This window comes from Nakamurella endophytica (assembly GCF_014646215.1).
GTDB lineage: Bacteria > Actinomycetota > Actinomycetes > Mycobacteriales > Nakamurellaceae > Nakamurella > Nakamurella endophytica.
Window position 1 is genome coordinate 338,125 of sequence record NZ_BMNA01000004.1, and the last position, 57,671, is coordinate 395,795.

Below are 57,671 nucleotides of genomic sequence, written 5' to 3' on the forward strand. Positions count from 1 at the left end.
CCGGCCCGGCGGCCGCCGGGCCCGTCCTGCGGGACGGCCCGGCGGCCGCGAACCCACTCCCGAGCCCACCCCGAGCCGCACGTCACCGGACCACTGGAGGTTCCCGTGAGAGAGATTGGTGTGACATGACCGCCGTCCAGGAGAAGCAGACGGCGGTGTCGTCCGGCGTCGCCGCGGACGTCAACCGGAAGGCCAAAAAGGAGAAGTGGGTCCGCCGGATCCCCTTGCTGCCGGCCCTCATCTTCACCATCGTCGTCACGCAGATCCCGTTCCTGGTGACGATCTGGATCTCGTTCCGGAAGTGGAACGCCAACCGTCCCCGGCTCTCGGGATGGACGCTCAACAACTTCGAGCGGGTGTTCACCACCAAGTCGACGCTGCTCGACCTCTGGCACACCGCCCAGCTGGTCCTCGTCGTCGTGCTGGTGTCGCTGGTCTTCGGGCTCGGCATCGCCCTGCTGCTGAACCGGCGCTTCTGGGGCCGCGCCGCGGTCCGCACGATGATGATCGCGCCGTTCCTCATCGTCCCGGTCGCGGCCGCGCTGTTCTGGCGCTACGGCATCTTCGACGCCCAGCAGGGCCTGCTGTCGGGCATCGCCACCATGGTCAACCACTGGTTCCACCCCGACGCCCCGGCGTCGACGGTGACGCTGGTCAGCAAGCACCCGCTGCTGGCCGTCGAGATCGCCCTGATCTGGCAGTGGACGCCGTTCATGACCCTGATCCTGCTGGCCGGGCTGCAGTCCCGTCCCGGCGACATCCTGGAGGCGGCCGCCGTGGACGGCGCGACCGGCTGGCAGGTGTTCCGGAACCTGACGCTGCCGCACATGCGGCAGTACCTGGAGCTGGCCGGCCTGCTCGGCGGCATCTACATCATCCAGAACTTCGACTACGTCTACCAGCTGACCAAGGACAACCCGAACACCGAGAACATCCCGTACCTGATCTACAAGACCGTGAACGCGGCCGGTGACTACGGCCTGGCCTCCGCGCAGGGCGTGGTGATCGTCATCGCGACGATCGTCATCGCCACCTTCGCGCTGCGCACGGTCTCCAGCCTCTTCCGTGAGGAGAACGCCCGATGAGCGCGCCCGTGGCCACCGCGTCACCCACCACCACGGCGCACGCAGCGCCGGCGGCCTCCCCGCGGGACGGCCGGCGCGGTGCCGGCGGCGTCCTGCTCAGCGTGCTGACCTGGGTGATCGGGCTGATCTTCCTCGCGCCGATCTTCTTCATGGTGCTGACCAGCTTCCACCCGGAGGTCCAGGCCACCCTGAACACGCCGCAGTACTTCGCGCCGCTGACGCTGCACGGATACCGCGAGTTCTTCGGGGCGAGCAGCGGCCAGAGCGTGTGGCCGTTCGTCATCAACTCGGTGCTCGCGTCCGTGATCTCGACGCTGCTGGTGCTGGCGCTGGCCATCCCGGCTGCCTACGCGCTGGCCGTGAAGCCGGTCTCCAAGTGGACCGACGTCATGTTCTTCTTCCTGTCGACCAAGTTCCTGCCGGCCGCCGCCGGTCTGGTGCCGCTGTTCCTGATCGCCAAGGCGACCGGCGGCCTGAACCAGATCTGGTTCATCATCATCCTGTACACGGCGATGAATCTGCCGATCGCGGTCTGGATGATGCGCTCGTTCCTCGCCGACATCCCGCCGGCGCTGTTCGAGGCGGCCTCGCTGGACGGCGCCGGCCTGATCAAGACCCTGCTCCGGGTCATCGCGCCGATCGCCATGCCCGGTATCGCGGCCACCTCGCTGATCTGCTTCATCTTCTCGTGGAACGAGCTCTTCCTGGTGAACGTGCTGACCAGCACCGAGAACGCGCAGACCCTGCCGGCGTTCCTGCCCAGCCTGGTCACCAGCCAGGCGCTGTTCCTGGGCAAGCTCAGCGCCGGGGCGTTCGCCGTGTCGATCCCGGTGCTCATCGCCGGGTTCGCCGCGCAGGACAAGCTGGTGCAGGGCCTGTCGCTGGGTGCGGTGAAGTGATGACGCCGCTGCGCACCGACACCCTCGACCAGCTCGACGTCCCGGTCCCGGGCTACGACCGGTCTGCGGTGACGGCCGGCATCGTGCACATCGGCGTGGGCGGCTTCCACCGCGCGCACCAGGCCATGTACGTCGACCGGCTGCTCGAGTCCGGGACCGCGACGGACTGGGGCATCTGCGGCGTCGGGGTGCTGCCGTCCGACGCCCGGATGAAGGCCGTCATGGACGAGCAGGACTGCCTGTACACCCTGGTGCTCAAGGCGCCGGACGGCTCCTGGGAGCCGCGGGTCATCGGCTCGATCGTCGAGTACCTCCTTGCGCCCGACGACCCGGAGGCCGTGATCGAGAAGATGGCCGACCCGGCCATCCGGATCGTCTCGCTGACGGTCACCGAGGGCGGCTACAACTTCCACGCGGTCACCGGCGAGTTCGACGCGGACAACCCCGCGGTGCAGGCGGACCTGCAACCGGGCGCCACCCCGCGGACCACGTTCGGGCTCGTCGTCGAGGCGCTGGCCCGGCGCCGGGCCCGGGGCATCACCCCGTTCACGGTCATGTCCTGCGACAACATCCAGGGCAACGGGCACGTGGCGCAGCGGATGTTCACCGCGTTCGCCCGGCTCCGCGACCCCGAGCTGGCCGGGTGGATCTCCGCCGAGGTGGCCTTCCCCAACTCGATGGTCGACCGGATCACTCCGGCCACCACCGACGAGGACCGCGCCGAGATCGCCCGCCGGTACGACGTGCAGGACGGCTGGCCGGTGGTCTGCGAGCCGTTCACCCAGTGGGTGCTGGAGGACCGGTTCACCCTCGGCCGGCCGCCGCTGGAGGACGTCGGGGTGCAGGTCGTCGCCGACGTCGAGCCGTACGAGCTGATGAAGCTCCGGCTGCTCAACGCCAGCCACCAGGGCCTGTGCTACTTCGGCTACCTGGCCGGGTACCGGCTGGTGCACGAGGTGGCGCAGGACCCCCTGTTCGCCCGGTTCCTGCTCGACTACATGGACCGGGAGGCCACGCCCACGCTCGCGCCGGTGCCGGGCATCGACCTGGACGCCTACAAGCACCAGCTCATCGAGCGGTTCTCCAACGCCGGGGTGCGGGACACGGTGGCGCGGCTGTGCGCGGAGAGCTCCGACCGGATCCCGAAGTGGGTGCTGCCGGTGATCCGGGAGAACCTGGCGGCCGGCCGGCCCTCGCCGCTGGCGTCGGCCATCGTGGCCAGCTGGGCCCGGTACGCCGAGGCGGTCGACGAGCAGGGCGAGCCGATCACCGTGGTGGACCGGCTCGCGGAGTCGCTGACGGCCGTGGCGCGCACCCAGCGGGACGACCCGCTGGCCTTCGTCCGGCAGCGGGCGGTGTTCGGCGACCTGGTCGACGAGCCGCGGTTCACCGAGCCGTACCTGGCGGCGCTGGACTCGCTGCACCGGGCCGGATCGCGGGCGACCCTCACCGCGCTCGTGGGTCAGCCGGCGCGCTGAGCAGGCCGGTGCCGCCGGAGCGGACGGACCGGCGGCACCGGACATGGCACCACCCACAGCGGCCCGGCGGACACCCGCCGGGCCGCTGTCGCGTCCGCGCCAGGGTGGCCGGGTGGTGTCGGGGCGTGCCGTGCACCTCGGTCAGGGCGTGCCGTGCAGGATGACCGCCCCGGGTGGTGTCAGGGCGTGCCGTGCACCTCGGTCAGGGCGTGCCGTGCAGGATGACCGCCCCGTCGTGCAGCACCCGGACCTCGGCGATGTCCGAGACCTGCAGGTCGCTGGAGCCGGGGATCGTCGCCCGCCCGCCGGTGGACATCCACGAGGCGGCCACCGACTCCCGCTGCTGGCGGTCCACGAACACCAGCTTGTAGCCGTCGCGGTCGTAGGTGCCCCCCTCGTAGGAGCACACGACCGTCACGTTGGTCCCCCACCGCTTGGCGTCCAGCGCCACCGTGACGCCCAGCGGGCCCGGCGTGGTCTGCACCAGCGGGACCTGCTCGCCCTGCGCCACCGGCGTCGACCCGGCGCCGGTCCCGGCCGCCCACGGCCGCACGGCGAGCACCACTGCCAGTGCCACCGCGCAGGCCGCGGCCAGGACGGACACCGATCCGACCAGCCAGCGGCGGCGACGGCGCTGCGCGGCGACCTCGTCGAGCAGCGCGGGGAGCAGGTGCGGCGGCGCCGCGTGCGGGGCCGCCTGCGGCACCGGCCCGGTGCCCGTCCCGACGGCAGCGGGCGAGCCGGGCAGCGGCGGATCCTCGAGAGCCTCCGGCCCGACCAGGGCGAGCAGACCGGGCATGCCGGCGAGCCGTTGCACGGACTGCTGGCACCGCGGGCACCCCGCCAGGTGCCGCTCGAACACCTGCCGGTCCGCCGGAGTCAACGAGCCGAGCACATAGGACGCGTCGTCCAGGCAGATCTCGTCGCCGGCCGCGTCGTCGCGGTGGCCCATCACGGGATCACCCCCATCTCCTGCAGGTTCAGGCGCAGCGCGTGCAGCGCGAAGTGGGTGCGCGACTTCACGGTGCCGACCGGGATGCCGATCCGGGCCGCGGCCTGCGGGGCCGTCGATCCCCGGTAGTAGCACTCGAGCAGCACCTGCCGGTGCTCCGGCGACAGCTTGCGCAGCGCCTCCCCCACCAGCATCGACTGCAGGACGGTGTCGGTGCTGTCCTGCCCGGCTGGGTCCGGCAGGTCCGGCACCTCGTCCCGGACGTCCTCCGGCCGCCGCCGGCCGGCACGCCACTGGTCGACAACGATGTTGCGCGCCACCGTGAACAGCCAGCTGCGCGCCGAACTGTCCGGCCGGGACAGCGCCTCCGGCGCCCGCCAGGCGCGCAGCAGCGTCTCCTGCACGACGTCCTGTGCCCGGTCGTGGTCGCCGCCGGTCAGCCGGAGGGCGAAGGACCACAGCGCGGGCGCGTGCTGGTCGTGCAGGCTGCGCATCAGTTCCGCGTCGCGTTCCACCGCTCTCCTCGGACAGGACGGGCCGCCCGGTCGGGTCGGCGCCCGGGATTCGGGCGTCGCGGACCGGCCACGTCCGCCGCTCCACCCGTTCCCACGACGGCCGGCGCCGGATGGTTCACCGGACAGGCTGCTCACAGCTTGAACGGTGAACCATCCGCCGTGGCCGTTCGTTGACCACACCATGACAGCGAATCCAGTCACCCGCCCGCAGACCGACGAGGACCACCGGGCCGCCGACTGCCCGCTCCCCCGTGCCGCGTCGGGACTGCCGCTCTGCGCGTCGCGCCGGCAGGCCCTGAAGGTGGCCGGGCTCGGCGCCGGCGCGCTGGCGCTGGCGGCGTGCGGCTCGGACAGCTCCAGCACCCCGTCGTCGGCATCGTCGGCGTCGTCGTCCTCGAGCGGCACGGGCACCGCCGGCGGCGCGGCCGGTTCGGGTGGCACCGGGCTCGTCGCGCTGGCCGACGTCCCGGTCGGCGCGGCGGTCAGCGCGTCCGACGCCAACGGGAAGCCCCTGATCATCGCCCAGCCCACCGCCGGCACCGCCGTGGCCTTCTCCGCGCTGTGCCCGCACCAGGGGTGCACCGTCCAGCCCGCCAGCAGCGACCTGAACTGCCCGTGCCACGGGTCGCGGTTCAACACCACGACCGGTGCGGTGCTCAACGGCCCCGCCACCAAGGGGCTCACCGAGGTCCCGGTCACGGTCAAGAACGGCCAGGTCGTTGCAGACTGAGCCGACGCCGGGATCGCCCGGGTCGATCACCGGACCGGAGCTCTCGGCGGGTCCGACGGGCACCGGCCCGGCGGGACCGACGGGTCCGGCGGCCCGGGTGGTCGGTGACGGGCCGGTCGGCGGTCGGCCCGGCGGGTTCCCGGCCACGCTCCTCGATCGCGGCGGTCGCCCTTCCGCGCACCCCACCAGCCGCCGGCAGGCCCTGCGGATCGCCGCCGTCGGCGCCGGTGCGGTGGTGGTGGCGGCGTGCGGCGCCGGCACCGGCGACGCGTCCGGCACCGGTTCCGGGACGCCGGCGGCGGGGACGTCCGGCGGGACGGCGGCCCCCACCGGGACGGCGGCCGCCGCGACGACCGGCGCGGGCAGCACCGCCACGGCGGACACCACCCGGTCGGCCACCGCGTCGTCCTCGACCACCGCGTCGTCGTCGACCACCGCGTCGTCCTCGACCGGCCGAGCCGTTCCGACGCCGTCCCCGCCGAGCCCGGCGGTGACGGACCCCAGCTCCGCCGCGGCGACCACCAGCGCGAGCACCGCGACCCCGACGACCGACGACCCGACGACTCCGGCGTCGGCCGCCACGTCGGCATCCACCGGCAGCGGCGGGCGGTCGAGCACGCGCCGCAGCTCGGCCGCGCGGTCGTCGACCGCAGCTCCGGTGGACGGGCTGGTGGCCGTCGGGGACATCCCGCAGGGCGGCGCGACCGGGGTCACCGCCCCGGACGGCCGGCAGCTGGTCGTCACCCGCAGCGGACCATCCACGGTGGTGGCGTTCTCGGCACGGTGCACCCACCAGGGCTGCACGGTCCGTCCGCAGGGCACCCGGTTCCTCTGCCCCTGCCACGGGTCCGCGTTCGACACCCGCACCGGTGCGGTGCTGCAGGGGCCGGCGGACGAGCCGCTGCCGGCGGTGGCCGTGCGGGTCCAGGGCGGTCAGGTCGTGCTGGCCTGACCGCCGGACGCGGGCAGGACGCAGAACGGGCCGGCTCCCCCGGGGGGAACCGGCCCGTTCTGCGTGGGACGACCGCGGTGACCGCCGGAGGACCGGCGGTCACCGGTGGGGTCAGCGGTAGTCGCGTCCCATGTCGTAGTCGTCCAGCGGCACCGCTGCACCGCTGGCCGCACCGAAGGCGTCCGCGCCGTAGTAGGTGTCGTCGAACGACGACAGCGAGTACGCCGCCGCGCGGGCCTCCTCGGTCGGCTGGACCTGGATGTCCCGGTACCGGGCGATGCCGGTGCCGGCCGGGATCAGCTTGCCGATGATGACGTTCTCCTTCAGACCCACCAGCTTGTCCGACTTGGCGTTGATCGCCGCGTCGGTGAGCACCCGGGTGGTCTCCTGGAACGACGCCGCGGACAGCCACGACTCCGTCGCCAGCGAGGCCTTGGTGATGCCCATCAGCGCCGGACGGCCGGCGGCCGCCTCGAGGCCCTCCGCCAGCATCCGCCGGTTGGTGGTCTCGAACTCCTTGCGCTCCACGACCGCGCCCGGCAGGAACTCCGTCGAGCCCGAGTCGATGATCGTCACCCGGCGCAGCATCTGCCGGACGATGACCTCGATGTGCTTGTCGTGGATCGACACGCCCTGGCTGCGGTAGACCTCCTGGACCTCCCGGACCAGGTGCAGCTGCACCCGGCGGGGACCCATCACCCGGAGCACCTCGTGCGGGTCGACGTTGCCCTCCAGCAGCTGCTGGCCGACCTCGACGTGGTCGCCGTCGTTCAGCAGCCGCTCGCTGCCCTCCACCGTGATGGTGGCGAGTCGCTGCGTCTTGGGCAGCTTGTCGTAGACGACCTCTTCGCTGCCGTCGTCCGGCACGATCGTGATCTTCAGGAACTTGTCGGCGTCCTCGATCCGGATCCGGCCCGCGGCGTCGGCGATCGGCGCCTTGCCCTTGGGGATCCGGGCCTCGAACAGCTCCTGCACACGGGGCAGACCCTGGGTGATGTCCGTCGAGCCCGACGCGGCACCGGTGTGGAAGGTCCGCATGGTCAGCTGCGTACCCGGCTCACCGATGGACTGCGCCGCGACCACGCCGACCGCCTCGCCGACGTCGACGAGCTGGCCGGTGGCCAGGCTGCGGCCGTAGCAGACGGCGCAGGTGCCGATCGCGGCCTCACAGGTGAGGACCGACCGGACCTTGACCGTCGTGACACCGGCCTCGACCGCGAGCCGGACGTGCTCCTCGCGCATGTCCGTGCCGGCCGGGAGGACGACCGTGCCGTCGGGGCCGACGACGTCCGTCGCCAGGACCCGCGCCTGGACCGAGGTCTCGACGAACTCGTCCGCCACCAGGCGGGCGTTGTCGCCGGAACCCACCCACTGCGCGATCGGCTCCTCGACACCGCGCTCGGTGCCGCAGTCGGACTCGCGGACGATGACGTCCTGCGAGACGTCCACCAGACGGCGGGTCAGGTAGCCCGACTCGGCGGTGCGCAGGGCGGTGTCCGCCAGACCCTTGCGGGCGGAGTGCGTGTTGATGAAGTACTCCAGGACCGACAGACCCTCGCGGAACGAGGACCGGATCGGCCGGGCGATCTGCACGCCCTTGGAGTTCGCCACCACGCCCTTCATGCCGGCCAGCGACCGGACCTGGATCCAGTTGCCCGCCGCGCCCGCGGCGACCAGCGTGTGGATCGGGTTGCCCTTCGGGTACGCCGTCTCGATCGCCTTGCCGATCTCGACGGTCGCGGCCTCCCAGATCTTGACCAGGTCCTCGCGGCGCTCCTCCGCGGACAGGTTGCCGCGCTGGAACGCCTTCTCGACGCGCTCCGCCTCGAGGTCGTACTTGGCCAGGATCTCCGCCTTGGCGGCCGGGATCACGACGTCGCCGATGGCGACGGTCATGCCGGACCGGGTGGCCCAGTGGAAGCCCGCCTCCTTCAGCTTGTCCAGCGTCTGCGCCACCACGGACATCGGGTAGTGCTCGGCCAGGTCGTTGACGATGGCGGCCTGCCGCTTCTTGGGCAGCTCATCGTTGACGAACGGGTAGCCGGCCGGCAGCAGCTCGTTGAACAGAACCCGGCCGAGCGTGGTGTCGACGATCAGCGGGTCGCCCGAGGTCCAGTCCTCGGGCAGCTGCATGCCGGGGCTCGGCACGACGTCGGTCAGCCGGATCTTCACCGGCGACCGGAGGTCGATCAGGCCGGCGTCGCGCGCCATGATCGCCTCGGCCGACGACGAGAACGCCAGCCCGGCGCCCTTGCCCTCCGGGTCCAGCCCGCACAGGTAGTACAGGCCGGTGACCAGGTCCAGCGACGGCATGGCCAGCGGCTTGCCGGACGCCGGCGACAGGATGTTGTTGCTCGAGAGCATCAGCACCCGCGCCTCGGCCTGGGCCTCGGCGGACAGCGGCAGGTGGACCGCCATCTGGTCACCGTCGAAGTCGGCGTTGAACGCGGCGCAGACCAGCGGGTGCAGCTGGATGGCCTTGCCCTCGACCAGCTGCGGCTCGAAGGCCTGGATGCCCAGCCGGTGCAGCGTCGGCGCCCGGTTGAGCAGCACCGGGTGCGACCCGATGACCTCCTCCAGGACGTCCCACACCTGCGGCCGCTGCCGCTCCACCATGCGCTTGGCGGACTTGATGTTCTGCGCGTGGTTCAGGTCGACCAGCCGCTTCATGACGAACGGCTTGAACAGCTCGAGCGCCATCAGCTTCGGCAGGCCGCACTGGTGCAGCTGCAGCTGCGGGCCGACGACGATGACCGACCGGCCCGAGTAGTCCACGCGCTTGCCGAGCAGGTTCTGCCGGAAGCGGCCCTGCTTGCCCTTGAGCAGGTCGGACAGCGACTTGAGCGGGCGGTTGCCCGGACCGGTCACCGGCCGGCCGCGGCGGCCGTTGTCGAACAGCGCGTCGACGGCCTCCTGCAGCATCCGCTTCTCGTTGTTGACGATGATCTCGGGCGCACCGAGGTCGATCAGCCGCTTGAGCCGGTTGTTCCGGTTGATCACGCGGCGGTACAGGTCGTTCAGGTCCGAGGTGGCGAAGCGCCCACCGTCGAGCTGGACCATCGGCCGCAGCTCCGGCGGGATCACCGGCACGCAGTCGAGCACCATGCCCAGCGGCGTGTTGTTCGTCGACTGGAACGCCGCGACCACCTTCAGCCGCTTGATCGCCCGGATCTTGCGCTGACCCTTGCCGTTCTTGATGGTGTCGCGCAGCGACTCCGCCTCGGCGTCGATGTCGAAGTCCTCGATGATCTTCTTGAGGGCCTCGGCACCCATGCCGCCGGTGAAGTAGTCGCCGAACCGGTCCTCGAGCTCGCGGTAGATCAGCTCGTCGACGATCAGGTCGCGGACCTTGAGCTTGCGGAACAGGTCCAGCACCTCGTCCAGCCGGTCCAGCTCGCGCTGCGCCCGGTCGCGGATCTGCCGCTGCTCCCGCTCGCCGCCCTCGCGGACCTTGCGGCGCACGTCGGACTTGGCACCTTCGGCCTCGAGCTCGGCCAGGTCGGCCTCGAGCTTCTTGGCACGGGCGTCCAGGTCGGCGTCGCGCGCGTTCTCCAGGTTCTTGCGCTCGACCGACATCTCGGCCTCGATGGTCGGCAGGTCGTTGTGCCGAGCCGTGTCGTCGACGCTGGTGATCAGGTAGGCCGCGAAGTAGATGATCTTCTCGAGGTCCTTGGGGGCCAGGTCGAGCAGGTAGCCCAACCGGCTCGGGACGCCCTTGAAGTACCAGATGTGCGTGACCGGCGCGGCCAGCTCGATGTGGCCCATGCGCTCGCGCCGGACCTTGGCGCGGGTGACCTCCACGCCGCACCGCTCACAGATGATGCCCTTGAAGCGGACCCGCTTGTACTTGCCACAGGCGCACTCCCAGTCCCGGGTCGGGCCGAAGATCTTCTCGCAGAAGAGGCCGTCCTTCTCGGGCTTGAGGGTGCGGTAGTTGATCGTCTCCGGCTTCTTGACCTCGCCGTGGGACCAGGCGCGGATGTCGTCCGCGCTGGCGAGTCCGATACGCAGCTCGTCGAAGAAGTTGACGTCGAGCACTGGATGCACGTCCCTGTCTGTTGTGTCTCAGGTGGCCGACCCGAGCCCTGGCGATCCGCGGGGATCGAGGGCTGGACCGGCCGGGTGTCGGCGGTACCGGTGGCGCTGGTGCTGCCTGCTCACTGCTGATCCCCGCCCGCGGGCCGGGCCCCGAGGAGAGTGGGGTCCGGCCCGCCGGCGAGGGGCTCCGGGTGGCCCGGCGCCGTCACCGTCTCCGGTGCGGCACGGGGCCGGGTCGCGCGGCGGTCGACTAGTTGACCAGGTCGTCCACGGACGCGGACTCGTTGCGCGACAGGTTGATGCCCAGGTTCGCCGCGGCCCGCTCGAGGTCGTCGTCGTCGCTGTCCCGCATCTCGATCGCGACGCCGTCGCTGGAGAGCACCTCGACGTTCAGGCAGAGGGCCTGCAGCTCCTTGAGCAACACCTTGAAGGACTCCGGGATGCCCGGCTCCGGGATGTTCTCGCCCTTGACGATGGCCTCGTAGACCTTCACCCGGCCGACGATGTCGTCCGACTTGATGGTCAGCAGCTCCTGCAGCGTGTAGGCGGCGCCGTAGGCCTGCATGGCCCAGCACTCCATCTCACCGAAGCGCTGGCCGCCGAACTGCGCCTTCCCGCCCAGCGGCTGCTGCGTGATCATCGAGTACGGGCCCGTGGACCGCGCGTGGATCTTGTCGTCGACCAGGTGCAGCAGCTTGATGATGTACATGTAGCCGACCGCGACCGGGTACGGGAACGGCTCGCCCGTGCGGCCGTCCAGCAGCGTGGCCTTGCCGTCGGTGCCGACCAGCCGGTCGCCGTCCCGGGTCGGGGTCGTCGCGCCCAGCAGCCCGACGATCTCCTCCTCCGAGGCGCCGTCGAACACCGGCGTGGCGGTCTTGGTGAACGGCTCGGCGTGCCGGGCCTCGGCCGCGATGTTCTCGGCCCAGCCCGGAGCGCCCTCGACGTCCCAGCCCTGGCTGGCCACCCAGCCCAGGTGGGTCTCGAGGATCTGCCCGACGTTCATCCGGCGGGGGACGCCGTGCGGGTTCAGCACGATGTCGACCGGGGTGCCGTCCGGCAGGAACGGCATGTCCTCCACCGGCAGGATCTTGCCGATGACGCCCTTGTTGCCGTGCCGGCCGGCGAGCTTGTCGCCGTCCTGGATCTTGCGCTTCTGCGCGACGTACACCCGGACCAGCTCGTTCACGCCCGGCGGCAGCTCGGCGCCGTCGTCGTCGCGGTTGAACACCCGGATGCCGATGACCTTGCCGGTCTCGCCGTGCGGCACCTTGAGCGAGGTGTCGCGGACCTCCCGGGCCTTCTCGCCGAAGATCGCGCGCAGCAGCCGCTCCTCCGGGGTCAGCTCGGTCTCGCCCTTGGGGGTGACCTTGCCGACCAGGACGTCGCCGTCCTGCACCTCGGCGCCGATGCGGATGATGCCGCGCTCGTCGAGGTCGGCCAGCACCTCCTCGGAGACGTTCGGGATGTCCCGGGTGATCTCCTCGGGCCCCAGCTTGGTGTCCCGGGCGTCGATCTCGTGCTCCTCGATGTGGATCGAGGTCAGCACGTCGTCCTGGACGATGCGCTGCGAGAGGATGATCGCGTCCTCGTAGTTGTGGCCCTCCCACGGCATGAACGCGACCAGCATGTTCTTGCCGAGCGCCATCTCGCCGCCGTCGGTGCAGGGCCCGTCGGCGATGACCGAGCCGGCCTCGACGCGCTGGCCCTCCTCGACGATCGGCTTCTGGTTGAAGCTGGTGCCCTGGTTCGACCGGCGGAACTTGTGCAGCCGGTAGGTCCGGTGCGTGCCGTCGTCGGCCATCACCGAGATGTAGTCGGCGGTGACCTCCTCGACCACCCCCGGCTTCTCCGCCACCACGACGTCGCCGGCGTCCTTGGCCGCGCGGGCCTCCATGCCGGTGCCGACCAGCGGCGACTCGCTGCGCAGCAAGGGGACGGACTGCCGCTGCATGTTGGCGCCCATCAGCGCACGGTTGGCCTCGTCGTGCTCCAGGAACGGGATCATGGCCGTGGCCACGGACACCGTCTGGCGCGGCGAGACGTCCATGTACTCGACCTCGGCCGGGTCGACCTGGTCGACCTCGCCGCCCTTGCGGCGGACCAGCACGCGGCCCTCGGTCAGCCGGCCGTCGGCGTCGAGCCGGGCGGTCGCCTGGGCGATGACGAAGCGGTCCTCCTCGTCGGCCGTCAGGTAGTCGACCTGGTCGGTGACGACGCCGTTCTCGACCCGCCGGTACGGCGTCTCGATGAAGCCGAACGGGTTCACCCGGGCGAAGGTGGACAGCGACCCGATCAGGCCGATGTTCGGGCCTTCCGGCGTCTCGATCGGGCACATCCGGCCGTAGTGGGACGGGTGCACGTCGCGGACCTCGAGCGAGGCGCGGTCGCGGGACAGACCGCCCGGGCCCAGCGCGGACAGCCGCCGCTTGTGCGTCAGGCCGGCCAGCGGGTTGGTCTGGTCCATGAACTGCGACAGCTGGCTGGTGCCGAAGAACTCCTTGATGGAGGCGACGACCGGCCGGATGTTGATCAGGGTCTGCGGCGTGATCGCCTCGACGTCCTGGGTGGTCATCCGCTCGCGGACGACGCGCTCCATGCGGGACAGGCCGACGCGGATCTGGTTCTGGATCAGCTCGCCGACCGTGCGCAGGCGCCGGTTGCCGAAGTGGTCGATGTCGTCGGTCTCGACCGGCAGCTCCTGGCCGCGGACGTCCCAGGTCTCCTGGCCGTCGTGCAGGCGCAGCAGGTACTCGACCGTGGACACCAGGTCGTCCTCGGTCAGCGTGCCGGTGCTCACCGGGACGTCCAGACCGAGCTTCTTGTTCAGCTTGTAGCGACCGACCTTGGCCAGGTCGTAGCGCTTGTCCTTGAAGAACAGGTTGTCCAGCAGGGCCTGGGCGCTCTCCCGGGTCGGCGGCTCGCCCGGGCGCAGCTTGCGGTAGATGTCCAGCAGCGCCTCGTCGGTGCCGGCGATGTGGTCCTTCTCCAGGGTCGCCAGCAGGACCGGCGACCAGGCGAACTGCTGCCGGATGCGCTCGGTGTCCCAGCCCAGCGCCTTGAGCAGCACGGTGACCGGCTGGCGGCGCTTGCGGTCGATGCGGACGCCGATGGTGTCGCGCTTGTCGATGTCGAACTCGAGCCAGGCGCCGCGCGACGGGATGACCTTGACGGAGAAGACCTCCTTGCCGGCGGTCTTGTCCAGGCTGCGGTCGAAGTAGACGCCCGGGGAACGCACCAGCTGCGACACGACGACGCGCTCGGTGCCGTTGATGATGAACGTGCCCTTGCTGGTCATCATGGGGAAGTCACCCATGAAGACGGTCTGCGACTTGATCTCGCCGGTCTCCGCGTTCATGAACTCGGCCGTGACGAACAGCGGTGCCGAGTAGGTCATGTCCTTGTCCCGGCACTCCTCCTCGGTGGCCTTGACCTCGTCGAAGCGGGGATCCATGAACGACAGCGACAGGTTGCCGGCGAAGTCCTCGATCGGCGAGATCTCCTCGAGGATCTCGTCGAGACCGCTCGGGGTCGGCTCGGTCTGGCGGTCACGCCAGGCCTGCGCCCCGACCAGCCACTCGAAGGACTCGGTCTGCAGGGCGAGGAGGTTGGGGACTTCCAGGGGTTCGCGCAGCTTCGCGAAGGAGACGCGCTGGGGGTTGTTCGCGGCGGTGCCGGTGACTGGCAAGATTCGTCCTTCCGAGGACTGGTGTTCTGTCTCGCACGGGTGAGCACCTGGCCGCCGCCGATGGTCGGACGTGCGGTGCGGCACTCTGCTGCTGCGGTGGGGGGCCGGCGTCGGCGGCGGCCCAGCGGCCCGTCGGCCGGGGTAGAGGGCGGGTGGGAGCCGCGCTCACCCTCGTTTGCCCAGCTCAGCCGCTGGGACCGGTCGGAAGGCCGGCACCTGGCTGAGGGCAGCAAAAAGAGAGCAGCGCAAACACGCAGCTTAGCAGCGATGGACAGAACTGTCCAGACGTGCCGTCGGCGGCGCCGACCGAAGGACCTCGGGGCACCAGCCCCGCAGGCCGGACCGATCCGGCGTCTCGCACCGACGGAACGCTCCCCCAGGTCACCGGGGAACGACGTCGCTCGACAAGCGTGGCCGGTCGATGGCGATCCGTCAAGCGGCCGCGCCCCGGAATGACCCGATGGTGTCGCCGATCGGTGCTGGTCACGGTCGTCCGGGAGCCGGAGCGGGGTCGAACCGGCCACGACGGCGGCGCCGGAGCGGGCGCGGCGGGACGGCCGACGCAGGTCCGGCGGGACGGCCGGCGCCCGTGCGGCGGAACGGCCGCCACCGCTCCGGCGGGACGTCGGTCGGGCAGGACCCGGACGGTCGCCGGCCCGGCCCGCCGTCTGGGGATCAGACCGGTCCGGACGTGCCGGCGGGCTCAGCCTCGGTGGCAGACCGCCTCGACGTTGTTGCCGTCGGGGTCGCGCAGGAACACCGCGTAGTAGCCCGGGTGGTACTCGGGCCACTCGCGGGGCTCGTGCAGCACCTCGGTGTCGACGGCGTCGGCCGCTCGCCGCACGGCGTCCACGGCGGCCCGGTCGGCCGCCGCGAAGGCCAGGTGGTTCTCCCGGCCGGGGCCGTCCCCCACCGCGGGCGACACCCAGAACCGTGGGTCGCCCGCCGGCCCGGCGAACCCGACGACCGGCCCCTGCGGGGTCGGGATCCGCACCGCCTCGACCACCCCGAGCGGCGCCAGGACCTGCGTGTACCAGTGGACGGCCGCGTCGACGTCCGCGACCTGCACTCCGATGTGATCCAGCATGCCGGGCACCCTACGGTCGGGCACCGACAGCCGCCCGGCCGCGCGCGGGGCAGGGCCGCGGACGCCGAACGGGGCGGCTCCCCGGTGGGAGCCGCCCCGTTCGGATCGGGCGGGTGATGCGCTCCCGGTGTCCCGGGAGGGGCGACTACTTGACGGTCGCGGTGGCGCCGGCGTCGGCCAGCTTGGCGCGGGCGGCCTCGGCGGCCTCCTTGGCGACCTTCTCCAGGATCGGCTTCGGAGCCGCGTCCACGAGGTCCTTGGCCTCCTTCAGGCCCAGCCCGGAGACGATCTCCCGGACGGCCTTGATGACCTGGACCTTCTTGTCGCCGGCAGCCTCGAGGATGACGTCGAACTCGTCCTGCTCCTCGGCGGCCTCGGCCGGCGCGCCGCCGCCCGGGCCGGCCGGGCCGGCGGCCACGGCCACCGGGGCCGCGGCGGTCACGCCGAAGGTCTCCTCGAACTGCTTGACGAACTCGCTCAGCTCGATGAGCGTGAGCTCCTTGAAGGCATCCAGGAGCTCGTCGGTGCTCAGCTTCGCCATGGTGGCGTCCTCTCTGTCTGTTCTGTAAGTGGTGCGGGACGTGCGGGTGGGCACCGGATCGCCGGTGCGGGGTGCCGGTCGGCCGACCGGCACGGATCAGACCGTGACCGGCTGGTCCGCGGCGGCGTCGGCGGACTCGGCGTCCGCACCGGCCGGGGCTTCCGCCGGAGCACCGGCGGCGTTCTTCTCCTGGAGCGCGGCGGCCAGCTGCGCCACCTTGCTCGGCAGCGCGTTCAGGACCACGGCCGCCTTGGTGAGCGTGCCGAGCATCGCTCCGGCCAGCTTGGCCAGCAGCACGTCCCGCGACTCCAGGTCGGCCAGCTTGGTGACCTCGCCGGCGTCCAGCGGCTTGCCGTCGAGCACACCGCCCTTGATCACCAGCAAGGGGTTGCCCCGGGCGAAGTCCCGCAGCGCCTTGGCCGCGTCGACCGGCTCGCCGGCCACGAAGGCCACCGCGGTGGGACCGGTGAACAGGTCGTCCAGACCGGTCACGCCCGCATCGGCGGCCGCCCGCTTGACCAGGGTGTTCTTGGCGACCGTGTAGGTCGTCCCGGCCCCGAGGGACCGGCGCAGGGTGGTGAGCTGCGACATGGTCAGACCGCGGTACTCGGTGACCACCGCGGCACTGGACGAGCGGAAGTGCTCGGCGATCTCGGCGACGGCCGCGGCCTTGTCCTGCGGTGCAGTTCCTGCCACTTCGTCTCCCTTCGTGCCTCGTTCGGATCGGTGGCCGACCGGTGCCGGCCACCGCCACCTCGACGGACCCGGAGACGACGAACGCCCCGGCCGCAGGGCGGCACGGGGCGTGGGCCGGCGGATGCCGGCGCGACCTCGTCCTCCTGCGTGGGCCGCCCGGCACTCCCGGGTCCTTCGGCCGCACCCGAGAAGGGCATGCGGCAGCCGACGGTCTTCGGTGGAACAGCTGCCACTGTACCGGTCGCCCGGCGGACCTACAAACGCCCGGTCGTTGCCCGCCGCGGATCGGGACGGGACGGCGGTCTCCCGCCGTCCGGTCAGCCCGTGTAGACGGTGGCCGGGTCCGGTGCGCTGATCGTGACGTCGGTGTCGAAGGAGGTGGCCTCGAAGGACGTGCTGGCCGTGACGCCGGAGGCGGTGGTCCTGCTCTCGGCGCGCACCACCCGGTCGCGCTCGTCCAGGTAGACCGTGATCGGCAACGACCGCAGGCCGGCGGCCAGGCTCTGCTCGAGCTGCTGCTTCTGGGCGCCGGTGGCTGCGGCAGCGGCCTTGGCGACGTCGACCACCATGCGGTAGCGGGTGGTCCGCACGCCCTTCACGTCCGCCGGTCCCTCGTCGACGATCTCCGACGCGGCGGCGGCCTGCACCGAGTACTGGTCGGCGCCCGCCGAGCGCAGGTAGCCGTCGAGCTGCCCCGCCAGCTGCTGCAGGACCGGGTTCTCGGAATCCGGGCTGGCCAGCGCCCAGCGCTTGCCGGTGATGCCCATCCGGGACAGCAGCTCCTGCCCGGAGACGTAGATCTTGTCGGACACCAGCAGCAGCCGCATGCTCAGGTCGGTGCCGGACACCGACAACCGGAGGTTCATGTCGATGCCGGTGATGCGACCGCCGGCCAAGGCCTCGCTGAAGGCACCCTCGGCGCTGGTGCCCGCCGCGCGGACGGTGAGCGAGCCCACCATGCTGCGGAGCGCACCGTTGGCCTTGCGCACCCGCGACGCGAACTCCGCCGGGTCCACCCGCTGTCCGGACGACGTCGCGGTGGAGCCGGTGGTGGTGCCGTCCGTGCCGTCCGTGCCGTCCGTGCCGCCCGAGGAGCCGGTCGAGGCGGTGGACGAGCCGGTGGTGGTGCCGGGGTCCGGCGTGGTCGGGTCGGAGTCCGTGCCCGGGGAGGTGGCGGGCTGCCCGGTACCGGTGGCGGACTGCGCAGTGCCGGTCGCGGACGGCGAGGTGATGGTGGCGCCGGCGACCGGTTGCGCGGTCCCCGCGACGGTGCCGGCGCAGCCGGCCGCGACCGCCAGCAGGCAGGCCGCCGCCAGCGCCCGCAGGGCCGTCCGCCCGCTCGTCGTCCTCGTGCCCACCGCGGCCCCCGTCCGTACCGATCCGCGCCGGTCCGGGAGGTCCGGGCCGGGGTCCAGCATGCCACCGGCGGCAGGGCCGGAAGGACGCCGGAACGCCGACCGCCCCGCCCTGCGAGGCAGGACGGGGCGGTGGAGGCGGTGTGGTGCCGGTGCGACGCTCAGGCGTCGGCCGTCTCCAGCAGGTTCCGGGTGCGGGTCGGGTCCACCGGGATGCCCGGGCCCATCGTCGTGGAGAAGTAGACCTTCTTCACGTACCGACCCTTGGCCGCCGACGGCTTGACCCGGAGCACCTCGTCCAGGGCGGCGCCGTAGTTCTCGACCAGCTTCTCGACCGGGAAGGAGACCTTACCGATCACCAGGTGCAGGTTCGCGGCCTTGTCGACCCGGAAGTTGATCTTCCCGCCCTTGATGTCGGTGACCGCCTTGGCGACGTCGGCGGTGACCGTGCCGGTCTTCGGGTTCGGCATCAGACCGCGGGGTCCCAGCACCCGCGCGATCCGGCCGACCTTGGCCATCTGGTCCGGCGTGGCGATCGCCGCGTCGAAGTCGGTCCAACCGCCCTGGATGCGGGCGATCAGGTCGTCGGAGCCGACCACGTCCGCGCCGGCGGCTTCGGCCTCGGCCGCGCGGTCGCCGACCGCGAACACCACGACGCGGGCGGTCTTGCCGGTGCCGTGCGGCAGGTTGACGGTGCCCCGCACCATCTGGTCGGCCTTGCGCGGGTCGACGCCCAGCTGCAGGGCGACCTCGACGGTGGCGTCCTGGCCCTTGGTCGTGCTGGTCTGCTGCGCCAGCTTCGCCGCCGCGAGCGGCGTGTAGAGCTGGTCGCGGTCGACCAGGGCTGCGGCGGCCTTGTAGGCCTTCGAGCGCTTCATGTCTTCTCCGTATCGGTGGATGGCGCCGGTGGGCGCCGGGTGGAGGTGGTGGTCGACGGGCCGCGCCGGGCCCTCCCACCGCCCGCGGGACGCGGGTCGTGCTGCCGGCCGGGTGGCCGGCGGGACGTCAGTCGGTGACGGTGATGCCCATCGACCGGGCGGTGCCGGCGATGATCTTGGCGGCCGCGTCGACGTCGTTGGCGTTCAGGTCGACCTGCTTGAGCTGGGCGATCTCCCGCACCTGGGCGCTGGTGACGGTGGCCACCTTGGTGGTGTGCGGCGTCGCGGAGCCCTTGTCGACACCGGCGGCCTTGAGCAGCAGCCGGGCGGCGGGCGACGTCTTCAGCTTGAAGTCGAAGGACCGGTCCTCGTACACCGAGATTTCGACCGGCACGACCTCGCCGCGCTGCGACTCCGTCGCGGCGTTGTAGGCCTTGCAGAACTCCATGATGTTGACGCCGTGCTGGCCGAGCGCGGGGCCGACCGGCGGGGCCGGGTTCGCCATTCCGGCCTTGATCTGCAGCTTGACGACCGCCGACAGTCGCTTCTTCTTCGGGGGCATGACACTTCCTCGGGCTGGGGCTGGGCTGTGGTGGATCCCGGGCGGGACCCGTGGACTACAGGGTGCAACGCACCCGGCGTGCCGCGCATGCCGCGCGGCCCGGCCGGTCAGATCTTGGCGACCTGCTGGAACGACAGCTCGACCGGCGTCTCCCGGCCGAAGATCGACACCAGCACCTTGACCTTCTGTGCGTCCGGGTTGACCTCGCTGATCGTCGCCGGGAGCGTCGCGAACGGGCCGTCCATGACCGTGACGGACTCGCCGACCGAGAAGTCGACGACGACCTTGGTGCCGCCCCCGCCGCCCTCGACGGTGGCGATCTGGGCGGCCTTCTTCGGCGCTGCCGGGACCAGGATCTTGACCACGTCGTCGACCGACAGCGGCGACGGACGCTGCGCCGTGGCACCGACGAACCCGGTCACGCCCGGGGTGTTGCGCACCGCGCTCCAGGACGCGTCGGTCAGATCCATCCGGACCAGGATGTAGCCGGGGTAGACCTTGCGCTGGACCTGCTTGCGCTGGCCGTTCTTGATCTCGGTGACCTCTTCGGTCGGGACCTCGATCTGGAAGATGTAGTCCTCCATGTCCAGCGACTTGATGCGGGTCTCGAGGTTGGTCTTGACCTTGTTCTCGTAGCCCGCGTACGAGTGCACGACGTACCACTCGCCGTCGGCGCGGCGCAGCGACGCCCTGAGCTCGGCGACCGGGTCGACCTCCGGCTCCTCGGCGGCCGCCGGGTCCTCGGTGGCGGCCTGGTCGGCCTCGTCCGCCGCGTCGACCAGCTCGGCGTCCTCCAGCGCGACCTCGCGGTCGGGCTCGGAGTTGGCCACCGAGTCGTCGGCGATGCCGTCCTCGATGTCCGAGTGGCCGTCGTCCCCGGTCTGCTCGTCGGGCTGCTGGCCGGTGGCGGTGACGTCGTCGAGCAGGTCGCCCTCGTCGCTGCGATCGGCAGGTGTCGACACGGTGGTACTCACTTCCTGGTTGTGCGGGTGACGCTGGTGGGAGCCGGTGAGCGCTAGCCGAAGACGGCGAGCACTCCCTGCGCGAAGAGCACGTCCAGCCCAGCGACCAGCGCGACCATGAAAACGACGAAGACGATCACGACGATCGTGTACGTGACCATCTGGTTGCGGGATGGCCAGATGACCTTCCGCAACTCGGCGACGACCTCGAGGAGGAACCGGCGGAGCCGGGCCAGCAGGCCGCCCCGCGGGGCGACCGCGACCTCGCGAGCCCGGGTGGCCGCGGTCTTGCCGGGGGTGACCCCGGTACGGACGACCGACCGGCGGGCGGCGGCACGGGCGGAGCCCGCGGCACCGGCCCCGACCACGGCGGCCTCCCGGTCCGGCACGCCGGCGTCCGGGACGGGCTCCTCGTCGAGGGTCCCGGTCGCGTCGGCGGCATCGGCGGCGGCGGCGTCGTCCATGTCGTCCAGGGCCGCCTTGCGCAGGAACGGCTCGCCGTCCGGGGCCACCGTGTCCAGCGGCTCGATCGGGTTGCTGCCGCTGTGCCCGGGGGCACGACGGCCGGCCGCGCGCCGAGCGGAGCCGCGGACGGCGTCGTCGGACGCCGCCGGCTGGCCGCCGTCGGTGCCCGGCTCGCGGTCGCCGTCGCTCTGGTCGCTCACCCGTGTCCTCGTCTCGTCCCGGTCCTCGTTCCGGTGCCGGTGGAGCCGGCACCACTGGGCCACCGCGACGCCGGCCCGGCACGGGCAACTCCGCCGCGGAGCTGTGCAGGGGCGACAGGACTTGAACCTGCAACCTGCGGTTTTGGAGACCGCTGCTCTGCCAATTGAGCCACGCCCCTTCGGGCACGGTCTCCGATACGCGCGCACGGCGCAGCATCGGACTCCGAGTCCCGACGCTCCAGTGTAGAGGCCGGGACTGCCGGACGCTAATCCCCCGGCCGGGCACCGTCCGCGCGGTCCGCGACCGACGACAGGTGGGGCGCGGCCTCGGCGGCGAGGGCCGGCAGCAGCGCGGTCGCGGTGGCCAGGTCCGGCGACAGGTCGCGGTCGCGCCGGTCGTCCGGGAGGTCCGCGCACAGCCGCAGCAGCTCGCCGACCGGTCCGCTCCGGCTCCCACCGGTTCCGGCTCCGGCGCGCAGCGCCCGGACCGCGGCGACCAGTTCGCAGGCCAGCACGCCGCGGTACCCGGCGTCGGCCGCGGCGACCTGCCGTGCGGCCTGCGAGGCGAAGCTGGCGTCCTCCTCCACCCCGCGGGAGAGGACCGCCGTGTGCAGGCCGGGCGGCGTGGCCGCCGCCGTGACCTCCGCGAGTGCGGACGCCGCGACGTACTCGGTGATCATCACCCCGGACGCGCCGGCGGTGCCGTCGGACAGGAAGGGCGGCAGGCCGGTGAACGCCGGCTCGCACAGCAGGGCCAGCCGCGCCTGGGAGCTGCGCGCCGACTGCGCGGCGGTCAGCGTCACCGCGGACAGCGCCGTCGACAGGTAGGCGGCGTGGAAGGCACCGTGGTGGGCGACGCCGCCGGCCTCGTCGGCGGATCCTCCGGCGATCAGCACGGGGTTCTCCGCGGGCGCGCAGGACATCCGCTCGACGACCAGGCCGGCGAGCTGCAGGGCGTCCAGGAAGGGTCCGTGGACCTGCGGCAGGGTGCGCAGCGCGAACGGGTCCTGGATGCGGGCCGGCGCCGCGGCGCCGGCGGCCAGTGCCCGCACGGTGCGGCAGACCGCGACCGCGCCCGGGAACGGTGTGGCCCGTTCCACCGCGGGCGAGAACGCCTCGAGGTTGCCGCCGACGGCAGCCAGGGTCAGCACCGCCACCGCCGGCGCGGCCGCCGCGGACTCGCCCGCCGCGACCAGCGCCAGGGCCGCGTCGCCCAGCGTCGCAGCGTTGCTGGACAGGAAGCCCAGGGCGTCGGCGGCACCGAACGGGACGGGCGCGCGGTGGCCCGGCCGTCCCGGGGCTCCCCGCCCGGAGATCAGCGCCCCGGCCGCGGCGGCCAGCGCCGACAGGTCCCCGGTGCCGACGCTCCCCCACTCCCGGACCTCGGGCAGGTCGTCCCCGTCGAGCAGGGCGGCCACCCCGTCCAGCACCGCCGGGCGCACGCCGCTGCCGCCGGCGGCCAGCTGGTTGAGCCGGACGAGCAGCATCGCGCGCACGCGCTCCCGGGACCGCAGCGGTCCGGCGGCGGTGGCATGGCTGCGGACCAGGGCGGCGGCATGACCGGCCGGGTCCCCGGTCACCCCCACCGAACGGTTGGCGCCGACCCCGGTGCTGCGCCCGTACAGCTCGCGCCGGCCGGCCTCCCGGTCGCCCAGCGCCGACGACGCCTGCGCCGCCGACCGCGCCCGCGCGGTGAGACGGACCAGGACCGGACCGGCGGCTGCGGCGGCGATGGTCGCGACCGGCAGCGGAGCTCCGTCGATCTCGACGGTCGGCGGCGTGGGCACTGCGCGATCCTCGCGCCGCCGGGCCGCCGCGACGGGGCAGCGCGCCGCAGCCACGGCAGGCACGGCAGGCATGCGGGCACGGCAGGCACGGCCCGCGGACGCGTCGCCGCGGTCACCACCCGCCCCGACCCGGCCACCGCAGGCCACGGCCGGCCCCAGCCGGCCCCAGCCGGACGGACCGAAGCTTGACGACGGCCGGTGCCCGTTGCAAGGGTTTGCGCTCGACCATCGCCGAGGGAGGCCTGCACCACGGTCCGCAGGAGGACCGCCACCAACGGACGAGGCCGCATCCGGCCCTTCACGCCGAGGTCGTCGATGATCAGGTTCGACGCAGTCACCAAGCGCTATCCGGACGGCACGGTCGCCGTCGACGAATTGGATCTCGAGGCGCCGTCGGGGCGCATCACCGTGCTGGTCGGCCCCTCGGGCTGCGGCAAGACCACGTCGCTCCGGATGATCAACCGCATGATCGACCCGACCAGCGGGACGATCTGGTTGGACGGCCGGGCCACCGCCGACGTGCCGCCGGCGACTCTGCGCCGTGGGATCGGCTACGTGATCCAGCACGCGGGGCTGTTCCCGCACCGCACCGTGCTGGACAACGTCACGACGGTGCCGGGCCTGCTGGGGCACGACCGCCGGACGGCCCGCACCCGTGCGATGGAGCTCCTCGAGCGGGTCGGGCTGGAGCCACGGATGGCCTCGCGGTACCCGGCCCAGCTGTCCGGCGGCCAGCAGCAGCGGGTCGGGGTCGCCAGGGCGCTGGCGGCCGACCCACCGGTCATGCTCATGGACGAGCCGTTCTCGGCGGTCGACCCGGTCGTCCGGGAGCAGCTGCAGAACGAGTTCCTGCGGCTGCAGCAGGACCTGCACAAGACCATCGTCTTCGTCACCCACGACATCGACGAGGCCATCAAGCTGGGCGACCAGGTCGCCGTGCTCGCCGTCGGCGGGCACCTGGCGCAGCTGGCCGCGCCCGCGGAGCTGCTGTCCCGGCCGGCCAGCACGTTCGTCGCCGGGTTCGTCGGTCGCGACCGCGGCTACCGCGCGCTCGGCTTCACCACCGGCGAGGTGGCCCTGCAGGACGAGCCGACCGTCCGGGTCGGCGCGGACGTCGGGGACGCGCGGCGGGTGGCCCGGGACGAGTGGGTGCTCGTCGTCGACGAGGGCGGGGCACCGCAGGGCTGGTGGCTGCTGTCCGGGGACCCCGGCGGCCGCGCCGACCACACCGTCGAGGCCGCGCGGCTCAACCTGGGCGGGACCCTGGCCACGGCGGGCGGCAGCCTGCGGTCGGTGCTGGACGCGGCGCTGTCGTCGCCGTCCGGTCGCGGCGTGGTGGTCGACGACGACGGGCGGCTGCTCGGCACGGTGACCGCCGCTGCGGTGATCGACCGGATCGAGGCGCTGGCCCGCGACGGCCGGTCCGGGGACACCGCGGCGGCAGGCCGCCCGTGATCGACTACTGGAGTTCCAACCAGGCCGAGATCTGGCGCCTGCTGTGGTCCCACGCCTGGCTGTCGGTGGTGCCCGTCATCATCGGCCTCGTGATCGCACTCCCGCTGGGCTGGGTGGCCGCCCGCCACCGCTGGGCCTACCCACCCCTGGTGGGCATCGCCGGGCTGCTCTACACGATCCCGTCGCTGGCGCTGTTCGTCGCGCTGCCGGGCATCCTGCACACCCGGATCCTCGACGTGACCAACGTCGTGGTGGCCCTCACCGTGTACGCGGTCGCCCTGCTGGTGCGGGTGGTGTCCGACGGGCTGACCTCGGTGTCCGCGGACACGCTGCAGGCCGCCACCGCCATGGGCTACCGGCCCGCCGGGCGGTTCTTCGCGGTGGAACTGCCGCTGGCGGTCCCGGTGATCGCGGCCGGGGTGCGCGTGGCCACCGTGTCCAACGTGTCGCTGGTGGCGGTGGCGACCTTCGTCGGGACGGCCCAGCTGGGAACGCTGTTCACCGAGGGCCTGTCCCGCACCGTCAACCAGCTCCCGCCGATCCTGACGGGCATCCTGCTGTCCCTGGTGCTCGCCCTGGTGCTGGACCTGCTGATCCAGTTGGCCACCCGGCTGGCGACACCGTGGCGCCGGGCGGAGGTGCGACGGTGATCGGCGACTGGTGGTCCTACCTCACCGACCCGGACAACTGGGACGGCCGCAACGGGCTCTGGGCCAACATCGTCGAGCACGTGACCTACTCCGGCATCGCCGTGGGGGTGGCGCTGCTGATCGCGTTCCCGCTCGGTCTGTGGATCGGCCACACCGGCCGCGGCGCCACGCTCGTCGTGGGCACGGTCAACGCCAGCCGGGCGCTGCCCACGTTCGGTCTGATGGTGCTGCTGTTCATCCTGATCTCGCCGCACTTCACCGGGAAGACGGACCTGCCGTACATCCTTCCGGTCGAGATCGTCCTGCTGCTGCTGGCCGTGCCGCCGATCCTGTCGAACACCTACGCCGGGTTGCAGTCGGTGGACCCGGCGGTGCGGGACGCGGCCCGGGGCATGGGCATGACCGGCGGCCAGGTGCTGCGGCAGGTCGAGCTGCCGAACGCCTACCCGTTGATCATGTCCGGCCTGCGCAGTGCCGCGCTGCAGGTCATTGCCACCGCCACGGTCGGCGCCTACATCGGGCTGGGCGGGCTGGGTGCGCCGATCTACGACGCCACCCAGCAGGGTCCCTTCCAGGACACCGAGTCCAGCCACCTGGCCACCGGCGAGCTGCTGACCGGAGCCTTCCTGGTGGCCGCGCTGGCGTTGCTGATCGATCTCGTCCTGGCAACGATCCAGCGCTACACGACCTCACGGGGAATAACCGGGCGCTACCGGAGTTCGTCCGATCTGGTCGCCCCCTCCGAGGTGGCGGTCCGCGCCGCCGAGGGCAGGACCGACCTCGCACCGGGAGGGCAGCAGGTGGCCGCGCTCTGAGCTGTCCCGACGCTTCACCCGCACCGACCGCTCCATCCGATCGATGACGCAGTGACCGCCGGCACCGGCCGGCACCGACCCCAGGAGAGACCATGAGACGCACCCGTGCAGCGGGACTCGTCGCCGCGTTCGCCGCGACCGCCCTGGCGCTGACCGCCTGCGGCAGCTCGACCTCCGGATCCGGATCGTCCAGCTCCACCAGCTCGAGCTCGAGCTCCGACAGCTCGTCCTCGGCCGCCACCGGGGCGTCGTCGGCGCCGGCCGGCTCGAGCACCGCCTCGTCGTCCGGGTCGGGCTCGGCGTCGGGTTCGACGTCGGGCTCGGCGTCGTCCGGCTCCGGCTCGGCGACGGCCGGCGGCGGGGGCGCACCCGGCTCGGTGGTGATCGGCTCGGCGAACTTCTCCGAGAGCGAGCTGCTGATGAACATCTACGCCGACGCGCTCAAGGCCAAGGGCGTCACGGTGTCGTTGAAGCCGGCGATCGGCAGCCGCGAGGTGTACCTCCCGGCGCTCAAGGACGGTTCGATCGACTTGATCCCGGAGTACACCGGCGTACTGCTGGCCTACTTCGACAAGAACAGCACCGCGACGTCGTCCGAGGACATCTACAAGGCGCTGCCGGCGGCCGTCGGTCCGGATCTGAAGGTGCTCGACCAGGCCAAGGCCGAGGACAAGGACTCGATCACCGTCAGCGCCGAGACGGCCAGCAAGTACAACCTCAAGTCGATCGGCGACCTCAAGTCGGTGGCCGGCGACCTGACCCTCGGCGCGCCGCCGGAGTTCAAGACCCGCGCCGACGGCATCCCCGGCCTCAAGGCCAAGTACGGGGTGGAGTTCGGGGACTTCAAGACCCTGGATGCCGGCGGCCCGCTGACCGTCAACGCCCTGAAGAACGGCCAGATCGACGCCGGCGACCTGTTCACCACGGACCCGGCCATCGAGGCCAACAAGTTCGTCGTGCTGCAGGACCCGGAGAACCTGTACACCGCGCAGAACATCGTCCCGCTGATCAACGCCGCCAAGTCGACGCCCACCATCGAGGCTGCGCTGAACGCGGTGTCCGCGAAGCTGGAGACCACCACGCTGGTCGACCTGAACGCCAAGGTCGGTTCCGGGTCCGACCCGGCGACCGTGGCCGCCGACTGGGTCAAGTCGCAGGGCCTGGGCTGACGCCCGCCCGGTGCGGCGCGCTTCCGGCGTGCCGCACCGGGTGTCCCCCGCGTTGCCCTGCCGGACGTCGGCGCTCCGGAGTCCGGGATCCGGTGCCCGGGCGTGCGGCTCGGTGCTGCCAGGCGCGGGCTCCCGGCGCTCCGGCGTGTGGGCCGCGGACGTGTCCGCGAGAACCGGCCGGCGGTCGTGGACGACCTGACCTCCGGCGTCCGCGCCGGTGTCGCACCATCCGGGTCCCGAGTGACCGTGTGACAGGATGGCGGACCGTGACCAGCGCCACGAACGCCCCGTCCCGCCGGATCTCCGCCAGGATCGCCGCCATCGCGGAATCCGCCACCCTGGCCGTGGACGCCAAGGCCAAGGCGCTGAAGGCCGCCGGCCGCCCGGTGATCGGGTTCGGCGCCGGTGAACCGGACTTCCCGACCCCGGAGCCCATCGTCAAGGCCGCCGTCGAGGCGTGCCAGCAGCCGGCCAACCACCGCTACACCCCGACCGCCGGCCTGCCGGAGCTGCGCCGGGCCGTCGCCGACAAGACCGCCCGCGACTCGAACCTGCACGTCGAGCCGCAGCAGGTGTTGATCACCAACGGTGGCAAGCAGGCCGTCTACCAGGCCTTCGCCACCCTGCTCGACCCCGGCGACGAGGTGCTGCTGCCGGCGCCGTTCTGGACCACCTACCCCGAGGCCATCGCCCTGGCCGGTGGCGTGCCCGTCCAGGTGACGGCCGACGAGAGCACCGGCTACCGGGTGTCCGTCGAGCAGCTCGACGCAGCCGTCACGCCACGCACCAAGGTGCTGCTGTTCTGCTCGCCCTCGAACCCGACCGGCGCCGTGTACCCGCCGGACCAGGTGGCCGCGATCGGCCGGTGGGCCGCGGAGCGCGGGCTGTGGGTCGTCACGGACGAGATCTACGAGCACCTGACCTACGGCGGCGCGGAGCACGTCTCGATGCCCGTGGTGGCGCCGGAGATCGCCGACCGGTGCGTCGTCCTCAACGGGGTGGCCAAGACCTACGCGATGACGGGCTGGCGGGTCGGCTGGCTCATCGGCCCGACCGACGTGGTGACCGCGGCCACGAACCTGCAGTCGCACCTGACGTCGAACGTGTCCAACGTGTCCCAGCGCGCGGCGCTGGAGGCGGTGTCCGGGCCGTTGGACGCCGTGGAGATGATGCGGGCCGCCTTCGACCGCCGGCGGCAGACCATGGTCCGGCTGCTCCGCGAGATCCCCGGCGTCACCTGCCCCGAGCCGGAGGGGGCGTTCTACGCCTACCCGTCCGTCCGGGGGCTGGTCGGCAAGAGCTTCGGCGGGGTCCGGCCCGCGTCGTCGAGCGAGCTCGCCGCGCTCGTCCTGGAGCGGGCGGAGGTCGCCGTGGTCCCCGGTGAGGCGTTCGGCACGCCCGGGTACTTCCGGCTGTCCTACGCGCTGGGCGATGCGGATCTGGAGACCGGCGTGCGACGGATGGGCGAGTTCCTGGCCACGGCGCGGGACTGACCTGTCCCCGACGGAGCCGCCGCCGGGCCGCCTCCGCTGCTCCGCGGCCGGATCGCGGACGGCCTCCGAACGCTCCGGCCGGTGCGCCCGTCGGGCCGAGAAGACCTCGACCGAAGGGCGACCTGACGGCCGAAGTCGAGGATGGCGCCGAGCAGCTCCTCGGGACCGAAACCTGCGTGGGACGTCGGAGCCGGGAGCCCCGGCCGCCGCCGCACCGGCCGTCGCGACGACCGGCCAGCCGGAGGGGCGCGGCCCGGCGATGCGGGCGCGGCGGGAACGCGATCGGGCCGGAGTGCCGCTCAGCCCAGCCGGACGGTCGCGCGGGCCTTGCCCAGCACGGTCTGGCCCTGGAAGCGCGCGGTGACGTCGATCCGGGCGGTGCCGGCCTGCTCGTCGACGGCCCCGACCACACCGGTCAGCTCCACGGTCGCGCCCGCGTCGTCGTTCGGCACGACGACGGGACGGGTGAAGGTGACCCCCAGTTCCACGACGCCGCCCGGCCCGCCGACCCAGTCGGTCACCAGCCGGCCGGCCAGTGCCATCGTGAGCATGCCGTGGGCGATGACGCCGGGCAGCCCGACGGCCGAGGCCACGCGGTCGTTCCAGTGGATCGGGTTGAAGTCGCCGGACGCGCCGGCGTAACGGACCAGCCGGTCCCGGGTCACCGCCACGGTCAGCGGCGGGAGCTCGTCCCCGACGGCCACCGAGCCGGCAGCCGGCGCCACTGCACGGTCCCCCGGGTCGCGGACGTCCGTCGCGGACGTGCCCGGCCCCGACGTCGGGGCGCCACCGGGGGTCACTCCGCCGCCCGGGCGACGAGGGTGCCGACGGTCGTGCACACCGGGTCGCCGGCGGCGTCGGTGATCTCGGTGCGGACCGACACGACGTCGTTCCCGGCGAGCACGCGCAGCGAGTCGACGCAGGCCACCGCCGACAGCACGTCGCCGGCATGGATAGGCCGGTGATGGGTGAACCGCTGGTCGCGATGGACCACGCGGGAGAAATCCAGTCCCAGCTCGGGGTGGAAGAGGAGCCGGTCCTGCGCGCCGGCCACCACCGCGATGGCGAAGGTGGGCGGCGCGATCAGGTCCGGATAGCCGGCGGCCCGGGCTGCAGCCCGGTCGACGCACAGCGGGTTGGTCTCGCCGATGGCCGCGCAGAACTCGCGCACCTTCTCGACTCCGACCTCGTACGGCTCGCCGAGGGGGAACGGCCGGCCGACGAACGACGCCTCGAGGGGCACCGCTGGATCAGCGGGTCTCGCGGTGGGCGCGGTGCACGCCACAGTTCGGGCAGAACTTCTTCAGCTCCAGCCGATCCGGGTCGTTCCGCCGGTTCTTGCGGGTGATGTAGTTGCGGTGCTTGCACTGCTCGCAGGCGAGCGTGATCTTCGGGCGCACATCGGTGGCGGCCACTGTCGCTGCCTCTCTTCTCGACATCGGCGCGGCGCGGAGACCTCCCGCGCCGCCTGGTACGTCCGGCTCGTGGCCGGGTGGTGCTGGGTAGCGGTGGCCGGACTTGAACCGGCGACACAGCGATTATGAGCCGCTTGCTCTACCGACTGAGCTACACCGCCCCGGTGCCGGGCTGGTCGTCCCGACACCGCCCGACGCCGCAGCGCCGGTACCACAACGGCCACGGTCCACCGGACATTCCCGGTGTGCCCGCGGCCGCTGACCGAGCCCCTTTACGGAATCGAACCGTAGACCTTCTCCTTACCATGGAGACGCTCTGCCGACTGAGCTAAAGGGGCGGGCCGTGCGGTGGTGCACCGGACTGCCGCACCGCGGTCGCCCGGCCGCGCCTGCCCCTGGACGGACCGGAGCTGCAGACGCGAAGCTGCTCCCAGCAGTCGGTGGAGGACCATCGTCCGTCTGGGAGCCTCCACATCGTAGCGCACCCGCGGAGTCACCGACGACCGAGCCGAGCCTGCGCACCGGGCCGGGGGCCGCGGAGCCGGCTCCCGCTACGACCCACCGGCACGCGAGCCGGCATCCGCACCGACCCGCCGGCACGGCCGGCTGCGCCGGTCGCCGTCAGCCGACGATGAGCCGCAGCGTGTCGGCCTGCAGGATCGGGTCGTCCATCCGCATGGTGCGGGAGGTCAACCAAGCCTCCATCTTGCCGATCGGCTGGGGACGGGCGATCAGGAAGCCCTGCACGGTGTCGCACTCGAGGGTGCGCAGGGCGTCGCGCGCCGCCTCCTCCTCCACGCCCTCGGCGACGACGGACAGGCTCAGCGAGTGACCGAGCTCGATGATGGCCCGGACGATCGCCAGGTCCCCGATGTCGGTCACCATGCCCTGCACGAAGGACTTGTCGATCTTGATCTCGTCGATCGGCAACCGGCGCAGGTAGGCCAGCGACGAGTAACCGGTGCCGAAATCGTCGACCGACAGGTGCAGGCCCATGTCGTGCAGCTCCTGCAGGATCGGCATGGACCGTTCCGGAGCGGCCATGACGCTCGACTCGGTGATCTCGAACGTCAGCAGCTCCGGTGGCACGCCGTGCGCGGCCAGCGCGGCCGCCACCCGCGCCGGGAAGTTCGGCGACGACAGGTTGTGCACCGACAGGTTCACCGCGACGCCGATCCGCATCCGGCGGTCCATCCAGCGGCGGATCTGCGCCAGCACGATCTCCAGCACGTGCTCCAGCAGGATGTCGATCGAGCCGGTGGCCTCGATGGCGGCGACGAACTCGGCGGGCGAGACCACGCCGAGCTCGGGGTGGTCCCAGCGCACCAGCGCCTCCATGCCGACCAGCTCCCGGTCGGCGAGGCGGATCTTGGGCTGGAACACCACCGTGATCAGGCCCTGCTCGACGGCCTTGCGGAACTGGGTGACCAGCTGGAAGCGGCGACGGAAGACGTCGCCCATGGTGTCGGTGTAGCAGCGCAGCGCGTCCTCGGACGACTGTGCCGCGGTGAGCGCCGTCTCCGCACGCTGCAGCAGGGCGGCGGCGCGGGCGGCGACCGCACCCTCGACCTCGTCGACCAGGGCCACGCCGGCCCGGGCCTGCGGCTCGACGTCGATGCCGCCGAGCGGGTAGGGCTGGCCGACGAGGTCGAGCAGTCCGGCAGCGACCTGCTCGATCTCCTCCGGCGGCAGCCGGTCGATGAGCACGGCGAAGCAGTCCGACTCCAGGTGGGCGACGGCGCGCTCCGCGCCGAGCGCGGACAGCAGCCGGTGGCCGGCGGCCAGCAGGAGCTGCTCCCCGCGGTCGTGGCCCACGGCATTGTTGACCTCGGCGAGGATGCCGAGCTGGACGAGCAGCACCGCGCCGATCGACCCGTCGGACAGCCCGGTTCGGGTCCGGCTCATCAGTCCGCGCCAGTTGAGCATGCCGGTGATGGCGTCGTGGTCGGCCTCGTGCCGGAGCCGCTCGACCAGCCGCAGGTTGTCCAGCGACGTGGCGACGTGCTGGCCCAGCGTCTCCAGCAGCCGCAGGTCGTTGACCGAGAACCGGCCCCACCGGCTGCGGCGGTTGCGCACCTCGAGGTAGCCGCGCGTGCGGTCGCCGGACCGCAGCGGGACGACCAGCACGTCCCAGGCTCCCCGGTCGTCCAGGCTGGCCAGCACGGCGGGATCGGTGGTGCGGTCGGAGGACGCCTGCGTGCCGCCGGTGCCCGCGGCGAGCGCGAGCAGGGGATCGTCGGCCGGTCGGGCCGGCTCGTCCAGCTGGCCCTCGGGGGTGACCGCCAGCACCCGGAAGCCGTCGTCCGGATCGGTCAGGTGCACCACCGCGACCCGGGCGTTCAGTTGCTCGCGGACCTGCTCGAGCATCACCAGCCAGTCACCGACGTCCGACCCGACACCGACCACGTGCCGGCCGAAGGCGTACATGCGGGACAGGTCGGTGTGCTGGCGGAGGAACTGGGCGTAGACGCGGTAGGCGACGACGACGGCGGCTGCGAGCGCGAAGGTCAGCAGCCGGCCGGTGCCGTCCTGCTCGTGCCACAGCGTCCAGCCGACCAGCACGAAGGTCGTCGCCACCCCCGAGGTGACCAGCGAGCGGGTGAGCACCCGGCGCATGGGCTCCGCGGGGCCGATCAGCCGGTAGGCCAGCCCGACGACGACGTGGGTCAGCAGGCCGCCGGCCGGGATGCCGATGAACGGCAGCAGAAAGGCCCAGCCTGTCGGATCGTCGCTCCTGCTGCTCAGCGCGGCGAACACGGCCACCGCCGTGCCGCTCTCGGCGAGCACGATCGCCAGGTTGGCCAGGATGTTGCGCCAGGTGTCCCGCCGGATCAGGAAGACCGCCGCGGCGGCCACCACGTTGGCGGCGCCGATGAGCGGGGCGGTCAGGGTGAGCAGCGCGATCGCCGTCGGGATCTCGGTCAGACTGATCAGCAGCGTCTCGCGGCGGATCTCGATCCGCAGTGGGACGATCTCGCTGAGCAGGTACAGGGCCGCGATGAGCACCGCGGCGATCAGCACGGGCGCCGAGTACTCGGACCGGATCCCGTCGAACCGGGCGATGCCGAACCACCAGAGCGGGATGGAGCCGAGCCCGACCACCACGGCCAGCCCGAGGAGCACCTGCCGGCTGTCGAACGTCCGGCCCGGTGGCCGTTCGACGGGATCCGGCGTCATGGCGACTCCTCCGGATCAACTGGCTGGACGGCGGACGAGGGCCGTCCACCCGTCATTTTCAGGCATGCGCGGACCGTAGCGAGCCGAAAGAACCGAATGCGCGACTGCGACATCGCTTTCACCCGGTTCAGCGTTACACGGCTCCCCGAGGCCGGAGCCCTAGCCGTCGGTAGGCTGCGGTACGACGACAACGCCGCTGGATGGGGCCGCGTGCTGCTCGGACGGCGTAGTGGCAGTGACGGCGCGGTTCCCGGACGCGGTGCGAAATCCGTCGCGCCCGTGCCAGGCGCCGCCGTCACACCCGCCGGAGCGGGACGGGGATCACCATGGGCTCGCTGTGGCCGCCTCGGGAACGGGCGACCGGGCGACCGGGCGGCACGTCGGAACAGGGTGTGGCAGGTGAGAGATTCGAACTCCCGTAGCTTGCGCGGCTGATTTACAGTCAGCTCCCTTTGGCCACTCGGGCAACCTGCCGTGCACGCCGCAGCGTGCGGGGCCAGAGTACAAGCTCCCCACCGCCCGGACACAATCGCACGCCCGGACCGTGCCGGTCGCCGGTGGCGGGCCGACCCCGGGGTACCGGTGCGTGGGGACGGTTCCCTCGCCGGCCCCCGCGCGGCTCGTGCCCGTTCCGCACGGGCGGCTACGGTCGCGGTGTACCGCTGCGGCCCTCCGGCCGCGGCCCGGATCACCGGGAGACGTCCCGCGCAACCGGCGGGGACGTCCGGTGGCGCCAGCCGGAAGGAGACGGTCGTCATGGCCGACCCGTCGTTCGACATCGTCAGCAAGGTCGACCGCCAGGAGGCGGACAACGCCCTGAACCAGGCGGCCAAGGAGCTGAGCCAGCGGTTCGACTTCCGCGGGGCCGACGCCGGCATCACCTGGTCCGGCGAGGAGTCGGTGGTGATCACGGCGTCCACGGCCGAGCGCTGCGCGGCCGCCATCGAGGTGTTCAAGGAGAAGCTGGTCAAGCGCGGCATCTCGCTGCGCTCGCTGGACATCGACGAGCCGGCTGCGTCCGGCAAGACCTACCGCGCCACCGGCCGCATCGTCCAGGGCATCGCCTCGGACAAGGCCAAGGCCATCGCCAAGCGGATCCGGGACGAGGGTCCCAAGGGCGTGCAGGCCCAGATCCAGGGTGACCAGCTGCGGGTCTCCGGCAAGAAGCGCGACGACCTGCAGGCGGTCATCGCGCTGCTCAAGAACGCCGACCTGGACGTCGCGCTGCAGTTCACCAACTACCGCTGATCCCCGTCCGGTCCGGCCCGCCGGCACCGTCCCAGGCGTGTGGTCCGGGCGCACCAGGCCGGTACGGCGCACCGGCCCGGTCCGGCCGGCGCCCGCAGGCATACGGTGTCCGGGACCGGAGCGCGGGACCGGGCGACGGCGGGCCGGCACCTGCCGGAGCGCGTCGCGGCCGGACCGGCGGAGAGCAGAGGTGGCAGGTGCGGGCAGGGTGGGTGTCCGGTGTCTCCGCCTACCTGCTGTGGGGGCTCTTCCCGCTGTTCTGGCCGCTGCTCGAGCCGGCCGGCGCCATCGAGGTCCTCGCGCACCGGATGATCTGGTCGCTGGTCGTCATGGTCCTGGTGCTGTCGGTGCTCCGCCGCTGGCGCGAGCTCCGCACGGCGTCGGCCCGGACCTGGGGCATGGTGGTCGCCGCCGCCCTGCTGATCACCGTCAACTGGGGCTTCTACATCTGGGCCGTGACGACCGGCCGGGTGCTCGACGCCGCGCTCGGCTACTTCATCAACCCGCTGGTGAGCGTGCTGCTCGGCGTCCTGGTGTTCCGGGAACGGCTCCGCCCGGCGACGTGGACCGCGGTGGGCATCGGCGCGCTCGCCGTAATGGTCATCTCGGTGGGCGGTGGCCGGTTCCCGTGGGTCGCCTTCGTCCTCGCCCTCAGCTTCGGGCTCTACGGGCTCGTGAAGAAGGTCATCCGGCTGGAGCCGGCCGCGTCGCTCACCGCGGAGGGGCTGGTGCTGCTGGTGCCGGCCACCGCGTACCTGACAGTGCTGCAGGCCACCGGCCACGGCACCTTCACCGACCACGGCGCCGGTCACACCCTGCTGCTGATCAGCGCCGGCGTGGTCACGGTGGTGCCGTTGCTGCTGTTCACCGCGGCGGCACGGGCGCTGCCGCTGTCGGTGGTGGGCTTCCTGCAGTACCTGACGCCGGTGGTGCAGTTCCTGCTGGGCGTCTTCTGGGCGCACGAGCACATGCCGGTCGGCCGCTGGGTCGGCTTCGTGCTGGTCTGGCTCGCCCTCGTGGTGCTCACCGTCGAAGGCCTGGCCCGCCGGCGGCGCGCGGCCGCCGACCGCCGGGCGGTGGCCGCGCGGCCGGTCGAGGACCCGCTCTCGCTCTGAGCGCCGGCGGGATCGGCCGGGCCTGGCCCGCCAGGCGCCCGGCCCTTGCCGGGGTCAGCGGGTGCGGTCGGTGACGTACCGGCTCAGCGACAGCAGGGCCCGCCGGGCCGACGAGTCCGGCAACGTCTCGAGTTCGGCCTGGGCCGTGCCGGTGTAGGACGCCAGGGTGGCGCGCGCCCGCTCGAGGCCGGGCGACCGGCGCAGCAGCGCCACCGCCTCCGCCAGCTCGTCGTCGGCGCGCAGCGGGTGGGACAGCAACTCGCGCAGGCGCGGATCGGCCGACGGGTCGGCCAGGGTGTACAGCACGGGCAGCGTCGGGACACCCTCGCGCAGGTCCGTGCCCGGGGTCTTGCCGGAGTCGTCCGACGCGATGTCGATGATGTCGTCGGAGATCTGGAACGCCACCCCGATGGCCCGCCCGTACCGACGCAGCGCCTTGGTGTCGGTCTCCGAGGCACCGGAGAACATGCCGCCGTACCAGGCGCAGGTGTCGATCAGCGCCGCGGTCTTCTGGTCGAGCACCCGCAGGTGGTGCTCGATCGGGTCGGCCCCGGGACGCGGTCCGACGGTCTCCTGGGTCTGCCCGGTGACCAGCTCGGCGAAGGTCTCGGCGATGATCCGGACGGCCTCGGTGCCCAGCCCGGCGACCAGCTTGGAGGCGTGCGCGAACAGGAAGTCGCCGGTCAGGATGGCCACCGAGTTGCCCCACCGGGCGTTGGCGGTCTTCGCCCCGCGGCGCAGGTCGGCCTCGTCCATGACGTCGTCGTGGTACAGCGTCGCCAGGTGGATCAGCTCCACGACGGCCGCCGCGGTGACCACCTCGTCGGCGTCCGGGCGCGGGCCCACACCGGCGGCGACCAGGGTGAACAGCGGGCGGAAGCGCTTGCCGCCGGCGTGCATCAGGTGCGAGGCGACCTCGGTGACGAACGGGAACTCGCTGATCACCTCGCGGTCGAGCAGTCGCTCGACCCGCTGCAACCCGTCCACGACGCGCGCGGCGAGATCCGGGTCGGCCAGTTCGATCCCGGCGAAGACGGTCGGGGTGTCCACCTCGTCACCCTAAGGGAGGCAGCCGCCCGGCCGGGTCGGCCGACCGCGGACGGCACCCGCTGTGGGCGCCGGCGCACGGCCGGTGAACCGGACAGGCACGACCGGCGCCGGGGCGCTCCGCCCGGGTCCGACACCGACGACACCGACGACACCGACGGCACCGACGGCACCGGGCGATTGCTGGGCGAGCGCGGCGCTGGACGGGCGCGGCGGCGGGGGGGCCCGGCTGCTGGGACGGCCGGCGGCTCAGCCGGTGAACGGGAACGGCACGGACAGCAGGTGCAGGAACCACGACGGGGCGATCCCGAGCACCAGCGTCACCACGACCGACAGCCCGATCACGATGGCGGTCAGCGGCCCGGGCACCACGACGTAGGGCTCCCCCGCGCCGTCCTCGGCCGCCCCGGCCGGTGGCGAGAAGTACATGAGCACGACGACCTTGAGGTAGAAGAACGCGGTGATCGCGGTCGCCACCATGGCCACCACCACCAGCGGCGCCATCCCGGCGCCCACGGCGGCCGTGAACACGCTGAGCTTGCCGATGAACCCGCTGGTCAGCGGGATCCCGGCGAACGAGAGCAGGAACAGGCTCATCGACGCGGCCAGCACCGGCGACCGGCGGGCCAGGCCCGCCCAGTCCGAGAGCCGGGACGCCTCCCCGGACCCGCGCCGCACCACCGTGAAGATCGCGAAAGCGCCGATCGTCGCGAAGCCGTAGGTCAAGAGGTAGAACATCGTGCCCGAGGCGCCCTGCTGGGACAGCGCCATGACGCCCAGGATGATGAAGCCGGCGTGGGCGACGGACGAGTACGCCAGCACGCGCTTCATGTCGGTCTGGGTGATGCCCAGCACCGCACCGATCAGCATCGACGCGATGGCGACCACCCACAGCACCGGCCGCCAGGTCCAGTACATGGGCTGCAGCGCCACCGAGAACACCCGCAGCATGGCGGCGAAGGCGGCGACCTTGGTGCAGGCCGCCATGAACGCGGTGACCGGCGTCGGGGCGCCCTGGTAGACGTCGGGCGTCCAGAGGTGGAACGGGCCGACCGACGCCTTGAACAGCAGGCCGACCGTGAGCAGCGCGATGCCGGCCAGCAGCAGGGTGTCGCTGCCCGAGCCGGCCGAGGCCCGCGCGGCGATGTCGGTGAAGCGGATGGAGCCGGCGTAGCCGTAGATCAGCGCGATGCCGTAGAGCAGCAGGGCCGAGGTGAACGCCCCGAGCAGGAAGTACTTGACCGCCGACTCCTGGGAGATCAGCCGGCGCCGGCGGGCCAGGCCGCACAGCAGGTAGAGCGGCAGGCTCAGCACCTCGAGCGCGACGAACAGCGTCAGCAGGTCGCTGGCAGCCGGGAACACCAACATGCCGCCGACCGCGAACAGGGTGAGCGGAAACACCTCGGTCTGCATCGGGGTGGCGACCTGGGTGGCCACCCGGTCGCGGGCGGACCCGACCCGGGCGGCCGCCTGCGCGACGAAGGCGCCGCCGGGCTCGGCGACCCGGTCGGCCATCAGCAGCACGCTGGGCAGGGCCAGCACCAGCAGCACGCCCCACATCACGTAGGTGCCGCCGTCGACCGCGACCGACCCGGCGAACGTGACGGCGTACCGGTGCCGGGACCCCTCGAGCAGCGTCCAGAAACCGGCCACGACGATGGCCGCCACCGTCAGGGTCACCTGCGCGGCGTACCGGCGCTCCCGGGGCAGCAGCGCCTCCAGCACCACGGCGACGCAGGCGGCGCCGAGCACGATCAGCACCGGCATGACGGCGGTCAGGTCGACCGACGGCGCGGTGATCGCGTCGGGGGGTGCCGCCTGCAGCACGGCGGCGACGCTGGCGGCGGTCACTGGCCCGTCCCTTCGAGGTGCACGGCGGCGGCGGGGACCCGGACGGTGGCTGCGGCGGTGACCGCGCCGGTGGCGCCCGCGGCGCCGGCCGGGACCCGCGGCGCCGGGTCGGTGTGCCCGGAGTCGACGACGGTCCGCTCCGCCGTGGGGTTGATGACGTCCAGCACCGGCTTGGGGTAGACGCCGAGGAACAGCACGAGGAGCACCAGCGGGGTGAGCACGCCGATCTCCCGGGGCGACAGGTCCCCGAAGCGGCGCCGGACCGCCGTCGTGACGCCTCTCGCCGTCCCGACCGGGGCGGCCACCGCGACGCCGCCGTGCCCGTACCGGTCGTCCGCCTCGCGCTGCGGCTGCTCGGTGAGGCCCCCCGACCCGGACGCCGGGCCCTCCGGGCCGCCGATGTCCAGGACCGCGGCGCCGCGGACGGGACCGGTCATGGTCCGCTGGAAGATCCAGAGCATGTAGACCGCGGCCAGCACGATGCCCGTGGTGCCGACGATCGCCCACGCCGGGTACCGGGTGAAGGTGCCGATGAGGACCATGAACTCGGAGACGAAGCTGTTGGTGCCCGGCACCGCGATGGTGGCCAGCGCGCCGACCAGCATCAGCCCGCCGAGCAGCGGCGCCACCTTCCACACGCCGCCGTAGTCGCCCACCAGGCGGGAGCCGCCGCGCGCGGTCAGCATGCCGACCACCAGGAACAGCAGCGCGGTGGCAATGCCGTGGTTGACCATGTACAGCACCGCGCCGCTGATCGCCTGAGTGGTGAAGGCGAAGACGCCCATGCAGATGAAGCCGAAGTGGGCGATCGAGGTGTACGTGACGAACCGCTTGAGGTCGGTCTGCCCGGCCGCGACGATGGCGCCGTAGAGGATGCCGAGCACCGCCAGCAGCAGGAACAGCCACGCCAGCCGGGAGCTGGCCAGCGGCAGCAGCGGCAGGCAGATCCGCAGGAAGCCGAAGGTGCCGACCTTGTCGAGCACGCCGACGAGCAGCGTGCCGGCGCCGACCGGGGCCTCGGCACCGGCGTCGGGCAGCCAGGTGTGCAGCGGGACCAGCGGCGCCTTGATCGCGAACGCCGCCGCGAAGCCGGCGAAGATCCACAGCTGGGTGCTCTCCGGGATCTGGCCGGCCAGCGAGCGCAGCGTGGCCCAGTCCAGGGTGCCGCCGAGGCCGGCGCGGGCCGGGGTGTTGCCCGACGCCACGTACAGCCCGATCAGCGACGCCAGCATGAGCAGCCCGCCGAGCAGCGAGTAGAGGAAGAACTTCGTCGCCGCGTACGTCCTGCGGACGCCGCCGAAGGCGCCGATCAGGAAGTACATCGGGATCAGCATGACCTCGAACAGCACATAGAACAGGAACACGTCGGTGGCCGCGAACACCCCGGTCATCGCCGCCTGCAGCACCAGGATCAGCGCGAAGTAGCCGCCGACCGTCCGGCCCTCGGGCAGCCGCTCCTCCCACGAGGCGCCCAGCACGATGGGCACCAGCAGGGCGATCAGGGCGATCATCACCAGCGAGATGCCATCCACGCCGAGGGAGAACGACACCCCGAAGGACGGGATCCAGTCGACCGAGAAGGTCTCCCGGAACGGTGGCGCGCCGGCGGTCCCCGCGCCCAGCTGGTCGCGCCGGTAGACCACCCACAGCACGACGGCCAGCACGAACTCGGCCAGCGAGAACAGCAGCGCCACCAGCTTGGCCGTCCGTGCCGACCCGCCACCCCCGCCGAGCGTCGCGGTCGCGATCGCGCCGATCAGCGGCAGCACGATCATCACCAAGAGGATCACGAGGACCTCACCAGGAGCAGGGCCACCGCGACGACCAGCGTCCCGGACAGCATCGACAGGGCGTAGGAGCGCACGAAGCCGTTCTGCCAGCGTCGCCATCCACCGGACAGGGCGGCGAGACCGCCAGCGGTGCCGTTCACCAGACCGTCGACGCCGCGGGCGTCGGTGGCCACCAGCAGCCGGCCGAGCACCATGCCCGGCCGGGCCACCAGGGTCTCGTTGACCGCGTTGCCGCCGGCGTCGGCGCGGGCGAAGGCGATCATGGGGTTGACCCGGGCCGGACGCTCGACCGGCACCGGCCGGCGCCCGACGAACAGGTAGGCCAGCACGACGCCGACCGCGATGAGCACCAGCGTGGCGATGGTGATCAGGGTCGCCGAGATGGGCGGCTCGGGCTCCTCGAACGCCCCGAGCGAGGGCGCCAGCCAGTTCGCCAGCCGGTGTCCCAGCGCCAGGAAGGCGCCGGCGCCGACCGAGCCGATGGCCAGCACGATCATCGGCCCGGTCATCACCGCGGGTGACTCGTGCGGGTGGTACGCCCGGCCGTCCGGCGCGGTGAGGTGCTCCCAGCGGGATTCGCCGAAGAACGTCATGATCATCAGCCGGGTCATGTAGAACGCCGTCAGCCCGGCGCCCAGCAGGGCGGCCCCGCCGAGCAGGGCACCGCGCACCCCGCCGGCGGCGAACGCCGCCTCGATGATCGGGTCCTTGGAGAAGTACCCGGACAGCAGCGGGAACCCGATCAGCGCCAGGTAGCCCAGCGCGAAGGTCACGAAGGTGATCGGCATCCGCCGCCACAGGCCGCCGAAGCGACGCATGTCGACGTCGTCGTTCATGGCGTGCATGACGCTGCCCGCACCGAGGAAAAGTCCGGCCTTGAAGAAGCCGTGGGTGAGCAGGTGCAGGATGCCCAGCGCGTACACGTTGGCCCCGAGCCCGACGGCCAGGAACATGTAGCCGATCTGCGAGACCGTCGAGTAGGCCAGCACCTTCTTGATGTCGTCCTTGGCGCACCCGGCGACGCAGCCGAGCAGCAGGGTGACCGCGCCGACGATGGTGACCACCAGCCGGCCGGTCGAGGTCAGGTCGTAGATCGGGTTGGACCGGGCGATCAGGTAGACGCCGGCCGTGACCATGGTCGCCGCGTGGATCAGCGCGGACACCGGCGTCGGGCCCTCCATGGCGTCCGGCAGCCACGCCTGCAGCGGCACCTGACCGGACTTGCCGCAGGCGCCGAGCAGCAGCAGCAGCGCGATGGCGGTGACCGTGGCCGGCGACTGCTCGGCGAGCCGGCCGATGCCCGCGAAGACGCCGGCGTAGGTGACGGTGCCGAGCTCGCGGAACAGCAGGAAGATCCCCAGCGCCAGCCCGACGTCGCCGACCCGGTTCATCAGGAACGCCTTCTTGGCCGCGGTGGCCGCCGACGGCCGGTCCGACCAGAAGCCGATCAAGAGGTAGGACGCCAGGCCGACGCCCTCCCACCCGAAGTACAGGCTGACGAAGTTGTCGCCCAGCACCAGCAGCAGCATCGCCGCCACGAACAGGTTCAGGTACCCGAAGAACTTGCGGCGCTCGGCGTCGTGCGCCATGTAGCCGATCGAGTAGACGTGGATCAACGACCCCACGCCGGTGATCAGCAGCACGAAGGTCAGCGACAGCGGGTCCAGCCACAGGCCGAGGTCCACGGTCATCGACCCGGCCGAGAACCAGTTCCACAGGTGCAGCGTCGAGATGCGGGCGTCGGCGCCGGACGAGGTGGTCGAGAAGAACACCACCAACCCGACGACGAAGGCCGCCACCACCGTCGCGCAGCCGACGAGGTGTCCGACCCGGTCCAGCGCCCGGCCGCCCACCAGCAGCACGATGCAGCCGGCCAGCGGCAGCGCGATCAGCAGCCAGGCCAGCGAACCGGCGCCGGTGGCGGTCCCGGGATCGGTGAGGCCCGCCGCCGCGCCCTCTCCGGGCGCGAGGGCGGCGGCCGCCCATACAGGTGTCACGACGCTGTTCCTCTCGAGCGGGCCGGCACCCGACGGGGCACCGGTGCGAGCACGGGGACGGGCACGGGGGTCAGAACTTGAGCAGGTTGGCGTCGTCGACCGAGGCGCTGCGGCGGCTCCGGAAGATCGACATGATGATCGCCAGGCCGACCACGACCTCGGCGGCGGCGACCACCATGACGAAGAAGGCCATCAGCACGCCGTCGAGGTTGCCGTGCATGCGGGCGAAGGTGACCAGCGACAGGTTGACCGCGTTGAGCATCAGCTCGATGCACATGAACACGACGATGGCGTTGCGGCGCACCAGCACACCCACCGCCCCGACACCGAACAGCAGCGCCGACAGGATCAGGTAGTGGTTGGGGTTCATTCGGTGGTCCCCCTGCTCGGTCCGGAGCTCTCGACGACCCGCGTGCCGTGCCGGTCGGCGTCGGCCGGGTCGGCCGGGTCGAGCCGGGTGCCGCCGGCGTGCGGATCGTCGAACGGGTCCACCTCGTCGGGGTCGCCGAGCCCGGGCCCGCCGTCCGCCCGCCGCGGGTGCTCGGCGGTCTCGATGGCGGCGAGCACCCGGCCGGAGCGGTAGGCCCGCACCACCCGCTGGCTCTCGCTCGGCTCGACCAGCCCGGACACGCTGCCCGGGGCGATGGAGCCGTCCGGCAGCAGCGCGGGCGTGGCGTTGGACGAGGACGTGGCGAACACGCCGGGACCGGGCAGCGGCGACATGCGCTCGGACCGCATCCGCTCGTGCACCCGCTGCCGCTGGGTGCGGCGCTCCCCCGGCGCCCGCTCGACGTGGGCCAGCACCATGGCGCCGACCGCCGCGGTGATCAGCAGGGCGCTCGTCAGCTCGAACGGGAACAGGTAGTCGGTGAACAGGGCGGCCGCCAGCGACCCGATCGGGCCACGCTGCGCCAGCGGCGTCTCCAGCCCGGCGAACCCGGCCGTGCGCAGCGCCCGGACGAACCCGGTGACCAGCAGGCCGACCATGCCGAGCCCAACCAGCGCCGCCGCCACCCGCTGCCCGCGCAGCACCTCGATGACCGAGTCGGCGGCGTCCCGGCCGGTGAGCATCAGCACGAACAGGAACAGCATCATGATCGCGCCGGTGTAGACGATGATCTGGGCGAACCCCAGGAACTGCGCGCCCTGCGCCATGTACAGGCAGCCCAGGCACAGCATCGTCACCACCAGCCAGAGCGCGGAGTGCACGGCGCCCCGGGAGAAGATCATCCCCACAGCGCCGAGCAGCGCCAGCGGCGCCAGGATCCAGAACGCGATCTGCTCGCCGCCGCCGGGTGCGGCCGCGGCCGCGTCGGCCGCCCGGGCCACCCCGGCCGCCAGCAGGGCGGCGCTCATCGGCCGTCCGCCCGGGGGGTGACGCCGCGCGGCACCGTCCCGGCCGTCCCGGCACCCGGCGGGACGCCCTCGGCCAGGCCCCCGGTCGGCGAGTCCAGCGGCGGGACGGAACCGTCCGGCTCCACGTGGGCGCCCTGCTCCTGCGCCTCGGAGCGGACCGCGCCGCGGCTGCGGACCAGCTCCGGCCCGCGCACGTAGTAGTCCTTCTCCTCGTCACCCAGCCGCATGGGGTGCGGCGGCTGCTCCATGCCGGGCAGCAGCGGGGCCAGCAGCCGGTCCTTGGTGTAGATCAGCCGCTGCCGGTCGTCGTCGGCCAGCTCGTACTCGTTGGTCATGGTCAGCGACCGGGTGGGACAGGCCTCGACGCAGAGCCCGCAGCCGATGCACCGCAGGTAGTTGATCTGGTAGTTCTTGCCGTACCGCTCCCCCGGCGAGTACCGGGCCTCCTCGGTGTTGTCACCGCCCTCGACGAAGATCGCGTCGGCCGGGCACGCCCAGGCGCACAGCTCGCAGCCGACGCACTTCTCCAGGCCGTCCGGATGCCGGTTCAGCTGGTGCCGGCCGTGCCACCGGGGCGCCGTCGGCTCGGGGTTGCGCGGGTAGTCCTCGGTCACCACCGGCTTGAACATGGTGGCGAAGGTGACGCCGAACCCCTTGACCGGATCAAGAAACGACATCGCGACCTCCTTGCGAGCCGGTGCCGGCCGGCACCGCCTGCGGCTGCTGGGCGGGTGCTGCGGGGTCCGCCGGCGCCGGGGGCAGCGCGGCGCGGCGCGGCGACACCGGGACGACCAGGTCCAGCGGCGGTACCGGGAAGGCGCCGAGGCGCGGCGCGACCACCCCGCTGCCGCCGGACGGCCCGTCCGTGGCGGGGCCGGCCGCGACGTCGTCCGGACGCTCGCCGTCCGGGCCGGTGCGCCGGCGCTGCGGCCACACCGCCGCCAGCACCAGCAGCACCACCAGCGGGATGCCCATGTAGAGCAGCACCTGCCGGGTGGACAGGTCGGTGGCGGTGTTGAGCACCCGGGCGGTGCCGATCAGCACGATCCACACCAGCGAGACCGGCACCAGCACCTTCCAGCCCATGTGCATGAACTGGTCGTAGCGGATGCGCGGCAGCGACCCGCGGATCCAGACGAAGAAGAAGAGGAACAGCAGCACCTTGACCAGGAACCAGACCAGCGTCACCCAGCCGGAGTTCAGACCCGGGATCCGGGACAGCGGCCACGGTGCCCGCCAGCCGCCGAGGAACAACGTCGTGGCGATGGCCGAGACGTTGATCATGTTGATGTACTCGGCGAGGAAGAAAGTACCGAAGCGCATCCCGGAGTACTCGGTGTTGAACCCGCCGACCAGCTCGCCCTCGGCCTCGGCCATGTCGAACGGCGCCCGGTTGGTCTCGCCGACCATGGACACCACGTAGACCACGAACGAGACCGGCAGCAGCCAGATGTACCAGCCGCCGGTCTGCTGCTGCACGATCGCCGAGGTGGACAGCGTCCCGGAGTAGAGGAACACCGCGACGAAGCTGAGCCCCATCGCCACCTCGTAGGAGATCAGCTGCGCCGCCGAGCGGAGCCCGCCCAGCAGGGGGTAGGTCGAGCCGGACGCCCAGCCGCCCAGCACGATGCCGTAGACGCCGATCGAGGCGAACGCCAGCGCGGCCAGCACCCCGACCGACAGGTCGGTCAGCTGCAGCGCGGTGTGGTGGCCGAACATCGAGACCGGGCCGCCCAGCGGGATGATCGAGAAGGTCAGGAACGCCGGGATGGCGGCCATGATCGGCGCGGCGATGAACACCACCTTGTCCGCCCTGGCCGGGATGATGCCTTCCTTGAAGATCAGCTTGATGGCGTCGGCCAGCGACTGCAGCAGGCCGAACGGGCCGTTCCAGTTCGGCCCGGGCCGGTGCTGCATGCGGCCGACGACCCGCCGCTCGAACCAGATCGCGAACAGCGTGAGCAGCAGCAGCGCCGCGAAGATGACCACCGCCTTGATCAGGCTCAGCCACCACGGGTCGTTGGCCAGCAGGTCCTGCACCGAGCCGTCCGGTGTCAGGCCGGGCGACACGTCGCCGGGCAGCCGCACCGCCGGCACGACCGCCGGCTGCGCCGCGGCCGGGCCGGCCAGGATCAGCGGAGCGTGCATCACAGTCCCTCCCCCCCGGCCGCCGGCCGCACCCTGACCCGGTCACCCGACCCGGCGCCCAGCAGGGCGACCAGCGGCGTGGCGCGGATGCGACCGGGGAGCCAGACCGCCTCGTCCACCATCGCGGTCACCTGCAGCGGCAGCGTCACAGTGCCACCGGACGGTCCGTGGACCTGCACCGGCGCGCCGTCGCCGACGCCCAGCAGCTCGGCGGCCCGCGGCGACAGCCGGACCACGTCCGGCCGCGCCGTCCCGGCCAGGTGCGGCTCGCCGTCGAGCAGCCGGCCGCCGTCCAGCGCGGTCCGCCACGACACCAGCACGAAGCCCTGGCCGTCCCTGGGTGCGGTGCCCGCCGGACCGCGGCGGGCGTCCGCGGGTCCCGGGGCCGTCCCCGGCGACGTCCCGCCCGCGGGCGCCGGCGGCACGGCCCTGGCCATGTCGGCACGGGCCGCGACCGGCGTCTGGGTGTAGAGGTCGACGTCCATCTCGACACCGAGGGTGTCCAGCACCCGGCCGTCGTCGAGCACGCCCGGGGTCGGCAGCGCTGCGTCGAACGGCCGGTGCCGGCCCTCCCAGTCCAAGAAGGCGCCGGACTTCTGCGTCACCGCGGCGACCGGCAGCACCACGTCGGCCAGCGCCGTCACCGCGCTGGCGCGGATCTCCAGGCTCACCACGAAGCCGGTCGCGGCGACGGCGGCGAGCGCGGCGGCCGGGTCGGGCAGGTCGTCGAGCTCGACGCCGCCGAGCAGCAGCCCGGCCAGCCCCGGTTCCGCCGGTGCCTGCGGGCCCGGTGCGACCGCGGCGTCCTCGTGTTCCCCGGTGACCAGGTCGCGCAGGTGGTGCACGGCCCCGGACACCGACCCGGCCACCGTCTCCACCACCCGCTCGACCAGGCCCACCGCCCCGTGCCCGGCAGGCCGGTCGTCGGCCGCCGGCGACTCGGCCGGTCGAGGCAGGTCCGGCGACGGCGCCGGCCCGACGAGGCCCAGGGCCCGCTCGTCGCGCTCGGCCCGGGCCAGCACCGAGGCGATCATCGCCGCGGTGTCCCGGCCGGGACGGGCCGGCAGCTCGACGCCCCAGGCCTGCTCGACGTGGGCGCGGGCGGCCGGGTCGGTGACCGGCCGGCCGCCGGGCAGCAGGCCGGGCAGCGCGCCGGCCTCGAGAGCGCCGCGCTCGCCGGCGCGCCGCGGCACCCAGGCCAGCCGGGCGCCGGTGGCGTCGGCGAGCCGGCCGACCGCGGTGAGCAGGCCGGGGGTCTCCGCCGCGCGCTCGCCGACCAGCACGACGGCGCCGGAGGCACGCAGCAGCTGTCCGGCCCGGTTGCGGTCGGCCGCCGCAGCACCCGCGACGACGGGGCGGGCGTCGGCGGTCAGGTCGGCCAGCAGGTCCGCCTCCGCGCCCGGCAGTGCCGGGAGGAGCGTCGCGGACAGCTTGCGGCTGCCCCGGCTCTCCACGGCGCCGACGGTGAAGACGGGCACGCCGCGGCGGGCCGCCTTGCGCAGCCGCAGGAACAGGATCGGCGACTCGTCCTCGGGTTCCAGCGCGACCAGCAGCACGGCCGGGGCCGCCTCCAGATCGGCGTAGGTCGGGCCACCGGTGGACGGCGTCACGCCGGCGACCCGGTCGGCCAGGAAGGAGGCCTCCTCGGCGCTGTGCCGCCGGGCCCGGAAGTCGACGTCGTTGGTCCGCAGCGCCACCCGGGCGAACTTGGCGTACGCGTAGGCGTCGGTGACGGTCAGCCGGCCGCCGGTCAGCACGCCGACCCCGCCGTCGTCCCGGGCGCGGGCCAGGCCCTGCGCCGCGGCCGTCATGGCGTCGGTCCAGGACGCCGGCTGCAGCTGTCCGTCCGCGTCCCGCACCAGCGGGCGGGCGAGCCGGTCACCTTCGTGCAGGTAGCCGAAGCCGAACCGGCCCTTGTCGCAGTTCCACTCCTCGTTGACCTCGGGGTCCGGCGCGGCCAGCCGGCGCATGACCACGCCCGTGCGGTGGTCGGTGCGCAGCGCGCAGCCGCTGGCGCAGTGCTCGCACACGGTGCCGGTGGACACCAGGTCGAACGGTCGGGACCGGAACCGGTAGGCGGTGGAGGTCAACGCCCCGACCGGGCAGATCTGGATGGTGTTGCCGGAGAAGTAGCTCTGGAACGGCTCGTCCGAGTTGATGCCGATCTGCTGCGAGGAGCCGCGCTCGAGCAGGTCGATGAACCGGTCGCCGGCGATCTGGTCGGAGAACCGGGTGCACCGCTGGCAGAGCACGCAGCGCTCGCGGTCGAGCAGGATCTCGGTCGACACCGGCACCGGCTTGGTGAAGACCCGCTTGGCCTCGTGCATCCGGGACGTCGCCGAGCCGTTGGCCAGGGTCTGGTTCTGCAGCGGGCACTCGCCGCCCTTGTCGCAGATCGGGCAGTCCAGCGGGTGGTTGAGCAGGAGGAACTCCAGGTTGCTCCGCTGCGCCTTCTCGGCCACCGGCGAGGTGACCTGGGTGCGCACCACCATCCCGTCGCCGACGGTCTGCGTGCAGGAGGCCTGCGGCTTGGGCATCGGCCGGCCGCCCATCTCGACCTCGACCAGGCACTGCCGGCAGGCACCCACCGGATCCAGCAGCGGGTGGTCGCAGAACCGCGGGATGGCGATACCGATGCGTTCGGCGGCCCGGATGACCAGCTCGCCCTTGGGCGCGTCGACGGTGATCCCGTCGATGGTCAGCCGGACGTGCCCCGGCGGTACCGGCCGGTCCTCGCCGTCGCCGGTGCCTCCGGCCGCCGGTGGCGTCGCAACCTGCGTCATCGCTGTCGCCCCTCTCGGGCCCGTGCCCGGTGCACCGCTCGTCCGTCCGTTGCCGTGCCGGCCGCCGCCGCCGGGGCGGGGCCGGTCCGTCCCCTAGTGCGCACCGACCAGCTGCCGGGCGTCGATGACCGGCGGAGTCCGTCCGGACACCAGGTCCTCGTACTCGCCGCGGAAGTACTTGAAGCTGGACAGGATCGGCGTCGCCGCGGCGTCGCCGAGGGCGCAGAAGCTGCGCCCGGCGATGTTGGCGGCGGCGTCGGTCAGGGTGTCCAGGTCCTCGGGCGTGCCGGCGCCGCTGACCACCCGCCGCAGGATCTGCACCAGCCAGCCTGTCCCCTCGCGGCACGGCGTGCACTTGCCGCACGACTCATGCTTGTAGAACTCGAGCCACTTCCACACCGCCCAGGGCACGGAGACGGTCTCGTTGAAGCACATCAGCGCGGTCGTACCGAGCATGGACCCGGCGGCGGCGACGTCGTCGAACGACAGCGGCACGTCCAGGTGCTCCGGGGTGAAGATCGGCGTCGAGGAGCCGCCGGGGGTGAAGAACTTCAACGGGATGCCGTCGAGCATGCCGCCCGCCGAGACCAGCAGCTGCCGCAGCGTGGTGCCCATCGGGGCCTCGTACTGACCGGGCCGGGTGACGTGCCCGGACAGCGAGTAGATCTTGGGCCCGGGCGACTTCTCGGTCCCCATGGACCGGTACCAGTCGCTGCCGCCCAGCACGATGGCCGGGACGGAGGCGATGGTCTCGACGTTGTTCACCACGGTCGGGCTGGCGTACAGGCCGGCGACGGCCGGGAACGGCGGCTTGAGCCGCGGCTGCCCGCGCCGGCCCTCCAGCGAGTCCAGCAGCGCGGTCTCCTCGCCGCAGATGTAGGCGCCGGCCCCGGCGTGCACGACGATCTCCAGGTCGAACCCGGAACCCAGGATGTCCCGGCCGAGGAAACCCGCCTCGCGGGCCTCGCGGACCGCGGCGGTCACCCGGCGGATGGCGTGCAGCGCCTCGCCGCGGATGTAGATGGCGCAGAACGGGGCGCGGATCGCGTAGCAGGTGATGATGCAGCCCTCGACCAGGGCGTGCGGGTCGGCCATCATGTACGGCACGTCCTTGCAGGTGCCGGGCTCGCCCTCGTCCGCGTTGACCACCAGGTAGTGCGGCTTGCCGTCGCCCTGCGGCAGGAACGACCACTTCATGCCGGTGGGGAACCCGGCCCCGCCGCGGCCGCGCAGGCCGGACGCCTTCATCAGCTCGACCAGCCGGCCCGGCTCCACGGCCAGGGCCTGCGGCAGCGCCTGGTAGCCGTCGAGGCTGCGGTAGCTCGCAAGCGTCCACGACGACGGCGCGGACCAGCGGCGGGTGAGCACCGGGGTCAGCGCGGCGCCACCGCCCTCCTGCGCCGGCTGTCCGGCGGACAGCGGCGACGATCCGGATGCGCTCATCGCGGGGTGCTCCTCTGGTGCGGGACGGGCAGATCCGGACGGGTGGGTGATCCGCCGGTCACCGGCGGCACGACGGCCCCGGTCCGGGCGGCGGTGCCGGTCGGGTGGGTGCGGCTCACTTCTTCTCCGGCAGCGGCGGGATCTCGTGGTGGTCGGGCATCGGCGGCGCCGACTGCCCGGTCCGCTCGGCCAGCTCGTTGCCGCGGAGGGTCTCCACGGAGGCCGACGGCCCGGCCACCGCGGTGACCGGATCCACCGGGAACCCGGCGATCTCCAGCTCCGCGGTGCGGAAGTCGGTGAGCGGGGCGCCCCGGGTGGGCGCCGGCCGCTCGCCGCGCTGCAGTGCGGTCACCAGGTCCAGCGCCGAGTCCGGGCTCTGCCGGTCGTAGAACTCGTAGTCGACCTGCAGCACCGGCCCGTGGTCGCAGGCCGCCAGGCACTCGGCGCTCTCCAGCGTGACCGACCCCGGAGCCCCCGGGACGCCGGCGGTCCCGTTGTCGGCGACGCCCAGGTGGTCGGACAGCGTGCGGTGGATCGCGTCGCCGCCGAGCACCGCGCACAGGGTGTTGGTGCAGACGCTGACCAGGTGCTCGCCGCACGGCTGCCGCTTGTACATGGTGTAGAAGGTGGCCACCGCGGAGACCTCCGCCGCGGTGAGACCCAGCGTGCCGGCACAGAAGTCGATCCCGTCCTGGGACACGAACCCCTCCACCGACTGCACCAGGTGCAGCAACGGCAGCAGCGCCGACCGGCTCTGCGGGTAGCGGCCGACCAGCTCGGCAGCCCTGGCCCGGGTCACCTCGTCGAAGACGGTGCCCGTGCGCAGGAACTCGGGCACGCCGAGCCGCCGGCTCACGCCGTGCCCCTCCGCCGGCCCGCTGCGGTGGGCCTGGTGTGCCTGCGTCACCGGTCGACGCCTCCCATCACCGGGTCGATGGACGCCACCGCGGCGACCACGTCCGCGATCATGCCGCCTTCCGACATCGCCGGCATGGATTGCAGGTTCACGAAACTCGGGTCGCGCAGGTGCACCCGGAACGGCCGCGTCCCGCCGTCGGACACCAGCTGGCAGCCCAGCTCGCCGCGCGGCGACTCGACGGCCGTGTAGACCTGGCCGGCCGGCACCGCGAAACCCTCGGTGACCAGCTTGAAGTGGTGGATCAGCGACTCCATCGACTCGCCCATGATCTGCCGGATGTACTCGAGCGAGTTGCCCATGCCGTCGCTGCCGAGCGACAGCTGGGCCGGCCAGCCGATCTTCCGGTCGGTCACCATGACCGGACCCGGCTCGGCCAGCTTGGCCAGCGCCTGCTCCATGATCCTGAGCGATTCGTGGATCTCCGCCAGCCGCAACCGGAACCGCGCGAAGCAGTCCGCCTCGGTCGCCGTCGGCACCTCGAAGTCGTACTCCTCGTAGCCGCTGTACGGCATGGTCTTGCGGAGGTCCCAGGGCAGGCCGGCGGAGCGGAGGACCGGGCCGGTCACGCCCAGCTGCATGCACGCCTCCAGCGGCAGCACGCCGATCCCCTCCGTGCGGCCCTGCCAGATCGGTTGCCCGGTCAGCAGTTTGTCGTACTCGGGCAGCCGGCTGCGCATGACCTCCAGGAACGCCTGCACCCGCTCGCGGTAGCCCTCGGGGAGCTCCTGGGCGACCCCGCCGGGACGGATGAACGCCATGTTCATCCGCAGGCCGGTGAGGAACTCCATCAGGTGCAGCGCCTCCTCCCGCTCCCGGAAGCCGGCCGTCATGCCGGTCAGCGCGCCCAGCTCCATGCCGCCGGTGGCCAGCGCCACCAGGTGCGAGGAGATCCGGGTCAGCTCCATCAGCAGCACCCGGATGACCTGCGCGCGACGCGGCACCTCGATGCCGAGCAGCTTCTCGACCGCCATGCAGTACACGGCCTCGTTGAAGGCGGGCGACAGGTAGTCCGCGCGGGTGAGGAACGTGACGCCCTGCGTCCAGTTGCGGAACTCGCAGGACTTCTCGATCCCGGTGTGCAGGTAGCCGATCACCGACCGGGCCTGGGTGACGGTCTCGCCCTCGATCTCCAGGATCAGCCGGAGCACGCCGTGGGTGGACGGATGCTGCGGACCCATGTTGACGATGATGCGTTCGTCGGACTCGAAACCGCCGTCCGCGCCGGCGGGCTCGCCGCCGACCTCGCTGACCAGGTCGTCCCAGTCGCCGCCGGTGACGGTGAACATCCGGCCCTCGGTGGTCCGGGTCTCCCGGCTGTGCCGGGGGCCGTCCGGCACCGCTCCGGGCGTCTCCGGCGTCCTGCTGCGCGTCATGGCCCCGCCTCTCAGGAGTAGCTGCGCCGCTGGTCGGGCGCCTGGATCTCGGCGCCCTTGTACTCGACGGGAATCCCGCCCAGGGGGTAGTCCTTGCGCTGCGGGTGGCCCTCCCAGTCGTCCGGCATGAGGATCCGGGTCAGCGCGGGGTGGCCGTCGAAGACCACGCCGAACATGTCCCAGGTCTCCCGCTCCTGCCAGTCCGCGGTGGGATAGGTCGGGACCGCGCTCGGGACGTGGGGGTCGTCGACGTCGACCGCGACCTCGAGCCGGATGCGCCGCCGGTAGGTCATCGACAGCAGCTCGTAGACCACGTGCAGCCGCCGGGGGACGCCGGGACCGTAGTCCACCCCCGAGATCGAGGCAGCCAGCTCGAATCTCAGGCCGGGGTCGTCACGCACGATCCACAGCAGTGCCGACAGGTGCTCGCGCGCCAGGTAGAACGTGATCTCCGAGTGCGCCACGGTCACCCGCTCGACGGCTGCGGCCGGGACGCCCCGCTCGGCCATGGCGGCGAACAGCGTGTCGGCCACCTCGTCGAACCACCCGCCGTAGGGGCGCTCCGCGGGCACCGGCGTGGAGGGCTCGCGGACCAGCAGGCCGTAGCCGGAGGTGTCCCCCGCCCCGTGCACGCCGAACATGCCGGTGCGCTCCACACCGGTGACGAAGTCCGGTGGGCCACCGGCTCCGTCGGACGGTGTCGGGGTGGCCAGCGCCTGCCCCGCCGCCGGTGCGGCGCTGCCGGCGCCCTGGTGCTCGGCCGAGCCCGGGCCGTCGTTGGTGCCGGTCTGCGTGGACGCCGGCCGGTCGGCCGAGGACGACAGGCCCGGCGCGCCCGGCGTCGTCGTCGACCCCTGCTCGGGTCCGGGGGTGGGCCGCGGCTCGCCCGCCGGCTGCTGGGGACCGGTCACGGTCGCAACGCCTCCACCCGTGCCGTCTGCTCCGCCAGCTCCGCGTCCGACGGTGGGCGCAGCCCGTGCGTGACGCCGTTGCGGCTGTACCGGACCGACGACGGCAGCAGTTCGGTGCGGTGGCCCACCATGTCGGCCGCCCGGCCCGGCGTCAGCGGGTCCTCCATGATCTTGGCGTGCAGCTTGAGGATGGCGTCGATGAGCATCTCCGGGCGGGGCGGGCAACCGGGGAGGTACATGTCGACCGGGACGACGTGGTCGACACCCTGGACGACGGCGTAGTTGTTGAACATCCCGCCGCTGGAGGCGCAGACCCCCATCGCCAGAACCCACTTGGGCTCGGCCATCTGGTCGTAGATCTGCCGCAGCACCGGCGCCATCTTCTGGCTCACCCGGCCGGCGACGATCATCAGGTCCGCCTGCCGGGGGGACGCCCGGAAGACCTCCATGCCGAACCGTCCGAGGTCGTACCGCGGCGCGCCGGTGGTCATCATCTCGATCGCGCAGCAGGCCAGGCCGAAGGTGGCCGGGAACAGCGACGCCTTGCGCGTCCAGTTGACAAGCTTCTCGACCGAGGCCAGCAGGATGCCGTTGGGCAGCTTCTCTTCCAGACCCATCTCAGACCCTCTTTCCCGCCGGTACCTGCACCGCCACCGTCACGCCCGGCATCCGGCCGGGTGCCCGGGTGTTCAGTCCCAATCCAGCCCGCCCCGGCGCCAGACGTAGGCGTAGGCGGCGAAGACGGTCACGATGAACAGCCCCATCTCCACCAGCCCGAAGACGCCCAGCGGCACCGCCGACTGGGCCCACGGGTAGAGGAAGATGATCTCGATGTCGAAGACGATGAAGAGCATGGCGGTCAGGTAGAACTTGACCGGGAAGCGGCCCGGCACGCCGGCCGGCAGCGGCGTCGGCTCGATGCCGCACTCGTAGGCGTCCAGCTTCGCGCGGTTGAACCGCCGCGGCCCGACCAGGTCGGTCAGCACGGTCGTGTTCGTGATCGCGAAACCGCCCGCGACGACGAGCAGGATGACGATCGGCAGGTACGGACTCACTGGTTCCTCACCCCTTCGCCGCCGGCGGCCGGGCACCCGGCAGGGACCTCGGCGCTCGCGCCGCCCCCGACCGGAGGGCCCGACACCGGACCCGTCCGCGGTGACGGGCCGCGGACAGCTTGTCAGACACTGGGCACCGCGGACGTCAGCATCCGCACGACACGGTCGGCCCAGTCGCCGTCCCGCGAGTCGTACAGCCCGGCAAGCAGTTTCAGGACCAGGTACATCAGCCGCCGGCGTGGCAGGCCGAGCCGGGTGGCCGCCTTCATGATCGCCGGGCGGCCGATCAGCGTGGAGAACATGCCGCCGAGCCGGTAGTAGGCGCCCAGGTGCTCCTGCATCGCCGCGGCGTAGCCGGCCAGCGCCGCCTCGCGACTGGCCCCGTCGGGCCGACCGAGGGCCTGCAGCACCGACTCCGCCGCCAGCGACGCCGATTCCATCGCGTACGCGATGCCCTCGCCGTTAAACGGGTTGACCGCGCCGCCGGCGTCGCCGAGCAGCAGCAGGCCGTCGCGGTAGTGCGGTGTGCGGTTGAACCCCATCGGCAGGCCGGCGCCGCCGATCGGCCCGGCCGCGTGCGCCTCCCGCAGGCCCCACTCCTCCGGCGTCCCGTCCAGCCAGGTCCGCAGCAGCTGGCGGTAGTCGGTGCGACCGAACGCCTTCGACGAGTTGAGCATGCCGAGGCCGACGTTCACCGTGCCGTCGCCCATGCCGAAGATCCAGCCGTAGCCGGGCAGCAGCTTCGGCCTGGCCGGGTCGGTGCGGTCCCACAGCTCCAGGTGCGACTCGAGGTGGTCGTCGTGCGTGCGGGTGGCGCTGGTGTAGTACCGCCGCACCGCGACGCCGAGCGGGCGATCGGGCCGCTTCTGCACGCCCATGCCGACGGCCAGCCGGGCCGAGACCCCGTCCGCCGCGAGCACCAGCGGCGCGTGGAAGGTCACCGGGCCGTCCTCGGTGGTGGCCCGGACGCCGACGATGTGGCCGGTCCGCTCGTCGCGGACCGGGTCCGTCACCCGGGTGCCCTCGTGTCGCCGGGCCCCGGCCTTGACGGCCAGGTCCGCGAGCATCTGGTCGAAGTCCCGGCGCGGCCGGACCAGGCCGTAGTCGGGGAAGTCCTGCAGCGTCGGCCAGGGCAGCTCGATGGTGCGCCCGCCGCCGACCACCCGCAGCCCGCGGTTGCGCAGCCAGTCGTCGCCGGAGACGTCGATGCCCAGCGCGAGCACCTGCTTGACGCCACGGGGTGTCAGGCCGTCCCCGCACACCTTGTCCCGCGGGAAGGTCGACTTCTCCAGCAGCAGCACGTCGACGCCGGCCCTGGCCAGGTACACGGCCGCCGTCGAACCGGCCGGACCCGCACCGACGATGATCACATCGGCGGTGGTGTCCGGGTTGCGGACGGTTGCCGGGGCCGCCGCGGCAGCAGGCAGGGACGTCGTGGCCACCGGACCGTCGCCTCCCGTCCCGACACCGCTCCGCGGCACCGTCACCGCGGCGTCGCCCGAGCTTGTGAAATGTTTCACGAAGTTCTCTCTCCCAGTGTAAGACCGATCACAAGCGGTTCCGCACATCGGCCGCGTGCCACCCGCGCCGCCCCTCCGCAGCACCGTGCCGGGCGGGCCGGGCGCCACGCGCGGCCCGGCGGGCGGTTCGAGCTCGTGGGAGGCGGCCCCCGGTGCCCGCCACGCGGGGCGGACGGGACGGCTCCGCGGCGCGCTCAGGACGCGGTGCGGACGGCGTGGTGCAGCGCGACCACGCCGAAGGTCAGGTTGCGCCAGGCGACGTCGTGCCAGCCGCAGCCGGCGATCATCCGCGCCAAGGCCGGCTGGTCGGGCCACTGCCCGATGGTCTCGCCGAGATAGGTGTAGGCCTCCGGGTTGGAGGACCAGCGCCGCGCCAGTCGGGGCAGCACCGACCGCAGATACCAGCGGTAGAGCGGTCGCAGCGGCGCCGGGCGGGGCCGGGAGAACTCGCACACCAGCAGCTCCCCCCCGGGCTTGGTGACCCGGGCGAACTCGGTCAGCGCGGCCCGGGTGTCGACGACGTTCCGCAGGCCGAACGAGATCGTCACCGCGTCGAAGCCGGCGTCGGCGAAGGGCAGGTGCAGCGCGTCGCCCGCCACCTTGGGGACCGCGCGGCGCCGGCCGGCGCGCAGCATGCCCAAGGAGAAGTCGGTGGCCACCGCCCACGCGCCCGTCGCGGCCAGGGACGTCGTGGACACCGCGGTCCCGGCGGCGACGTCCAGCACCCGCCGGCCCGGCCGCAGGTCCAGCGCCCGCACGGCCTGCCGGCGCCAGCGGCGGTCCTGCCCGAACGAGAGCAGGGTGTTCGTCCGGTCGTAGCGGGCCGCCACCTCGTCGAACATCGCCGCGACGGCCGCGGGCTGCTTCTCCAGACCGGCTCTGCCCATGACGGGCAAGACTACCCAGCGGCCCGGCCGGCCGGTTCCCGCCGAGGTCGCGACGATGCCGCGGGCCGATGGTGCAGGCGTGCCGGCGCGGCGGCCGGCGGCCCCGTGGTGCTGATCTGCTGCCGCCCGCCGGCCGGGCCCGGTGCGGCGGTCCCGTGCGGGCGGTGGCCGGCCCGTCGGGGCGGGCGGCCATGATGGGCCCATGGACACGCCGGCCGTCGACCCCTCCGGAACCGACGCGCCCGCCCTGCCGGAGGTGCCCAGCGTCCTCTCGCCGGGCCTGGTGTCCCGGGCGCTGGAGGCGGCGGCGCGGCTGGCCTCCGACGCGGTGGACGTCATCACCGCGACGGCCGGGCGGCAGGCCAGCCCCGGCGCCAAGGCCAACCCCTTCGACTGGGTCACCGAGACCGACCGGACGCTCGAGCGGCACACCCGCCGGGTGCTCGCGGACGAGTTCGGGGACCTGCCCGTGCTCGGCGAGGAGTTCGGCAGCACCACCGGGTCGCCCCAGCTGCCGGGCACGCCCGGCGGGCCGGACCTGATGTGGATCGTCGACCCGGTGGACGGCACCGCCAACTACGTGGCGGGCGTCCCGTGGAGCTGCTACTCGCTGGCACTGGTCGACGCGGCCGGGCCGCTGGTCGGGGTGATCGCCGACCCGTACCGCGGGCAGGTGTACACCGCGGCCCGGGGCCGCGGGGTGCGGGCGAACCGACGTCCGGTGGCCGCCAACCCGCTCACCGCGGTGGGCGGCGCGCTGCTGTTCACCGAGCCGGGCCGGCCGGGCAGCCGGCCGGACACCGGCGAGCTGCTGCGCCGCAGCCGGGCGGTGCACCTGGGCGTGCGGCTGATGGGCTCGTCGGCACTGGCGATCACCACGGTCGCGCTGGGTCAGGCCGTCGCCGCGGTGCTGCCCAGCAATGGCTACTCGGTGTGGGACGTCGCCGGTGCGCTGGCGATCGCCGCGGAGGCGGGGCTGTCGGTGACCGACCTGGACGGTGTCCCCTCGCCGCTGCCGCTGGACGGCGTGGTCGTGGCCGTGCCGGCGGTGGCCGCCGAGGTCCTGGAGATCGTCGCCGGCTGACCGGCTTCCCGGCGCTCCGGCCGGTCGGTGCCCTCCGCTCGGCCCGGACCGCGGCGCCACCGACCGGCCGACCCGCCGCCCGCCGACCTGACGCCGACCG

General features: G+C 72.8%; 47 protein-coding genes and 4 tRNA genes. 13 read left to right on the forward strand and 38 right to left on the reverse strand.

What is annotated here, in order from left to right:
• The first annotated feature begins 125 nt into the window (after positions 1–125).
• From IEY37_RS12095 to IEY37_RS12105, 3 genes are read left to right on the forward strand one after another with little or no spacing between them, the layout of a single operon-like run.
• Positions 126–1,085 (forward strand): carbohydrate ABC transporter permease, encoded by a 960-nt coding sequence (locus IEY37_RS12095; protein ID WP_188941819.1) that lies wholly within the window; start codon positions 126–128, stop codon positions 1,083–1,085.
• Positions 1,082–1,984: a carbohydrate ABC transporter permease gene (locus tag IEY37_RS12100; protein ID WP_188941821.1), complete on the forward strand. Its 903-nt coding sequence runs from the start codon at positions 1,082–1,084 to the stop codon at positions 1,982–1,984. Before IEY37_RS12095 ends, IEY37_RS12100 begins: the two co-directional genes overlap by 4 nt.
• The gene (locus tag IEY37_RS12105; RefSeq protein WP_188941823.1) at positions 1,984–3,462 is read left to right on the forward strand and encodes a mannitol dehydrogenase family protein; all 1,479 of its coding nucleotides are present in this window, start codon (positions 1,984–1,986) and stop codon (positions 3,460–3,462) included. Before IEY37_RS12100 ends, IEY37_RS12105 begins: the two co-directional genes overlap by 1 nt.
• Before the next feature lie 202 nt (positions 3,463–3,664).
• On the opposite strand, the gene IEY37_RS12110 is transcribed toward IEY37_RS12105, so the two are convergent.
• Together IEY37_RS12110 and IEY37_RS12115 are read right to left on the reverse strand one after the other, a co-directional pair.
• Positions 3,665–4,414, reverse strand: coding sequence for an anti-sigma factor family protein (locus tag IEY37_RS12110; protein ID WP_373298331.1), 750 nt, complete (start codon positions 4,412–4,414; stop codon positions 3,665–3,667).
• Entirely contained in the window at positions 4,414–4,929 is a 516-nt protein-coding gene (locus IEY37_RS12115; RefSeq protein ID WP_229674334.1) for a sigma-70 family RNA polymerase sigma factor, read from the reverse strand. The genes IEY37_RS12110 and IEY37_RS12115 overlap by 1 nt, the downstream gene beginning before the upstream one ends.
• A gap of 181 nt (positions 4,930–5,110) precedes the next feature.
• On the opposite strand from IEY37_RS12115, the gene IEY37_RS12120 reads away from it, so the two are divergent.
• Positions 5,111–5,659, forward strand: coding sequence for a Rieske (2Fe-2S) protein (locus tag IEY37_RS12120; RefSeq protein WP_188941828.1), 549 nt, complete (start codon positions 5,111–5,113; stop codon positions 5,657–5,659).
• Positions 5,649–6,611 carry a Rieske (2Fe-2S) protein gene (locus tag IEY37_RS22125; protein WP_229674335.1) on the forward strand — a complete coding sequence of 321 codons (963 nt, stop codon included), beginning with the start codon at positions 5,649–5,651 and terminating at the stop codon, positions 6,609–6,611. The genes IEY37_RS12120 and IEY37_RS22125 overlap by 11 nt, the downstream gene beginning before the upstream one ends.
• A gap of 111 nt (positions 6,612–6,722) precedes the next feature.
• On the opposite strand, the gene IEY37_RS12130 is transcribed toward IEY37_RS22125, so the two are convergent.
• The 12 genes from IEY37_RS12130 to IEY37_RS12185 form a co-directional block, all read right to left on the reverse strand.
• Positions 6,723–10,649, reverse strand: coding sequence for a DNA-directed RNA polymerase subunit beta' (locus IEY37_RS12130; protein ID WP_188942353.1), 3,927 nt, complete (start codon positions 10,647–10,649; stop codon positions 6,723–6,725).
• A 250-nt stretch (positions 10,650–10,899) separates the two neighbouring features.
• Positions 10,900–14,340: a DNA-directed RNA polymerase subunit beta gene (rpoB, locus tag IEY37_RS12135; RefSeq protein ID WP_373298332.1), complete on the reverse strand. Its 3,441-nt coding sequence runs from the start codon at positions 14,338–14,340 to the stop codon at positions 10,900–10,902.
• A 700-nt stretch (positions 14,341–15,040) separates the two neighbouring features.
• A complete protein-coding gene (locus IEY37_RS12140) occupies positions 15,041–15,424 on the reverse strand; it encodes a VOC family protein (RefSeq protein WP_188941832.1) in 384 nt (127 codons plus the stop codon).
• Between the two features lie 145 nt (positions 15,425–15,569).
• A complete protein-coding gene (rplL, locus tag IEY37_RS12145; RefSeq protein ID WP_188941834.1) occupies positions 15,570–15,965 on the reverse strand; it encodes a 50S ribosomal protein L7/L12 in 396 nt (131 codons plus the stop codon).
• 96 nt (positions 15,966–16,061) lie between these two features.
• Entirely contained in the window at positions 16,062–16,661 is a 600-nt protein-coding gene (gene rplJ, locus IEY37_RS12150) for a 50S ribosomal protein L10 (RefSeq protein WP_188941836.1), read from the reverse strand.
• Positions 16,662–16,978: 317 nt separating this feature from the next.
• Positions 16,979–18,019, reverse strand: coding sequence for an SCO4651 family lipoprotein (locus IEY37_RS12155; protein WP_188941837.1), 1,041 nt, complete (start codon positions 18,017–18,019; stop codon positions 16,979–16,981).
• Between the two features lie 158 nt (positions 18,020–18,177).
• On the reverse strand, positions 18,178–18,894 hold the full coding sequence (rplA, locus tag IEY37_RS12160; RefSeq protein ID WP_188941839.1) for a 50S ribosomal protein L1: 717 nt from the start codon (positions 18,892–18,894) through the stop codon (positions 18,178–18,180).
• 127 nt (positions 18,895–19,021) lie between these two features.
• On the reverse strand, positions 19,022–19,456 hold the full coding sequence (gene rplK, locus IEY37_RS12165) for a 50S ribosomal protein L11 (RefSeq protein ID WP_188941840.1): 435 nt from the start codon (positions 19,454–19,456) through the stop codon (positions 19,022–19,024).
• Between the two features lie 107 nt (positions 19,457–19,563).
• On the reverse strand, positions 19,564–20,430 hold the full coding sequence (gene nusG, locus IEY37_RS12170; RefSeq protein ID WP_268238005.1) for a transcription termination/antitermination protein NusG: 867 nt from the start codon (positions 20,428–20,430) through the stop codon (positions 19,564–19,566).
• A 41-nt stretch (positions 20,431–20,471) separates the two neighbouring features.
• Positions 20,472–21,083, reverse strand: a complete 612-nt coding sequence (secE, locus tag IEY37_RS12175) for a preprotein translocase subunit SecE (protein ID WP_229674336.1) — start codon at positions 21,081–21,083, stop codon at positions 20,472–20,474.
• A gap of 106 nt (positions 21,084–21,189) precedes the next feature.
• Positions 21,190–21,262, reverse strand: a tRNA-Trp gene (locus IEY37_RS12180).
• Positions 21,263–21,349: 87 nt separating this feature from the next.
• Positions 21,350–22,870, reverse strand: a complete 1,521-nt coding sequence (locus IEY37_RS12185; RefSeq protein ID WP_188941841.1) for an aromatic amino acid lyase — start codon at positions 22,868–22,870, stop codon at positions 21,350–21,352.
• Positions 22,871–23,185: 315 nt separating this feature from the next.
• On the opposite strand from IEY37_RS12185, the gene IEY37_RS12190 reads away from it, so the two are divergent.
• The 5 genes from IEY37_RS12190 (at position 23,186) to IEY37_RS12210 (ending at position 28,452) form a co-directional block, all read left to right on the forward strand.
• On the forward strand, positions 23,186–24,325 hold the full coding sequence (locus IEY37_RS12190; protein WP_188941842.1) for an ABC transporter ATP-binding protein: 1,140 nt from the start codon (positions 23,186–23,188) through the stop codon (positions 24,323–24,325).
• The gene (locus IEY37_RS12195; protein ID WP_188942359.1) at positions 24,325–24,975 is read left to right on the forward strand and encodes an ABC transporter permease; all 651 of its coding nucleotides are present in this window, start codon (positions 24,325–24,327) and stop codon (positions 24,973–24,975) included. Before IEY37_RS12190 ends, IEY37_RS12195 begins: the two co-directional genes overlap by 1 nt.
• Positions 24,972–25,790 (forward strand): ABC transporter permease, encoded by an 819-nt coding sequence (locus IEY37_RS12200; protein ID WP_229674338.1) that lies wholly within the window; start codon positions 24,972–24,974, stop codon positions 25,788–25,790. Before IEY37_RS12195 ends, IEY37_RS12200 begins: the two co-directional genes overlap by 4 nt.
• 92 nt (positions 25,791–25,882) lie before the next feature.
• On the forward strand, positions 25,883–26,959 hold the full coding sequence (locus tag IEY37_RS12205; RefSeq protein WP_188941843.1) for an ABC transporter substrate-binding protein: 1,077 nt from the start codon (positions 25,883–25,885) through the stop codon (positions 26,957–26,959).
• A gap of 266 nt (positions 26,960–27,225) precedes the next feature.
• Positions 27,226–28,452, forward strand: a complete 1,227-nt coding sequence (locus IEY37_RS12210; RefSeq protein ID WP_188941844.1) for a pyridoxal phosphate-dependent aminotransferase — start codon at positions 27,226–27,228, stop codon at positions 28,450–28,452.
• Positions 28,453–28,751: 299 nt separating this feature from the next.
• Here the strand turns inward: IEY37_RS12210 and IEY37_RS12215 are convergent, their stop codons facing one another.
• The 7 genes from IEY37_RS12215 to IEY37_RS12245 all read right to left on the reverse strand — a co-directional run bounded on the left by IEY37_RS12215 (position 28,752) and on the right by IEY37_RS12245 (position 33,518).
• Complete coding sequence (locus IEY37_RS12215) at positions 28,752–29,177, reverse strand: MaoC family dehydratase (RefSeq protein WP_188941845.1); 426 nt, start codon at positions 29,175–29,177, stop codon at positions 28,752–28,754.
• Between the two features lie 71 nt (positions 29,178–29,248).
• A complete protein-coding gene (locus IEY37_RS12220; RefSeq protein ID WP_188941847.1) occupies positions 29,249–29,695 on the reverse strand; it encodes a MaoC family dehydratase N-terminal domain-containing protein in 447 nt (148 codons plus the stop codon).
• 7 nt (positions 29,696–29,702) lie between these two features.
• Positions 29,703–29,867, reverse strand: a complete 165-nt coding sequence (rpmG, locus tag IEY37_RS12225; RefSeq protein ID WP_373298318.1) for a 50S ribosomal protein L33 — start codon at positions 29,865–29,867, stop codon at positions 29,703–29,705.
• Between the two features lie 88 nt (positions 29,868–29,955).
• Positions 29,956–30,028 (reverse strand) — tRNA-Met (locus IEY37_RS12230).
• A 104-nt stretch (positions 30,029–30,132) separates the two neighbouring features.
• Positions 30,133–30,205: transfer RNA gene (locus IEY37_RS12235), tRNA-Thr, on the reverse strand.
• A gap of 283 nt (positions 30,206–30,488) precedes the next feature.
• Positions 30,489–33,044: a putative bifunctional diguanylate cyclase/phosphodiesterase gene (locus IEY37_RS12240; RefSeq protein WP_188941851.1), complete on the reverse strand. Its 2,556-nt coding sequence runs from the start codon at positions 33,042–33,044 to the stop codon at positions 30,489–30,491.
• 393 nt (positions 33,045–33,437) lie between these two features.
• Positions 33,438–33,518: transfer RNA gene (locus IEY37_RS12245), tRNA-Tyr, on the reverse strand.
• A gap of 282 nt (positions 33,519–33,800) precedes the next feature.
• Here IEY37_RS12245 and IEY37_RS12250 point away from each other — a divergent pair.
• Entirely contained in the window at positions 33,801–34,292 is a 492-nt protein-coding gene (locus IEY37_RS12250) for a YajQ family cyclic di-GMP-binding protein (protein WP_188941853.1), read from the forward strand.
• A 197-nt stretch (positions 34,293–34,489) separates the two neighbouring features.
• Positions 34,490–35,407, forward strand: a complete 918-nt coding sequence (gene rarD, locus IEY37_RS12255; RefSeq protein ID WP_188941855.1) for an EamA family transporter RarD — start codon at positions 34,490–34,492, stop codon at positions 35,405–35,407.
• Between the two features lie 54 nt (positions 35,408–35,461).
• Here the strand turns inward: rarD and IEY37_RS12260 are convergent, their stop codons facing one another.
• The 17 genes from IEY37_RS12260 to IEY37_RS12340 form a co-directional block, all read right to left on the reverse strand.
• Entirely contained in the window at positions 35,462–36,457 is a 996-nt protein-coding gene (locus tag IEY37_RS12260; protein WP_188941858.1) for a polyprenyl synthetase family protein, read from the reverse strand.
• 246 nt (positions 36,458–36,703) lie between these two features.
• Positions 36,704–38,305 (reverse strand): NADH-quinone oxidoreductase subunit NuoN, encoded by a 1,602-nt coding sequence (nuoN, locus tag IEY37_RS12265; protein WP_229674339.1) that lies wholly within the window; start codon positions 38,303–38,305, stop codon positions 36,704–36,706.
• Positions 38,302–40,080: a complex I subunit 4 family protein gene (locus IEY37_RS12270; protein WP_188942365.1), complete on the reverse strand. Its 1,779-nt coding sequence runs from the start codon at positions 40,078–40,080 to the stop codon at positions 38,302–38,304. The genes nuoN and IEY37_RS12270 overlap by 4 nt, the downstream gene beginning before the upstream one ends.
• Positions 40,081–40,091: 11 nt before the next feature.
• Positions 40,092–42,092, reverse strand: coding sequence for an NADH-quinone oxidoreductase subunit L (gene nuoL / locus IEY37_RS12275; protein WP_188941860.1), 2,001 nt, complete (start codon positions 42,090–42,092; stop codon positions 40,092–40,094).
• A 70-nt stretch (positions 42,093–42,162) separates the two neighbouring features.
• Positions 42,163–42,462 carry an NADH-quinone oxidoreductase subunit NuoK gene (nuoK, locus tag IEY37_RS12280; protein ID WP_188941862.1) on the reverse strand — a complete coding sequence of 100 codons (300 nt, stop codon included), beginning with the start codon at positions 42,460–42,462 and terminating at the stop codon, positions 42,163–42,165.
• Positions 42,459–43,448, reverse strand: coding sequence for an NADH-quinone oxidoreductase subunit J (locus tag IEY37_RS12285; protein ID WP_188941864.1), 990 nt, complete (start codon positions 43,446–43,448; stop codon positions 42,459–42,461). Before IEY37_RS12285 ends, nuoK begins: the two co-directional genes overlap by 4 nt.
• Positions 43,445–44,125, reverse strand: a complete 681-nt coding sequence (gene nuoI / locus IEY37_RS12290; RefSeq protein ID WP_229674341.1) for an NADH-quinone oxidoreductase subunit NuoI — start codon at positions 44,123–44,125, stop codon at positions 43,445–43,447. Before nuoI ends, IEY37_RS12285 begins: the two co-directional genes overlap by 4 nt.
• Positions 44,112–45,596, reverse strand: a complete 1,485-nt coding sequence (gene nuoH / locus IEY37_RS12295; protein WP_188941866.1) for an NADH-quinone oxidoreductase subunit NuoH — start codon at positions 45,594–45,596, stop codon at positions 44,112–44,114. The genes nuoI and nuoH overlap by 14 nt, the downstream gene beginning before the upstream one ends.
• Positions 45,596–48,379, reverse strand: a complete 2,784-nt coding sequence (locus IEY37_RS12300) for an NADH-quinone oxidoreductase subunit G (RefSeq protein ID WP_229674342.1) — start codon at positions 48,377–48,379, stop codon at positions 45,596–45,598. The genes nuoH and IEY37_RS12300 overlap by 1 nt, the downstream gene beginning before the upstream one ends.
• A 93-nt stretch (positions 48,380–48,472) precedes the next feature.
• Entirely contained in the window at positions 48,473–49,822 is a 1,350-nt protein-coding gene (gene nuoF, locus IEY37_RS12305) for an NADH-quinone oxidoreductase subunit NuoF (RefSeq protein WP_188941868.1), read from the reverse strand.
• Positions 49,823–49,937: 115 nt separating this feature from the next.
• Complete coding sequence (nuoE, locus tag IEY37_RS12310) at positions 49,938–50,678, reverse strand: NADH-quinone oxidoreductase subunit NuoE (RefSeq protein ID WP_188942367.1); 741 nt, start codon at positions 50,676–50,678, stop codon at positions 49,938–49,940.
• A gap of 47 nt (positions 50,679–50,725) precedes the next feature.
• Positions 50,726–52,114 carry an NADH-quinone oxidoreductase subunit D gene (locus IEY37_RS12315; RefSeq protein ID WP_188941870.1) on the reverse strand — a complete coding sequence of 463 codons (1,389 nt, stop codon included), beginning with the start codon at positions 52,112–52,114 and terminating at the stop codon, positions 50,726–50,728.
• Positions 52,115–52,125: 11 nt separating this feature from the next.
• Entirely contained in the window at positions 52,126–52,938 is an 813-nt protein-coding gene (locus tag IEY37_RS12320; RefSeq protein WP_373298333.1) for an NADH-quinone oxidoreductase subunit C, read from the reverse strand.
• 83 nt (positions 52,939–53,021) lie between these two features.
• Positions 53,022–53,642: a NuoB/complex I 20 kDa subunit family protein gene (locus tag IEY37_RS12325; protein ID WP_308426378.1), complete on the reverse strand. Its 621-nt coding sequence runs from the start codon at positions 53,640–53,642 to the stop codon at positions 53,022–53,024.
• 72 nt (positions 53,643–53,714) lie between these two features.
• On the reverse strand, positions 53,715–54,080 hold the full coding sequence (locus tag IEY37_RS12330; protein WP_188941872.1) for an NADH-quinone oxidoreductase subunit A: 366 nt from the start codon (positions 54,078–54,080) through the stop codon (positions 53,715–53,717).
• A 122-nt stretch (positions 54,081–54,202) separates the two neighbouring features.
• Complete coding sequence (locus IEY37_RS12335; RefSeq protein ID WP_188942371.1) at positions 54,203–55,507, reverse strand: geranylgeranyl reductase family protein; 1,305 nt, start codon at positions 55,505–55,507, stop codon at positions 54,203–54,205.
• Positions 55,508–55,794: 287 nt separating this feature from the next.
• Positions 55,795–56,487, reverse strand: a complete 693-nt coding sequence (locus tag IEY37_RS12340; protein WP_188941873.1) for a demethylmenaquinone methyltransferase — start codon at positions 56,485–56,487, stop codon at positions 55,795–55,797.
• Positions 56,488–56,689: 202 nt separating this feature from the next.
• Here IEY37_RS12340 and IEY37_RS12345 point away from each other — a divergent pair, with 202 nt between their 5' ends.
• Positions 56,690–57,571: an inositol monophosphatase family protein gene (locus IEY37_RS12345; RefSeq protein WP_188941875.1), complete on the forward strand. Its 882-nt coding sequence runs from the start codon at positions 56,690–56,692 to the stop codon at positions 57,569–57,571.
• The last annotated feature ends 100 nt before the right edge of the window (positions 57,572–57,671 follow it).

Bases quoted from the DNA above. Each gene is read 5' to 3' on its own strand.
- IEY37_RS12325 (WP_308426378.1), bottom strand. From the start codon at position 53,642: ATGGGTCTGGAAGAGAAGCTGCCCAACGGCATCCTGCTGGCCTCGGTC.
- IEY37_RS12120 (WP_188941828.1), top strand. From the start codon at position 5,111: ATGACAGCGAATCCAGTCACCCGCCCGCAGACCGACGAGGACCACCGG.
- nuoK (WP_188941862.1), bottom strand. From the start codon at position 42,462: ATGAACCCCAACCACTACCTGATCCTGTCGGCGCTGCTGTTCGGTGTC.
- IEY37_RS12100 (WP_188941821.1), top strand. From the start codon at position 1,082: ATGAGCGCGCCCGTGGCCACCGCGTCACCCACCACCACGGCGCACGCA.
- rplA (WP_188941839.1), bottom strand. From the start codon at position 18,894: ATGAAGCGCTCGAAGGCCTACAAGGCCGCCGCAGCCCTGGTCGACCGC.
- IEY37_RS12250 (WP_188941853.1), top strand. From the start codon at position 33,801: ATGGCCGACCCGTCGTTCGACATCGTCAGCAAGGTCGACCGCCAGGAG.
- IEY37_RS12110 (WP_373298331.1), bottom strand. From the start codon at position 4,414: ATGGGCCACCGCGACGACGCGGCCGGCGACGAGATCTGCCTGGACGAC.
- IEY37_RS12190 (WP_188941842.1), top strand. From the start codon at position 23,186: ATGATCAGGTTCGACGCAGTCACCAAGCGCTATCCGGACGGCACGGTC.
- IEY37_RS12300 (WP_229674342.1), bottom strand. From the start codon at position 48,379: ATGACGCAGGTTGCGACGCCACCGGCGGCCGGAGGCACCGGCGACGGC.
- IEY37_RS12345 (WP_188941875.1), top strand. From the start codon at position 56,690: ATGGACACGCCGGCCGTCGACCCCTCCGGAACCGACGCGCCCGCCCTG.
- IEY37_RS12340 (WP_188941873.1), bottom strand. From the start codon at position 56,487: ATGGGCAGAGCCGGTCTGGAGAAGCAGCCCGCGGCCGTCGCGGCGATG.
- IEY37_RS12315 (WP_188941870.1), bottom strand. From the start codon at position 52,114: ATGACGCGCAGCAGGACGCCGGAGACGCCCGGAGCGGTGCCGGACGGC.
- IEY37_RS12105 (WP_188941823.1), top strand. From the start codon at position 1,984: ATGACGCCGCTGCGCACCGACACCCTCGACCAGCTCGACGTCCCGGTC.
- rplL (WP_188941834.1), bottom strand. From the start codon at position 15,965: ATGGCGAAGCTGAGCACCGACGAGCTCCTGGATGCCTTCAAGGAGCTC.
- IEY37_RS12240 (WP_188941851.1), bottom strand. From the start codon at position 33,044: ATGACGCCGGATCCCGTCGAACGGCCACCGGGCCGGACGTTCGACAGC.
- IEY37_RS12270 (WP_188942365.1), bottom strand. From the start codon at position 40,080: ATGATCGTGCTGCCGCTGATCGGCGCGATCGCGACCGCGACGCTCGGC.
- IEY37_RS12285 (WP_188941864.1), bottom strand. From the start codon at position 43,448: ATGAGCGCCGCCCTGCTGGCGGCCGGGGTGGCCCGGGCGGCCGACGCG.
- IEY37_RS12095 (WP_188941819.1), top strand. From the start codon at position 126: ATGACCGCCGTCCAGGAGAAGCAGACGGCGGTGTCGTCCGGCGTCGCC.
- nuoI (WP_229674341.1), bottom strand. From the start codon at position 44,125: ATGTCGTTTCTTGATCCGGTCAAGGGGTTCGGCGTCACCTTCGCCACC.
- rplK (WP_188941840.1), bottom strand. From the start codon at position 19,456: ATGCCCCCGAAGAAGAAGCGACTGTCGGCGGTCGTCAAGCTGCAGATC.
- IEY37_RS12140 (WP_188941832.1), bottom strand. From the start codon at position 15,424: ATGCTGGATCACATCGGAGTGCAGGTCGCGGACGTCGACGCGGCCGTC.
- nuoH (WP_188941866.1), bottom strand. From the start codon at position 45,596: ATGCACGCTCCGCTGATCCTGGCCGGCCCGGCCGCGGCGCAGCCGGCG.
- IEY37_RS12205 (WP_188941843.1), top strand. From the start codon at position 25,883: ATGAGACGCACCCGTGCAGCGGGACTCGTCGCCGCGTTCGCCGCGACC.
- nuoF (WP_188941868.1), bottom strand. From the start codon at position 49,822: ATGAGCGCATCCGGATCGTCGCCGCTGTCCGCCGGACAGCCGGCGCAG.